Raw genomic sequence first — 57671 nt, forward strand, 5'->3', positions numbered from 1 at the left:
ACAATAAATAAGCAATTCGACTTACCAATCAATCAATATAAACAATTTGTGATAAATGAGATGGCTGAATTAGTCAAAGCCACAGAACAATTTACTACTGCTATTGATACGGGGGATATTGAACTTGCAAAGGCACTTTATGCACCCACTAGATTGCATTTTGAACGCATTGAACCAGTCGCTGAGCTATTTGGCGATCTTGATCCTGCTATAGATGCAAGGGAAGACGATTTTAAACTTGGCGCAGCGGATCCAAAGTTCACCGGATTTCACCGTTTAGAAAAGATGATATTTTCAGATAACACGCTTGAAGGTACAAAACCATTTTCAGATAAACTGCTTAAAGATGTATTACAACTTAATGAAAACATCAAAAAAACCGAGATATCCCCTATTGTGATGGTCCAAGGAGCGGCTGATTTACTAGAAGAAATTGCATTATCAAAGATAACAGGTGAAGAGGAACGATATAGCAAAACAGATCTATGGGATTTTAGTGGGAATTTAGCAGGCGCTTATCATATTTTTGATTTGTTAAAGCCCCTTATTACAACTCATAACGCTGATCTAGTGACTAATATCGATGCTCAATTTTCAGCAATCAACATGACATTAGGCAAGTATCGCGTTAGTGAAACTGAAGGTTATCAAAGCTATGACAGCGTGTCTGAACAAGATTTAATTTTGATGAAAGCTCAAATAACAACTTTAGCGGAAGATCTATCTACTCTGAGAGGGATTTTGAATCTTGATGATGGTTTGTAAACACTTACATTTTGGGCTAAATCTATATTTATGTAATTGAAGGTACGCAATAGGAATCCCTTTGCTTTAGCAGGGGGATAATGTCAATAGAACTGCACTCTAAAAGAAACAAGATTTACGAATATGCTTAGGGAGATATTATGAAAAATAACAGTCAAGATACCCCCAAAGATTCAGGTAAGATGTCGCCTGTTAAAAATTTACAAATAGATTCTAAAGCCGATTTTTCGCCTTTATCTAAACATATATGCGCAAATAATCCTCAACTACCTAATAGAAGAAAATGGATCAAGTCTCTTTCTTCTATAGGTATTAGCGCAGCTATTTCCGGGCTATCTATACCATTTGCTAACGCGAATGAGTCACTAAAAAATGATTTATCCCCAAAGACACCTAAATCAGTTTGTGCTGAAAGTTTATTCACAATCATCCCCCCATTTGGTGTTAACCAAGCTGGTATTACGACTCCTGAAACCACTGACGCGATATTTGTAGCATTTAAATCGGTTGCACCTGATATAGAGACATTAAAAACTCTATTTACACGTTTGACCAATCGAATTGTTTTTTTAACGCAAGGTGGTACTCCTGCTGCAAAGCCAAATAAAAACTATCCACCATCTGAATCCGGTATGCTTGGTCAATACATTAACCCTGATAGCCTAACTATTACCGTATCTGTAGGTGCTACGCTTTTTGATAAACGATATGGCCTTATTTCTCAAAAGCCGATTGAATTAATAGACATGCCAGATTTTCCAAATGATGCGCTCGATACATCTTGGTGTGACGGGGATTTATTATTACAAATTTGTGCTAATAGTAAGGAAACTGTCATCTATGCTTTAAGAGATATAATTAAAAATACATCACAATATTTAGTACCATTCTGGAAAATAGATGGTTTTTTACCCTCGAAGGCCATTAAATCCAATACTACTCCAATCAATTTATTTGGGTTTAAAGATGGGACAGGTAATCCTTCTAAACATGACAATTCACTGATGAATCAAATCGTTTGGGTTGGTCCTAATTCAAAAGAACCTAGCTGGACTCATGGAGGGAGTTATCAAGCAGTGAGACTAATTCGCCAATACTTAGAGTTTTGGGATAGAACGCCCCTAAAGCAACAAGAAGCTGACTTTGGTCGACATAAAGGGAGTGGTGCACATTTAGGTAAAACAGATGAATTTGAAGAGCCCTATTATGCGCATAATCAAGCTGATCAAATAACACCAATAGATTCTCACGTCAGGCGTGCTGAACCGAGAAAACACGGTAGGCATGACGCAAAATTATTGCGCAGAAGTTATAATTATTCATTAGGCTTAACAAAAGCCAGTCAACTGGATATGGGATTAATTTTTGTAAGTTATCAATCTTCCTTGCAAAAAGGATTCATCGATACTCAAAACCGATTAAATGGCGAGCCCTTAGAAGAATACATTAAGCCTTTTGGTGGTGGTTTTTTCTTTGCCTTGCCAGGCTTTAGAGAAAATGAAATATTAGGAAGTGGATTATTCAAACTTTTATGATTTCATCATTCAAGGATAAACCGCCTCATAAATGGAGGAAGTGTTACGTTTGAATGATAAACTTCCCCCGCTCCTTACGCCCTTCTCCTCTATTTCAGCATCCATGAGATTAAATAATGACATCAATCACATCTATGACTTGCAATATATCGCTTTTACTGGTCTTTATTTCTATTTTAATAGATAATGAAAGACTATTTTTTTAAGGTCATGCAATGATAAGAGTAGAGAACACTGTACGCAAGGCACTATGTAGTTGCTTTCTGAAAAATCCAATAGACAGTTGCTAAGCTGGATTTTTCAACACGTACAAATTGAGAAACTCAAAAAACGATTAAACCTTCATGACCTGTATAAAACTATTGGGAAAATTATGTTGGAAAATACGACGTCATCTGAAACTAGATTTATATGGGCCTTTACAGATAAATATGACCTATGCGGTAAATTGCAAAAGAAAACAGCTCAAAATTGGAGTGTTGGGCGTAAAGTCAATATCAATACGTTAAATAAAAATTATGGACATATTATTTCAGATAACGATAAAACTATCGCGAAACTATTAACAAATAGCATCATAAGTGAAAAGGATACGTTTAGAATTTCGACTCCACTCCTATCCTTGCTAAAATCGACCCCCAATTTATTCGATGATGATGGCAATCAAATCACACTTGCAGCACAACCATTTTTGTTAACCTTTGAACAAGAAGGTGAACACGCGATTATTGCAAGATTTCCAAATCCTGATTCTAATGATTTTCTAGATGAACAAAAACTTATCCGCCGTCACAGTGATACTATAATTTTATTTGAAGATTATGCACCAGAAGTCGCTAAATTTTTGAATATGATCAAAAAAGTGCCTAAAATCGCAGTGCAATCTGCTTTTGACCTCACAAAAAAACTTGCTGAAAACATTAATTGGTATAACCATATTGATAACTCTTCTAATATTCAAGTAATCAAATGGAGCCAGACCCCTCACCTATGGCTAAAACTCACAGCCCATACATTAGATATTTCCATCACTCATCAATCAGAGGATGGTGTGTATTCTATGCCAAGTGCTAAAGGGGACATATGGTTATCTGTGGGTAAAAATATTTGGGCAAAACGAGACATTGAAAATGAACTCACACAGGTTAAAACAATCCTTCGTAAACTTGAGATAACTGAATTTAATATTAATCAAGATTATGCTATTACAATAGACAAAGCTGAACTGGTTTTATCTCAGTTAGATATATTAACAGGTGTCGAGGTACATTGGCATAAAAGCAGTCCTAAGATTTTTAAAGCTGACTTAGGTGCCTTCAAACTTGAAGTTGAAGGCAATAGCAAAGCGTTAACATTTAGAGGTAATCTAGAATTTGATGCAGGCAGAGTAATTGAACTGCAGCAATTATTACAATCAAAACGCAATGGTTATATTGATCTAAAAGAAGAGAATGCACGTATTCACTTATCTGAAACACTCCAAGCTCAATTATCTATTTTAGCAGGTGCACTTGATGACTCATTAAGCGTATCCTCACAAAGAGCCTATACCTTATTACAATTAGATGATTCATTAAAGCAACATGACAATCCTAAGTGGCAAATGCTTCAATCGAATTGGAATCAACCTATTGAGATAGAGGAGTCTGAACTTGAAAGATTGCGCTGTTATCAACAAAGCGGAGTTAAATGGGCAATCAACTTATTGCATCATGGATTTGGAGCATGCTTAGCAGACGATATGGGGCTTGGAAAAACATTACAGGCTCTAAAAGTGATTGCTCACTTTAGCCATAAAGGTCCAAGCTTAGTGATCTGCCCTAAATCAGTGCTATTTAATTGGCAATACGAAGCAAAAGAGTTCACACCTCATTTAAATTGCCGAGTATTTGAAAATAGTTCGGATAAAAAAGCACTATTAACTAGCTTAAACCCTTATGATCTTATCATCATGGGATATAGCCAATTAAATATGTACAAAAATGATCTTAAACACGTCAATTGGCAAACAATCGTAATAGATGAAGCTCAGCAGATAAAAAATCCGACTAGCCAGAGAACTAAATCCTTGTTAACTCTAAAATCAGCAGGAAAACTCGCACTTTCTGGAACGCCTATTGAAAATAATATCATTGAATTATGGAGTCTGTTCGCCTTTTTAAATCCTGAACTATTAGGTGATTTGACCACATTTAAAGAAAGATATGCAAGAGTGAATAAAGAGGATGATTTGCTCGCAGAGCTTCGAGCTTTGGTTTCACCATTTATTTTGCGTAGACTCAAAAAAGCAGTACTTGATGAACTGCCGGAAAAAATTGAAATTAACCATGATATAGAACTTAACCAAGAAGAAAGAGCGGCCTATGAAGCAATCCGACTTGATATTTTAACTAAAAAAGCGCATAACTCTCTCGAAATTCTAGCCGGAATTACACGTTTAAGACAAGTATGTTGTGATGCTCAACTGGTCTTTAAAGATTTTAAAGGACCTAGCAGCAAAATACTTGAAGCCCTTAAAATTATCAGAGAAGCACTAGCAGGGGGGCATAAAGTACTTATTTTCAGTCAATTTGTCGGTTTACTCAAAAACTTAGGCACTTTATTAACAAAAGATGCAATTAAATATAGCTATCTAGATGGGCAATCTACTTTAAAACAGCGTGAGGCAGAAATCACTCAATTCAAACAAGATATTGCTGATATTTTCCTAATTAGTTTAAAAGCAGGCGGCACAGGTCTTAATCTCACTGAAGCTGACACCGTAATTCATCTTGATCCTTGGTGGAACCCTGCGATCGAAGACCAAGCTAGTGATAGAGCATATCGAATCGGTCAAACTCAAACAGTTACCGTGTACAGATTAATAGCCAAAGATACTATTGAAGAACATATCATTCAATTACATCAAGCAAAACGCCATTTGGCGCTACAATTAATGTCAGGTCATGCTGAAAAAGTACAATTAGAACCTGAATTTTTACTTTCATTACTGAATCAAAATGCTCATAACCTATCACTTTAAATTTTAAGGTATTTTGAGATAGGTTCGTTAATGGCCTAATTGCTTTAACATCCGTTAAAGACTTGCTACTCTACCTTCTATGCTGACAATAGCTGAAGCGACTATGTCCTCAATACTGCCTACAATTGAAACCCATTTAACATCTGGCTCTTCGGCTGGATTGGGTATTTCTAGTGTTGCAAGCTGAGTCTCTAGCATATTGGGTTTCATAAAATGACCGGCCCGTTTTTCAAGTCTCTGTGCGATAAGTGACTTATCTCCTTCTAAGAAAATAAATAAAGGTGCATTATCTTGACGTAAAATATCACGATAAGATTTTTTAAGTGCCGAGCACACAATCACTAACGACTGGTTATTTTGTTCATGCTGATGAATCACTGATTGAATATTATTAAGCCAAGGCAATCTATCAAAATCATCTAGTGCCTCACCTCGAGACATCTTTTCAACATTTTCTTTTGGATGTAAATCGTCTCCATCTACAAATACATAACCATATTTTTGCGCTAATAGTTCTGCAATCGTGCTCTTTCCTGTACCACAGACTCCCATCACGACAATACTTACTTGAGACTTGCTCATCATTACACCATCCTTTTAAAAAATAGCCACACTAAATCTTATTCTTTGACTGCCTGCAATTACACTGATTTGTGCGCCAGCTCTCAAAATCATATTTTATTCTAATAATTAACGCATACAGATATTCACTTTTCAAAAAGTTACATATACTATGTTACTGGTAACAGATAAAAAAGTGAATTACTTTATGTGATTCATTTGAAAAAGATCACAATATTAAAATATTAAAAGGAACTTTATGGGCGGCATCATAGACAACTCACAAACATATCTATTAATGGTAGCGCTTTTATCCGTTTTAGCGTTACTCATTTTAATTATATACTTAAAAATCCATGCATTTGTATCATTAGTCACAGTAAGCCTTGGAACCGCAATTGCAGCCGGCATTCCTTATAAAGATGTCATCAGTACTTTAAATGGAGGTTTTGGTGGAACACTTGCTTCAGTAGCATTACTGGTCGGCTTAGGTGCCATGATTGGTAAAATTTTAGAGACAACAGGCGGTGCCAAAGTTCTTGCTGACACATTAATTAACCGATTTGGTGAAAAACGAGCCCCCTTTGCACTCGGTATTGCATCACTTTTATTTGGTTTTCCCATTTTCTTTGATGCAGGTCTGATTGTAATGATGCCCATTATATTCAGTGTTGCCGCACGTTTCGGTGGTTCAGTACTAAAATATGCACTGCCAGCAGCAGGCGCATTTGCTGCCATGCATGGCTTTGTCCCGCCTCACCCTGGACCAGTAGCAGCAGCCGATGCTCTGCATGCTAACATTGGCCTTTTACTGATTGTTGGTATACTAGTGGCTCTGCCAACCTGGTATTTTGGTTCTTACCTATTCGGTTTATATGCGGGCAAAAAATTCAACATACCTGTTTCAAAATTATTTATGAGTAACGAAATTATAGATGAGAGAAAATTACCTAAGTTTACGACTGTTCTTCTTATCTTAGTTTTACCTGTATTATTAATCTCACTAGATACGGTCCTTAACACCTTACAAACCGCAAAAATTATTAATGGGGATGCAATTTTAGTTCAATTTTTAAGACTATTAGGAAAAACGCCAATTGCGCTTTTAATCACTTTATTAATTTGTATCACGGCATTTACTAAAGACTACGGTCTTAAACATCTAGAAAAATTATGTGATAGCTCACTTGCTCCGATTTGTAGTGTCATTCTTGTCACTGGTGCTGGTGGCATGTTTGGTGGCGTATTAAGAGCAAGTGGTATTGGTGATGCTTTAGCCACATTACTTGCTGATACAGGCTTGCCAGTGATAGTTGCGGCGTTCATCATAGCTACTTGTATTCGTGTTGCTCAAGGTTCTGCAACTGTCGCACTGACAACAACTGCGGGACTGATTGCGCCGGTGGTAGAAACAACAACAGGCTTATCACAATTAGATTTATGTTTTATTGTGATTGCAATTGCTGGTGGTTCTACTGTTTTATCTCATTTTAATGATTCAGGTTTTTGGCTTGTATCTAGGCTTCTTGAGATTGATGAGAAAACAACACTTAAAACCTGGACTGTAATGGAAACCTTACTTGGCACGATTGCCTTTGGTATCGCTGCACTACTTAGCCTTATTTTTTAATTTACAACCCTAATGGTGCAGGTCCAAATAAAAAATTATGGCTTGCACCAGTGAATATGCATACACAGGTATGGGACTAGCCTTGATGATTTACTTACAATAGGTAAATGGTGTAATTATGGAATTCTGGCTTTTACAAAAATAATCAACAATTACTCATATCCAGCCCTATAGGAAAAGGGCTAAATGCTTCTTCCGTTTGCCCTTCTGCGTATACAATGCACCTTTTCATTTATAATCGACCACCAAACATATTTTTATTCCATAATTCACCTAATTGATAGTCAGATAACCACTCTTCCCAATCATTTTTATTTAACTTTTTCATCTTTGTTTGATGCTCTATTTTGTTTATCACTATCAGATCACCTACCTCAAAACAATTAACCAATTCAATAGATTGAGTCGATATGATAATTTGCCTAGTATGGCTTGCAGATTTAAAGAGAGCACCAAGAATAGCAATAGCATAAGGATGCAATCCAATTTCAGGTTCATCAATAATTAAAATGGAATTTTCCTCTTCGTATGGTTGACATAATAAAGTGGCTATTAACGCAAAACGTAGTGTACCGTCAGAAAAATGGTATGCTGTAAAAGGAATATCATAGCCTTTTTCATACCACTCAAGTTGGATGCAAGATTCATTTCCTGGTATAGGTCTCAGTATAAAACCACCAAAAAATGGCGCTATCTTTTGAATGGTTTTAATAATCCTATAATAGTTTTTTGAATAATCCCTTTCTAATTTATACAAAAAGGCAGCTAAATTACTACCATCTTCCCTAAGGTATAAATTATCATTAATTTGATGCACTTGCTTAACTTTTGCTGTATTACTTGTATCGTAAAAATGGTAAATATGCCAGTTTTTAATTTGTTTTATCAAACTTCGCAAGTTTTCATTTTCAGAAGGTGTGTGAGTGTAATGTTCAGCATGAGACTCCAAGTAGCCGCCGCTCATCAGAGGAAGAGGCGCTTCATTGCTTCCAATATACACAATCTCTCTATCAATCATTAATTGATTTGTATCAGTTGGTACTAGCTCAATTTCATAAGGTGTGCTATTGAAACTTAACTTGGCATAGATTGAGGATGTATTTTTTCTGCCGAAATGCAGTAATGCATCTGGCCCACCTTTTTGGGTCACAAATCTTTGTAAATTTGACTCTATCATAGTCCGTATTAATTTAAAGAAACTGATAAAGTTTGTTTTTCCAGAGCCGTTTGCGCCAATCAATACATTTAATGATCCTAACTCTACATGACACTCAACTATAGATTTGTATCCTTTGATTAGAATTGAATTCAGCATCACAGAATTATTCTGTTTCATATATTTCAAGCCTCTATTTACCTATACTTATACAAAATTCACTAGGCTGACATAATACCCTATTTATTGATTATGATGCTAAAACATTTATTTTTTTAGTTTTAATTTTTAAAAAAATAAGCCTTATATAGATAGGATTTAGTTTATTAACAGTAAGAATTCAAATTGTCTTAGATGAATACTCACACGTTGGTTGAATATTTAGCAAGAAAAAATAGGTAACTATTTTTATCATTCAAGCTTACAAGCTCCCTATTCATGAAGAGAATGCATCTACTGGTTTGGAGCCGTAAAATTACACAGGTTCGTTATGACTCCAAGTGTATTTGATTACAACATACCACCACATGAATCTGCAAAGTAGCTAGGACTCTAAAAAGCATAACTTGGCAGATAACGACGAGTAGTTAGGAATTCTTATCATAACTGGATTATGGTGAATGCCATTTTCGTGATTTGAATGTGCTATATCATCGAGGTTGAGAGATTGCGTCCGGCAGCATAATAAGATAAGTTACGATAGAGGCTAGCGACACGTTAAACACTTGTAGGTGCGACTAGAAAACTAAGTGGTGATAATTGTCTAAGCAGTTAGCTATGACGACGAGTCCCCCTCCTCTTTAGGAGAGGGAAGCTCAATAAAACTTCCCTATTAAATGGAAAGTTGCAGGAGGATAAATACACAAGGTTACAGCAATCTGTTTTAAAGCAAATGAAGCAGGCCGGCATTTTAAAACGACTAACCTTATATCAAAAATAGCGCACACTCCGCATCATTTTCATCTGCTATATTTTTAAATTTACTCATGTTTCTTATCATTTTTAAGCTCACCTGATTCATCCGTGAATTGTGAGTTTTCAGCATCAGTATTGGAATCGCTCAACATTTGCTTACTTGATTGTTCATCTATAGATGTGGGCACTTCCGTTTCTCTTGGTTCAATATGATCGAGAATAATTTTAGCCTCATCAGGAACAGTTTCAGGCTCAATTCTAGGGTCTAGTATAGCTGAACTCATAGGATACTCTGGCACGTGTGCTGTTTTTTCTATTCCTTCTTCGATTTCCTCACAAGGATTACTTTTAAGAATAAATAGGAGTCCAAATAGCGCTAAGCCCATAACAAAAAAGACCACAAATAGAGCTTTGGCAGAAAAATAGTCCATCACTATACCAGAGGCAATCGGACCTATACCTGCTCCGACACCAAATATAGCAAGCAATAAGCCGCTTAAGGCAACTCTTTTAGTGGAAGCAATATTATCATTTGCAAGCGCAACTGCAATTGGATATAGGGTAAATAGAAACACCCCAACAGCAAATATAATTACGAGTAATATAATTTCAGACCAATACGCTCCAAACCACAAAGGAATACTTAAAAAAGCCAAAAGACAGGCATTTACCTGAATCAACTTTGTTCTGTTAACCCTATCAGACAACCACCCCATAGGCCACTGAACTAAAAATCCTGCAATAATCGCAACAGCGATGAACTGGCTACTATCATTAACACTAAATCCTGCACTTTGTGCATAAATAGGCGCTAAGCCAAAAAATGAACCAACTAACATTCCACCAACAGCAACCGTCAATAAGGCGGGGGTTGTCGTCTTTAAAAAATAACGAATCTCTAGTGGTGCAACAATGATGGCATTTGGATGGATTTTACGAGTGGTAGCAACAGGAATTAAACTGCCAGCAAAGAGCATAGCAACAATCACTAATTGCGTGATACTGAGCTCTGGTAAATATCTCAAAAAATATTGCCCAAGGATTAATCCCATATTTACAGCAATCATATATCCTGAGAATACAGCGCCTCTATTTTTACTATCACTTTGCTCATTAAGCCAACTTTCAATCACCATATATTGAGCCATCATGGCCATGCCGAGAATAAACCTAAATCCCATCCATAGGTAAATATGTTGAATCAAAATATGCGCTAAAATTACGATTGTACAGATCCCTGCACATGCTACAAATGTTCTGATATGCCCAAAAAACGCAATCAATAATTGTCCGATTTTAGCACCAAGTACCATTCCAAAATAATAACACGCAATATTGGCACCGATTAAAATCGTACTGACATTTAATTTATCTAAATAAAGGGAAACGTAAGTATTAAAGAAACCTGTTGCGGTCAACATTAACAACGTGGCAATAAATAACGCAGGAAAAGCAAAAATAGAAAGTTTCATAAGAAAACCAACAATTAAAATTGTTAATCGGTTACAGAAAAAATAATCTGCAAAATAACTTCAATTAGGATGAAGCTAGTCTAATCAATTTCAATGCAACTTGTAAGATGTAAATGAGAATATATTTACAGGCGTTTACAGGGGAATGTATTATTAACAGAGTTTGAGTCACAAGGCTCCTCAATGTTATGTAGTTTTAGCGTTTATATTAACAAATACCAAAACTTGAATTCATATTTAATCAATTGAAGTGTATGATAGGAGTCAATCTATTACGATTAAGTTTCCGCTTGATAATAAACTAGTAGCATTACGATAACAAAACCTGTAAATAATTAATTATTAATGGATATTTTTACCACTTTGACATCCTACCCTATCTGAAGGCAAAGGTTTTACGGCATGGATAATACATTAGAGGAATTGAATGAATATTGCTGATATTTCTATCTTCCTTATTTGTGTATTTATTGCCTGTTTTACCCAGAACCTAACTGGCTTTGCTTTTGGTTTAATATTTTTAGGTCTAACATCACTTTTTGGTTCGCTAGACTTACTGACTGCTGCTAATGTTATCAGCATCTTATCTCTAGCAAATGCTATCCCTATGCTTAAAACAGGCAAAGCCACTTTGCCTAAAAAACCATTTTTCACGTGCCTATCCTTTAGCCTTATTGGTGTTGCCTCTGGGCTTTGGCTTCTGCATTTTTTAAGTAGAGACTTAGAAATTTATCTTAAATTATTACTTGGCATAACCATACTAGTAGCCAGTTTTTTATTAATCATTCAACGTAACGAACCAGTTAAATTAGGTAAACTCTCAACATTTGGTTCATTTGGATTTCTATCTGGTATACTTGGAGGATTATTTTCAACAGCTGGTCCACCGCTTGTTTATCTGCTTTATCGTCAACCGCTCACATTAGAATCCATCAAGCGATTTTTAGTTCTATCTTTCGCAGCAAATGCTCTTTTACGAACGATACTCGTTGCTATCGATGGCCAACTGTCCTTAAAGATTTTAACGCTCTGTGCTATTGCATTTCCATTTGTTTGCTTACAAACTTTCTTGCAGCGTAAATATCCTATTAAGTGGCCTATTCACCGAATTAAAAAAATCGTATTTGGTTTATTGTTGTTAACAGCTGCATCTATTCTAATACCAAACCTATTGATATTAGTTCAACATACGAATCAATGATCTATCACATCTAAAAAGATGCTAATGATATAAACTTAATCACTCAGTAAGTGCAGTCACATACACTTTCAGCTCTTACCATTCAAATCTAAACCATGTGCACATTGACTCATAACATGAGCGCCTAATCCATCTTTATCAGTATAGCTAAAAAAGGGGGGTAATATTAAACATTAATGAATCATAAGATGCTTAACTCACAGCCAATTTAAGCTAAGATTTGTATTTACTAGCTGACATAAACTCTGATTCCAATATGAACTGGTATAGTTTGCTTCTTCTACTCTCAAAAGCAAAATTAATTAAACTGTTGTCAATGGACATTTTAAATGACCAGACTTCGAATATTCATTTTGAACCTGTTTAGCATAATTAATTACTTCCTTTTGTCTCAATCTATCGTTTTGTACTACAAATATCTTAGAATCTTAGATGAATTAAATAATATTTTGTTAACAAGCGCATTAATACGATGGATTCTTGTTATTAAATTCGATAAAAAGATAACAGATAACTTAATTAAGTATAGATTGTTATCTAAGCATGTGTTATAAAATATCATTGCTAAATTAATGAAAATGTTACATAAACACAACAATCTTTGACCAACATATAGCATACATTATCAATACGTTAACAACATTGACACATCAATTAATACATTGTTAGGAGAATTAAAATGATTACTGAAGCAGATGTTAATGCAGCGCAACAAGCCTGGTGTGATGGTCTAATTGCAATTGGAAAAGCTTACCGAAATGGTGAGGATTACACTGCCCTTGCAGCAAAAATTATTGATGAAATTTATGACTATAATGAAGGGGTTGTATTTTTTAAACCGACACTTGCGCACGGAGATAAAGTCTTTCGTTGTAGTAAAATTGGTGCGCTGGCCTATTTTGTAGGAGGTAACCCTGAGTACCCAAATGATAAAGGATTTGCATTGAATGTTTGGAAAAAAGTATGGTATGACAACAATGCAGCAGAAAATGGCATACAAATACATGGAGATATTGCCATTACTATGGGTAATGTATATCTTATAAATGAACATGATGAGCAAGTCATGGTAGATAAAACATTCGTTTTCAGACGCTGTGCTGACGGAAAACTTAGGTTATGCGTCCATAAATCAGCCCTACCTTACTCGCCAAATTAAGTTTTTTTGCATAGCGTGAATCAATTAATTTACACGCTATGCCATTTACCCCGTAAGGTTACCAATATTTGTGCAACAGTATTAATACTGTTAACAATCAATGAGAATATTATGTTTAAAAAATTTACTATTACTCGAGGCGATTTATTTGGTGGGATCACAGCAGGAATTGTTGCGCTTCCGCTATGTCTTGCCTTTGGCGTTGCTTCTGGATTAGGAGCAGAGGCTGGGCTCTATGGCGGAATATTTGTCGGGATTATGGCGTCAATATTTGGCGGTACTCCTGTACAAATCACAGGACCAACCGCTCCAATGACATTAATTGCTTCAACGGTTGTAATTGGTAACACCTTACCTTCAGGTGAAATCAATTTACCGAGTGTCTTAATGGTATTTCTGTTAGCTGGTGGTTTTCAAGTTCTATTTGGAGTCTTACGACTTGGACAGTTTATTCGCTACCTTCCCTATCCAGTCATTTCAGGATTAATGACTGGTATAGGTATTATTATACTTGCTCAGCAAATTTTCCCTTTACTCGGAATGTCGGCACCAGCGTCAGATTTTTTAACCATACTTCTATCCATTAACCAACTTTCGAATGGGTTTAATTTAAGCGCTGCAGGACTTGCATTAGCCACGATTATTCTCATATACACTTTGCCTAGGTTAACTAAAGTTGTCCCCCCAACTTTGATTGCCTTAATAGTATTAACCTCAATTGCAGTTGTGTTTCATTTATCAGTTCCTATGATTGGTGAGATCCCATCTGGATTACCTAAACCTATCCTGCCTGTATTCATTCTAACTGATATTAAGTTGATTATTATTGCAGCCCTTCAATTGGCATTTTTGGGTGCAATTGACTCTTTATCAACTTCATTAGTCGCAGATAATATGACTAAAACCCAGCATAATAGCAATCAAGAATTAATAGGCCAGGGAATTGGTAATATGACCTCAGCCATATTTGGCGGTATTCCTGCAGCGGGTGCATTTGTAAGAACCGCTATCAATATTCGGTCAGGCGCTAGGCATGCTTCTTCTGGTGTCATTCATGGTCTTTTCCTACTTGCAGTGCTACTTGGGTTATCTGGTATCGTTCAGTATATCCCTAATGCAGTACTCGCCAGTATTCTAGTTACCGCAGGATTAGGTATTATTGATTATCGGAGTTTGAAACACATCAGACGTGCACCTAAAAGTGATGTGATAGTGATGCTTCTTGTGATTGTTTTAACCATTTTCGTTGATATGATTGCCGCAGTAGCAATTGGCATGATTGTCGCCTCTTTGATATTTATGGCTAAAATTGCAACCTTAGCAGAACAAAATACGACGCTTGTGGTCGCTGATGATACACCTTGGGCTGATGAACTAGCCCTTAAAGAGGATCTTAGAAAACAAATCATATTTAAACACATTACAGGACCGCTCTTTTTTGGTTTTGTCTCGTCATTTAGGGCAAGTGCCTCTACCATAACGGAAGGTAAACTATTTGTATTAAGAATGGAAAAAGTGAATTACTTAGACCAATCTGGCTTATATGCCCTACACGATGTGATTGTAGATTCTCAGGCTGCAGGTTTAACAGTCTGCATTGTTGGACTGGCTGAAAATTTAGTTGAGCGTCTTGAAATGATTCAAATCATTCCAGGAATATTACATAAATCATTTGTATTTGAGAATTTTGAATATTTTAGCAAAGCGCTCCCTCAAATACTTGAATCCAATCAATCAGATAGATTTAATTAGCATCTATCCCTTGAACTAAAGGGCCTTCAAATACTTAGTACCTATGCTTTTTAAACAGAAAAAGCATAGGTACGTTGCTTACAACACAAAGAACATAATGCATGATTAAAACTGTTTTTTATCAATTTATCTGAATTAAATTGACATTGCGAACATGATAATTAGGAATTTAAACGATCTCAACAATTAATGAATTTTAAACTAACAATCAAATAATTATAACAATATTTTCAACTACAAGCCGATTGACGGCTTAAATCTAAAACATCCAATATAGGTGCTCACCCAAATTAAATGACTAAAAACTCGATTTCTCAAGTCACGAAAAACAGCTCCTAGCAAGGATTTCAAAAAAATTTAAGTATTTTGCATTCTTATAAATAAGACTAAACTAACTAGACTTTTTTAGAAAAGAAATATTCAACTGAATCGGGGCGATAATACCCACTAACATCCCTATCCAAACAAAATAGATGTTTTTGAACTAAAAAATCATTTAATTCATTTAATCGTTGACTACAAACAGATATATGAACTTTATCAGAAAAAAGTTCCAATGACTTTTCCATGAGTTCAGTGCCAATCCCTTGCCCTCTAAAATTTTGGTCAACAAAAAAAGTACAAATTTTTTCTTCTTCTTCAGTTATTTTCAAAAGGGTTGCTGCAATGACATTATTACCATCCAAAACGACCAGAACTTTACGACTATCGTTATTCATTTGGCGTACGAAAGTAAAATATAACCAAGCATGAAAATTTGGATACAAATGAGACACAGGAATCAAAAAATCAACAACTTTGTATTGAAAAAATTCTTTGCGTGTCGTTAAGCATTTAAATGATAATTCATGACTAAAAGAAGTCTTAGCGTTTTGAGTATGATGGCTATTCATTGTATTCATTCTATTTACCTCTCATTTTAATACTTTTAGCCTCTTATGGCACATCTACAATTCATTATCTAATATTAGTCACTATCAATAAATACCTTTTCCACTAACTATTTCAAAAAAAATGATGAATGATTTTTAAACTGCTTGAAGATTCAGCTAACCAAGACAAGTAACAATACTGCCAAGGGCACCTGCTAATTACCTATCCATCAAGTATCATTTTATCTTACATACTAAAGATTTAGCTTTGTAGGCTAAAAACTTACCTATCCAAAATAAATGAGCTAGTAAACACAACATGAAGAGTGCCTGAAATCCTCTGCGAAGCAGTTCTATGCCATCAACAAAAAATGGCAATGAGTCAAGATAACCAAAATCATTAGGTATTTGCAAAGAGGTAGTAGTAATATAATTTGCAAGTACAGCAAAGGAAATAATAAAAAATATACTCCTCAGCAACATAAGATAAGACTTTTTCGTGTGCTTGTATTTAGAGAAATTTGTAAATTGATTTTTTTGGTTTTCTTTTTGAAGAGTCCATTGATAAATAATCATTTTATCAAGATCAATACGATTTTTATTCCCCTTAACATATTCACCCCAAATATTATCACCCTCTAATAATCTACATCGTACATAATCTCGATCAGACATCAAGTATTCGACATCAATATTACGAATGATAAAGTAATGGATTTTTTGGATTTCTACACTATTTGCTATCTTATTGCAAATCTCAACTGGTAAATTGCGAATTTCATTTACTCTAAAATCTATCAATTCTATATTTTCTTCACTGCTGAGTAGAATTTTATCTTTTGGCTCTATTTGAGTAGATAAGAAATCACTATTTTTCCCATCGATTTGTATTCTGAATCTAAGATACCCATACTCATTAATTCCTATTGTATATTTATTAGGTGAAAATTTTAAATGAGTCCCATTTTTAAGCTTACAAATCTCTGGCTTATCTGTAATCCATTTGAAAAAATCATTACTTGCATGGGATTTCGAAACAATAAAATAGTTATCCGTTCGACTGTTATTAGCATCAATCACTAAATTTTCATTGAATATGGCCGATACAACTTCTTGCTTGTCTTTTAATCTCTCACCAAGATCGAGATAGGCATCATTATTAGGTAGGTTAATCGGTAAAAAAACATTCAGCTCTGAACTTAAATTTTTGAATTTTATCCCGATGTCTAAAGATAAATTAGATTTCCCTTGCTGAGTCAAAAGGTTCCAATAATTAAAATGGAGTTCAATTTCAGCTACTGCATCTTGTTTCACACTACTGACATCTTGTCTATCAGACCAAACTGCGATACTATTAGCCATCCATTAGCCCTATTGTTAATTTAACTGTATGCAAAATATATTAATCAGTATTAAACCGAATTATATCAATTTAATTTTTCAAAACAAGAAAAAAGTAGAACTGCGTCGGCGCATTGGAAAGAATTTTACAGTTGGAGCCAAGCTCTATCTTTATGCTACATCACCTGAAAAAGCAATTGTAGGCCAAGCGTGTATTTCTAAAATTGATTCATATGATTTAAAAGAAATGAATCCAGAGTTAATTAGCTCTATTTGCAAAATGGGCTGCATAACTTTAGAAGCGTTTTCCCTTTACTTCAAAAACTCACCTAAATGTTACTTATTATCACTTACAAATATTATCCAATATGAAAAAAGAATAAGTTTACATCAAATGAAAAATGTAATGCTGAGACCACCACAATCATTTATGTACATAAATACTAAAATCGATGAATTGCTACAACATGAGATGCTTCAATAATGATAGTAGGCTTTTTTGGTTTATCAGGTGTGGGTAAAACACATTTAATTAAAAGACTAGTTAGTAATACAGATGAATTTATTCAGATTTCGGCTTCAAAATTAATTAAGAGTGAAGGTGGCGTTATACAGTTCGAAAATCTTAATAGAAGAGTCCTGCTGGATAACCAAAACAAACTAGTATCTTCAATTCAAAAACTTAAATCAGAAAAAAAGAATTATTTAATTGAAATGCACACTATTTTAGAGACTAAAAACTACATTTTCACTGTGCCTGATATTATCCTAAATCAACTTAGAGATGTATTAGACCTAGCGTTTTTTTTACAGGCCTCACCTCAATTTATAAGACATAACAGGCTTATGGATTCCAAAACGCGCGCAATAAAAACAGATTTAGAATTAGCAGAAGCACAAGAGTTATCCTTGTTCTTATTTAAAAAGTCTTTTCCTGAATGTCAGTTTTTGGTGATAGATCACTCATTCGATATGCATCAATTACAACTATCAATATCTAATTTACGATAATAATTGTGAGTATGTAATTATAGATACTGGAAATCCGCCATTTTCAGTTTTGTCCTAATTGACTCTTAACAAGAATATAAGTTTATACCTCGCCCTTGATGCCTTTCATCTGTTTTCCGCACTATTTTTATAATGATTTCCCTTGTTAAAAACTGATTATTTTTAAATCTATATATGACTCGTAGGGTTCGTCCAGAATGCTAATGATAAGCCTATTCTCTTTATTAACACCTTTAGTGTAGACTAACGCAATGCTCGATTTTTTAAGAATGTTGCTTTTTATGATGAAAAAATAGATTAAGAACTAATTCAGAAGAAAAAAGCATCTTTTAATGGGCTATATTACATACATTCTTGTATTTTTCGGTATGAATGTGCACTAAATTGCAAAAATCGAGCATCGCGTTGCTATAGGTTTTAAATATCGAAATATAACTGTATCGTCATTCGCTCTGAAAATCAGAAAAAAATCGACAAATCCTAGTTAAGAGAACTTACAAATCAACTAAAGGTGTATATAGCTGAATGGTTACATTTTGTCACTAACGATTAAACACAGCCATCTACAATAGGCTTATGCTAATTAGTTATCTTGCATAACAAAACATTCTTATGCAATTATCCATAACTGTTTTATCGTATCTGCCAAATGTATAAACACACATTTTGACCTGATAACTCGTATATGGATACCAACAATGCCCCTCAGCCCACCTTTAACAACGTCACACTTTAATTTTGTGCTTCCTAGAGCTAGGCGCTATATGGCTCAGATGAATATTAATGCGCTAGTGCTAACTAAAGCAGAAGATATTTATTATTTTACTGCTATTGCAAGCTTTTTTAGTTATCAATTTAAACCCTCTCCCTCAAGCATTATCATCCTATACCGAGATGACTCGATTCCAACTTCAATCATATTAAATGAATTTGAAGCAGCAAGCACACAAATAGCTTTACCTACCTATGATCTATTTACTTTTCCTGTTTGGGTAGATGTTGATGATCCTTCTGATTTAACAAGTGAATTAAGTGAAAGGCCAATCGATGCACCGATTGAACTCATGCTTAAACAGCTTCAAAAGGCCTTATCAAAGGCAGGGTTTAGTACTGGCGTAATTGGTATTGACTCTCAGTCATTAGTAAAAACCCATTATGATTTATTTCATTCAGTCTTAGAGAATTATCAAATTACTGACACCAAATTACTACTTAATCACGTTAGAATGATTAAAAGTGAACTTGAAATACAACTCTTAACACGTGCTGCTCAAATTACAGAAACGGGTATTAATGAAGCAATTAACAAACTAGATGTTAATGTTTCACACGCAGAGTTAGTGAACGCTTATCAAAAAGGCATCCACCAGTTTCATGATTCACAAAACTCTAGATTCCATATTATTTCAATTGCTGAACATTTTTCGCCCATTTATCATCCTTCAGGTATTAAAACAAAAATGGGAGATTTAATTAAATTTGACTGTGGTGTTGAAGTTCGAGGCTATGGTGCGGATTTAGCGAGAACCGCTATTTTAGGAGAACCAACCAAACAAATAGCGAATCTATATGATATTATTTTACAAAGCCACCTTGCGATGCTAGATGAAATCAAACCTGGCTTGTCTATGTCAAAATTATTCAAAGATGGGATTGAAAGAATCAGAAAACTTGGATTAAAACGCTATAACAGAGGTCATTTCGGACACAGTACAGGGGTCTCTTTAGCATTGGAAGAATATCCTTTTATCAGCGAACAAAGTGATGCATGTTTTGAGTCTAACATGGTCATGTGTGTTGAAACGCCTTATTATGGTAAAGGAATAGGCGCTATAATGATTGAAGACATGATAAGGATTACCTCAACTGGCATTGAATTGTTATCTCATAACCCGAGAACATTAACCATTGTAACGCCAAGCACCACGTAAGCAACAAATCAACATACAAACGATACAAGATTGCAATTAACTTTTTACACCAGGCTCTCCTATCCCAATATTATCAATAATTCGGGTCTATACTCAAAAGAACTTGAAGTTGCAGAGACTGAAATTACTCCGATTACCATCGGATTGCTAGTAAGAGGTTCTCATACCTGTATTTTGATATTTATTGCACATACTTTCTCTTAGTCTAGAGGTAACTACTTTCTCACAAATGGGAGCATTTACCTACTTTACTAGACAAAAAATTCATTTTAGTTAGCAATAATCACGGTTTGTGCATTTTGGTCAATGGACATTGTGATTTGATCCATTGCCTGAATATATAAAAAAACTTGACTATACGCTATAGCGTGTTAAATTAAATCTATACGCTATAGCGTATTTCCCCCCCTTTCCAATTGTTATTTTAATGATGTAGCAAGGTTACATATGAAAATTACTAATGCCAAACAATTAAGTAATCGCATGCAGGATATCCGGTTATCGCAAGGCTTATCACAAGAGAAAATTGCTAAGCAGATTGGTTTAAGGCAGGGTACTGTCTCAAATTTCGAAAAAAATCCAGAAACCACAAAATTAGAGACATTCTTCAAACTACTGTCAGTGCTCGAGCTTGAAATTGAGTTGAAACCAAGACGACCAACAAAGGCAGAAGATTCTCAAGGGGGATGGGAGCATGAATGGTAAGGAATAGCTTAAATGTCTACATGAATGGCTTACTAGTTGGATGTTTCACTCAAAAAGGTAATGGTGAAAACCATTTTGAGTATGACCAATCCTGGTTAAATACAAACGGAGCAAGGCCTATTTCATTATCTATGCCGCTAAGAAATAAACCGTACATAGGAAATGTAGTCTATAATTTTTTCGATAACCTCCTGCCAGATTCACTTGATATCCGGCAACGTATTGTTGCAAGGCATCTTGCACAATCAACCCAACCTTTTGACTTATTGTCTAAAATCGGCCAAGATATGGTCGGTGCGTTGCAATTAATGCCAACGAACAGTCCCCCGCTCAACATCCAACACATAACATACAAAACTCTAAATAATGATGAATTGGAAAGAATTTTACTAGGCTATCAGTCTAACATTCCGTTAGGAATGCTTAGAGAATTAGCAGATTTTAGAATTTCTATAGCCGGCGCACAAGAAAAAACAGCACTATTAAAATTAAATAACAGATGGTGCTTACCACAAGGCACCACCCCTACAACACACATAATAAAATTACCTATTGGTAAAATTACCACTCACTCATATACGCTTGACCTCACCCAAAGCGTAGAAAATGAATATCTTTGTTTGTTAATTGCTAAAGCATATGGTTTACCTGTCCCTAGTGCTGAGATAATCCAATTAGATAAGATCAAGGCTTTAGCTATTGAAAGGTTTGATAGACGATTTTCAACAAACAAACAATGGATTATGCGTATTCCACAAGAGGATTTTTGTCAAGTACTCAATATTTCACCTGGTTCAAAATATGAAAACCAAGGTGGCCCTGGTATTTTTGAGATTATGCATTTTCTAGAAGGTTCAATTTTTCCTAAACGAGATCGCAGTATATTTATGCAATCTCAACTATTATTTTGGCTGCTCGCAGCGACTGATGGGCATGCAAAAAACTTTTCACTTTTCATTCTGCCTGATGGTAAATTTGAATTAACCCCACTATATGACATTATCTCCTGCTATCCTATGATAAGTAAAAAAGGGATGAATATACAAGATGCGAAATTAGCAATGAGTTTACGTGGTACAAAAGGAAAAAAATATTCAATTGAAAGAATTTTCCCTAGACACTTTTTACAAACAGCCTCTTATGTTGGATTTAGTCGAGATGAGATGACAGCAATCATGCACCAATTTGCAATAAAAACACCTCATGTGATTAGTCATGTTTTAACGCAGTTACCTGAAAATTTTCCTAAATCTATTTCAGATGCTATTTTCCAAGGTTTAGAGAAGCGAAGTAAGCGCTTGTTATTATGATAATCAAACCTTTGGATAACACATTGTTATTATATACGTATATAATTTAGAGCTCACATACTCACAGCAGTGCCTAAAATACGTAAAAATAGGCATCATCCACTCAATCGAAACGTATTTTGATAATTAAATCAAGCGTTCAAATTGAAGCTTGATAGAAAATTAAAATTATCTTGAGTGAGTAAATTTAAGCTATTGTCATTATCTCCTCCTTCAAAGGAAGTAAAGAATATCAAGACTATATCTTAAGAGCATAACTCATAACATCTAGTTATTATCCTTTTAACAGCATATCCCCTAAAGTTTGATGAAAGCAAATCATCATTACAACTATACATTAGGAGTTAGCATGTCAAAACAGTATAACCAGAAACCAATTTCAATTATCCTTAAAACTATTTTTGCAACTGCTCTTGGATCGATTGCCTTATTTAATAACGCTTATGCAAACACGCCTGCAGACACCCTAATTGTGGTGCAGCCATTAGACGATATAGTCAGCCTTGATCCTGCTGAAAGCTTTGAATTATCAAGCATTCAAACACTGCCAAGTTTATATCAAAGACTTGTGCAAGCTAATAGAGATAAGCCTGAAGAAATTGAGCCCGATCTTGCAACCCGTTATGATATTGATGCAGATAATAAAACAATTACCTTTTATCTTGATCCTAACGCTAAATTCGCATCACAAAATAAAGTCAGCTCAGATGATGTTATCTATTCATTAACAAGGGCGGTTAAACTTAACAAAGCACCTGCTTTTATTTTGAATGTACTTGGATTTGATGCAAACAATGTTGATGGATTGCTCACAAAAATCGATGATTCCACGTTTAAACTCACTTGGACAGCTGATATTGGTGCTCCAGTGGTTTTGTCTGTGTTAACCTCCCCTATCGCCTCGATTGTTGATAGCAAAGTCGTGCAAGAAAATGCACAAGCGGATGATTATGGTAATAAATGGTTAAGTACACATGCTGCAGGTGGCGGGCCTTTTATTTTAAAATCTTACCAACCACAAAATGTCATTTTGCTAGAAAATAGCCCTATCGATACTAAAATAGAGCCCGCTCTTAAATCGGTTATTATCAAAAATGTTCCAGATGCAAATGCCCGCAAATTACAAATTGAAAAAAATGATGCAGATATTGCCAGATCGTTAACAAGCGACCAATATGATGCACTTAAATCAGTCAGTAGTGTTAATGTAGTAAAATTCCCTTCAGCAGAAGTCGATTATATTGCATTTAATACAGGAAATTTAAACAATCCAGTATTAAGTAATCCAGCTCTTTGGGAGGCTGCGCGTTATCTTGTCGATTATGACGGACTTACCCAAACATTATTAAATGGGCATTACACAACGCATCAGGCATTTTTACCTGCTGGATTTCCATACGCATCTGTCAATCAACCCTTTAAATTTGATCCTGAAAAAGCAAAATCCATCTTAAAAGCAGCCAATATTGATTCTCCAACGATTAAACTTGAGATTGAGAATAGACCACCTTTTCTACAAATCGGACAAGCATTACAAGCAAGCTTTAAAGCAGGTGGGGTTAATTTAGAGCTTATTCCTTCTGCAACGAGTCAACTTTATGCCAAAATTCGCAATAAAGAGCACGAAGCGGCACTACGTTTTTGGATACCAGATTATTTTGACGCGCACTCTAATGCGAGTACATTTGCTTATTATAATGAGGCAGTTGGAAGTACTGCAAAAATAAATGGTTGGGTGATTCCTGAATTAAGTCAAAAAACTCAACAAGCAGTCAGTACGTCTGATACAGCGTTACGTGATAAGCTTTACCAGGAAATACAAACAACGGTCCAAAATGAATCGCCATTTATCTTTTTTATGCAGGCAAATAATAGCGTAGCGCTAAACCCTACCGTGAAAGGCTATTATCAAGGCTTAAATGCTGATATGGTTTACTACGATAAAATTACGAAAGAATAATTTATTATAGACTCATTATTATCCATTAATCGCAGGCAGTTATTTGTCGATAGTTGGCTTTTGAGCCACATAACTGCTTGCTTAATGGATAATTTGACTTAAGGATTCGGTATTAATGGGCTTTTCCCTGCTTAAAAAATCACTCAAACAACTCGGCATTATTGGCCTCACGCTTCTTGGCCTTCTTATTTTCACCTTTGCATTACAGCAAGCCTCTCCAATTGATCCGGTTTTAAAACGTGTAGGTGATAAAGCATCTGAAGCAACTTACTTGCAGGTCAAAGCAGAGCTTGGCCTCGACAAGCCGATTGTCATTCAGTTTTTTCAATATGTTAAAAAAGCCGTAACTGGGGACTTTGGATTATCCTCTGTCAGCCAAGAACCCATCATTTTAGAATTATTAAGAGTATTCCCAGCCACTTTGGAACTTGCAATTTTATCCATTATATTAGGGTCAATTAGCGGTATTATTTTGGGGCTGCTCAGCGCTTATTTTGCCAATCGCAGCATTGACAAACTCATCCGGATAATCATTTTACCAGGGATAGCTATGCCTGCATTTTTACTTGGATTAATGCTAATAACCCTATTTTATGGACACTTAGAATGGTTACCCATTGGAGGAAAATGGTCTAGCTCAATTGAGTATCAATTCCCGTATGACTTTGTATGGAGCCAAATTAGTTTAATAGATGCATTAAGAAGCCCAGTCGAAGGCGCACTTAAAGATGCTTTATTACATTTAGTCTTACCAGTTTCGCTGCTGAGTTATTACACCTTATGCTCAATTTGCCGTATTACCAGAGGCGCTGCTTTAGCTGAATTATCAAAAGAATATGTTTCACTTGCTAAAGTCACAGGGAATCATGATGTGAGTATTATTGTCAGACACATTTTGCCTAATATCAAAAGTACATTAATCATCTTAATTGCATTAAATTTTACTCATTTATTAGAAGGTGCGGTGCTAACAGAGGTGGTTTTTGCTTGGCCTGGTATAGGTCGATATCTTAAAGAAGCATTTTTATCTGGCGATCAAAATGCCATATTAGGTGGCACCTTACTAATCGGTACCTGCTTCATTCTTATTAACATGTTAAGTGAGAGACTAGCTAAACAAACTCTCTCGAATCAATAATCTGACATCCATAGCACAGCAAAGTTAATTAATATGAATTTTACAATCAAACTAAGCACTGCCTTATATACAATTATTCTTGCCTCATTAGTCATGATAGCAATTTTTGCACCTTGGGTTGCGCCTTTTGACCCGCTTGAACAAAACCCAGCTAACAGGCTACTTAGCCCTAATAATACTTATTGGTTTGGTACAGATGGATTCGGCCGCGATATTTTATCTCGCATTATATTCGGACTTCGCCCTACCTTATTACTTTTATTGAGCGTTGGCAGTATAACCCTCTTTATTGGCATTCTAATTGGTATGATTAGTGGTCAAACTAACTCTTGGCTGAGTCATGTTTTAATGCGCTTTACCGATATTGTTATGGGATTACCTAGATTACTGATTGCCTTTGCTTTTGTAGCAATTTTAGGCAATGGTATTTTGAACGTGATAATCGCGCTTTCTATTACTAGTTGGCCTCAATATGCAAGATTAGCGCATACATTAATTAACAATATCGCTCAAAGTGATTTTATCCTGGCCAGTAAAATGGCAGGGATTACCAGAGTTCGAATTTTGAGATACCATCTATTACCTTTATGCTTACCTCAATTGCTAGTGAAGCTGTCTCTCGATTTAGCGGGTATTCTAATCGCTTCTGCTGGATTAAGTTACCTAGGGCTAGGAGTGAAGCCCCCTAGTGTAGATTGGGGAGGCATGGTTGCTGAAAATGCTGAATTTTTAACGAGTCATTGGTGGGTAACCCTTATGCCTAGTTTGGCAATTGTTATGACGAGTTTATTATGCATATTAATTGGTGAAACGCTAAGAGATAGATTAGACAGCCGTCATATGTCTAATTCATAGCGGTATCACTGTCAGCTTTAGCAAAAATTAAGCGCATTAATCACAGAATTTACTTTGGAATGTTTATGATAACTTACATTGATGATATAAAAGATATTGATGACTCACAGGTAATTAATATTCCCACTGATAATGTTACACCTATTTTAACCATCAAAGATTTAACCGTTGATTTATCATCGAAACAATCTGGTAGCTATGGCACAATCATTAAAGACATCAATCTTAGCTTAGGATCTGAAGTATTAGCATTAATCGGGGAATCAGGTTCAGGTAAATCGACATTAGCTAAATCAATTATTGGCATTTTACCGAGCAATATGAAGACCAGAGCCACAGCGATGCACCTATCCATCAAACCTCATGAACCAAGTGTTAACCTGATGGAAATTCAATCACAAAAGAAAGCCAGAGGCCAGCATATCTCAATGATTATGCAGGACCCTAAATATGCCTTAAATCCAGCTTTAACCCTGAAAAAACAATTGGAGCTTGCTTATCTAGGTAAGCTCAATCACATTGAAAAGCAGACATACTTTAATGACATATTAGCGCAAGTTGGACTTAATCACACTGTTTTAACTCAAAAACCATCTGCATTATCAGGCGGAATGGGACAAAGATTTATGATAGCGCTTGCCTTATTAAACAAACCAAAGCTCATTATTGCTGATGAACCTACTTCTGCCTTAGATGCAGATATGAAACAACACATCATGACGTTATTAATCGATAGGTGTAAACAACATAATATTGGCTTATTGTTAATTAGCCATGATTTACAAGCTGTTACTCAGTTCGCTGATAGAATATTGATCATGAAATCAGGTGAAATTGTTGATAGTGGCGATAGAACGACGTTACAATCTAGCAATCACCCCTATACTAGACTGTTATGGTCTTGTCGCCCAAGTGCTAAAACTTATGGTAAATTTCTCGCCAGCACAGAGCAGAACCAATAATCTAATTCGAAGGTAATTTACCATGGCACTTTTTAGCGCATCACACCTATCTGTATTTTATCATCACAAACAAGTATTAGATGACATTAATTTTTCCATTTTTCCAGGGGAAACATTGAGTTTATTTGGACCTTCTGGATGTGGGAAATCAACCTTATTGAGAGTGATAGCAGGGTTAAATCCACAATACAGTGGTAGCATGATCTTAAATGGACAACCATTTTCCCCTAAATTAGGCACACATGTTCAAGATATTCAAATGGTATTTCAAGACCCATACGGTTCATTGCATCCTAATCATGTGATTGATTTTATATTAAGTGAGCCGCTTAAAATTATAGGACTTGATAATAATACAATTAAACATAGAATCAAAACTGTACTTGATCTTGTCGAATTGCCCAATACAGTAATTCATCGATATGCGCACCAGCTCTCTGGCGGTCAACGTCAAAGAATTGCCATCGCAAGGACCATTTTACTAGAACCTAAACTATTATTATTAGATGAGCCAACATCTGCGTTAGATATGTCAGTGCAAGCTGGCATATTGAATCTGCTGAATTCATTAAAACAAACAATTAACATCAGCTACTTGTTGGTGAGTCATGATAGAGATGTGATCGCGCACATGTCAGATAGAGCGATTGAAATGCAAGCAGGAAGGATTACTAGAACGCATGATAGGGCATCACTTGATACCTTTTAATCACAAAAATAAATACACGCTTGCCTAATATTAATGAGTGTTGATAGATAATTATCCCCTACTCACTCAATAAATTAAGTAAGCCACCCTAGCATTTAGCTAAAGTGGCCTTGTGTTTCACTCCTAGCAAAAAATAGAGTTTAAGTCTCTTTTGCTATTTATTCCCATTCTATCGTAGCAGGTGGTTTGCCACTTATGTCATAAACAACACGAGAAATACCCGCTACTTCATTAATGATACGATTAGACACTTTACCTAAAAAGTCGTATGGTAAATGAGCCCAGTGAGCAGTCATAAAATCAATCGTTTCCACAGCCCTTAAAGACACAACCCAATCATACTTACGCCCATCCCCCATTACACCAACCGAGCGTACAGGTAAGAAAACTGTAAATGCTTGGCTTACTTTATGGTAAAGGTCGGCTTTATATAACTCTTCAATAAAAATGGCATCGGCAGCACGCAATAAATCGCAGTACTCTTTTTTCACTTCACCTAGTACTCGCACCCCTAAACCTGGTCCAGGGAATGGATGACGATACAACATGTCATAAGGTAATCCGAGCGCCAAACCTAATTTACGAACTTCATCTTTAAATAGCTCTTTTAAAGGCTCAACTAACCCTAATTTCATATCTTCAGGCAAACCGCCCACATTATGATGCGATTTAATCAAATGTGCTTTGCCCGTTTTAGCAGCAGCAGATTCAATAATATCTGGATAAATCGTACCTTGTGCAAGCCATTTAGCTTGAGATTGTTTTTCAGCTTCCTCGTCAAATACCGCCACAAATTCACGGCCAATAATTTTACGTTTGGCTTCAGGATCGGCTTCTCCTGCTAGTGCATTTAAGAAGCGTGCCTCAGCATTGACATGAATGATGTTAAGCCCAAATTGGTTACCGAACATATCGAGCACTTGTTGAGATTCATTTAATCTCAATAGTCCGTGATCGATAAACACACAAATCAATCTTTTACCAATCGCTTTGTGCAGTAATAATGCGGTAACAGAAGAATCAACCCCACCAGATAATCCAAGAATAACCTCATCAGTTTCACCAATTTGCTCTTGGAGTTTTTTAACCGTGTCTTCAATAATGTTTTCAGATGTCCATGAGCCTTTACAGCCACAAATATCATTTAAAAAGCGCTTTAATAATGTAAAACCTTGCTTTGTATGGGTCACTTCAGGGTGAAATTGTATACCATAGAAATGACGTTTGGCATCACTCATCATGGCAAATGGACAGCTCTCAGTCTGAGCTAAAACAGAAAACCCTTCTGGTAAGGCTGTTACTTTATCACCATGACTCATCCAAACATCTAATTTAGCTTTAAGACTAGTATTATCATCATTTAAGCCATTTGTTAAGAGATTATCTGATAACACTTCAATTTGGGCATAACCAAATTCTCTTTTATCAGAAGTACTGACCTGTCCCCCTAATTGTACCGCCATAGTTTGCATGCCATAACAGATACCAAGTACTGGTACACCTGCATTAAACACATATTCCGGTGCTCGAGGACTACTTTGTTCAGTGGTGCTCTCTGGTGAACCAGAAAGAATGATTCCTTTTGGATTAAAGGCTTTAATTTCAGCTTCTGTGACATCATATGCCCACAATTCACAATACACACCGGCTTCACGCACTCTTCTTGCTAATAACTGCGTATATTGTGACCCGAAATCTAAAATCAAAATTTTATCTTGATGAATATCTACTGTGCTCATTTATTATCCTAATTTAATAATGCGAGTTGCTTAATTTGAATTCAATTAGGTAGGATAATTCTCCTACCTAATGATTGCTATTGTGTCTCAGTTAACCCATGCGGTAATTAGGTGATTCTTTGGTAATAGTCACATCATGCACATGACTTTCTTTGATACCAGCGCCACTAATACGAACAAATTGCGCTTTAGTTCTTAATAACTCAATAGTTGCACAGCCTGTCAGTCCCATACAAGATCTGAGTCCACCCATTTGTTGATGGATAATCGCTTTTAAAAATCCTTTGTAAGGCACCCTTCCTTCTATGCCCTCAGGCACAAGTTTATCAGCAGCATTATCTGTTTGGAAATATCTATCAGATGAGCCTTTAGACATGGCACCTAACGATCCCATACCACGGTAAGATTTAAATGAGCGGCCTTGAAACAACTCAATTTCGCCAGGAGCTTCATCGGTCCCTGCAAATAAAGACCCAACCATGACGCAAGATGCCCCTGCTGCGATTGCTTTAGCAATATCACCTGAGAATCGAATCCCACCATCAGCAATCACAGGGATATTTCTATCTTTTAGCGCTTCAGCGGCATCAGCAATTGCGGTAATTTGTGGTACCCCAACTCCTGTTACAATCCGTGTTGTACAGATTGAACCTGGGCCAATACCAACTTTAACAGCATTAGCACCTGCATCAGCTATCGCAATCGCGCCAGCTGCTGTGGCAACATTACCACCAATAATGGCTAAATTAGGATATTTTTTGCGTGTTGCACGGATGCGTTCAAGTACGCCCTCTGAGTGGCCATGTGATGAATCAATTAATAAAACATCGACACCTGCATTCACTAAAGCTTCGACTCTCTCATCATTTCCTTCACCTGCACCTACCGCAGCACCGACACGTAAACGCCCGTAACTGTCTTTACAGGCGTTGGGTTTTTGCTCTGCTTTTTGGTAGTCCTTAACTGTAATCATACCTAAGAGATGGAAAGTATCATCAACCACTAATACTTTCTCAACACGTCTTTCATGCATTTTTTGTAAGATTTCTTCTCTTGATGCATTTTCTTTAACTGTGACTAACCGTTCTTTTGGTGTCATAACAGCAGTCACTGGCATAGATAAATCAGTCACAAAACGAGCATCACGACCGGTAATAATCCCGACTAATTGGTTATCGCTATCTACAACAGGGTAGCCCGCAAAGCCATTTTTTTCAGTTAAGGCTTGAACCTCGAGTAAGGTAGTGGTCGGTAAAACCGTTTGAGGAGCAGTGACAACACCGCTTTCATAACGCTTCACTTTTTGCACTTCTTCTGCTTGGCGTTCAATAGACATATTCTTATGGATAAAGCCGATACCACCTTCTTGAGCTAAAGCTATGGCTAAGTTAGCCTCAGTTACCGTATCCATAGCAGCAGATAAAATAGGGATATTTAGATGTATATCAGAAGTTAAACGGGAAGAAAGATTAGCAGTATTGGGTAAAACAGTTGAATGAGCGGGCACTAACAAAACATCATCGAAAGTGAGCGCTTCTTGAATGATACGAAGCATAGCAATATTTACCTAGGTTGTAAGGAAAAAAGACGCATCGGATAAACTTTTATCAAAAAATCAGCAATGAAACACTCACTTTAATCAAAAAATCAATCACAATAGCACAAAATATTGCCGTGAGATTTTACAGCAAAATACCCATGAGCTCCACTCTTTTCTAATCAACAAAGATAAATTTTCTAGTTACTCCTTTCACTAAAAGCTAAATCGATTTTACCTGAGGGTTGGCTGATATGGCTATATCGCTGAATCAAGAATATTATCAGATACATGTACGCATTTTATAAATGATAAATAACAATTGCTTTAGTCCTTGCTACCAGCATCCTGGTGCTCTTAATACCTAAAGATCATTTTTTACTTGCCAGATTAATTAAATTGCACTATTCTAAATGAGAATGATTTTCATTATAATTGATGTAAGTCAAATTTAGACTGCAAATCTATTTATCCATTGTCAATTTTCTTACTTTAGGAGCATACATGCGTCACTCTACTCTCACAAAATCTCTTATTGCCTCATTTGTCTCTTTAATGTCAGTACAAGCATTTGCTGCAGATAAAGTGACCGTCTACACTACCCGTGAACCTAAACTTATTGAACCTATCCTTGCCGATTTTACAAAAAATACAGGCATTACAGTTGATACCATTTTTGTTAAAGAAGGTCTATTAGAGCGAGTGAAAGCAGAAGGTACAACCTCTCCTGCTGATATTTTAATGACGGTTGATATTGGTAACTTAGTTGATCTGGTTGAAGCTGGACTGACTCAACCGATTAATTCCACAACTCTGACTGAGGTGATTCCAGCAAACTTAAGAGATCCAAATGGTAATTGGTTTGCCTTATCACTTAGAGATAGGGTGCTATATGCAGCAACAGAAATGCCAATTGATAGATTTAAATATGAAGATTTAGCTAATCCTGAATTTAAAGGCAAAGTCTGTATTCGTTCAGGACAACACCCTTATAATATTGGCATGTTAGCGGCTATGATTGAACATAATGGCACCGAAAAAACAGAACAATGGTTAAGAGACGTTAAAAATAACCTAGCGCGTAAGGCAACTGGGGGCGATAGAGATGTAGCGCGTGATATTCTAGGGGGCATTTGTGATTTAGGGCTTGCTAATGCCTACTATGTAGGACGCATGAAAAATGCAGAAGTAGGTTCAGACGAACGCGCATGGGGAGATGCAATAAAAGTCATCAGACCAAGTTTTGCACAATCACCTAATCAAGGCACACATGTTAATATCAGTGGTGCGGGTTTAGCGGTTAATGCTCCCGAGAAAGACAATGCAATTAAACTGATGGAATTTTTAGTATCTGAAGAAGCACAGTCTCTTTATGCAAAAGCTAACTATGAGTACCCTGTTAGAGCAGGCGTAGAATTAGATCCTGTTGTAGCAAGTTTTGGCGTTTTAAATCCTGATTCAATATCCTTACTCGATATTGCAAAACACCGCAAAGAAGCAAGTGAACTTGTTGATAAAGTCGGATTTGATAACTAACCTTAAGTGGCAACATAATCAGCTACAATTAATACGTAGCTGATTATGTTGCCACAAACTGACGTTCTGCACGCGACATATTTGATAGTCAAGCTACGCACTACAAAAAATCAGAATCACGACCTTAACATAACAGATGGCTCCTCAAATCACTGAGTCACATCTATATGTTTTATGGCAATGCAGATTAGACGTTTTCATCGAACATCCATTCACATAATAATCCGTGTCAATATTTTCCTAACTGCTCCTCTTTTGAAAGTACGTTACCCACTTCGTCAGTAGATAATCCATAGTGTTGTAGCAATAATCGATAATACATATCAAAAGACAACACATTTTTCACATATTGCCTTGTTTCTGGAAAAGAGATTGATTCTATGAACTGTGCACTATCAACCTTTCCCCCAGTCCTATTTAACCAAAACTTAACTCGAGAAGGCCCCGCATTATAGGCCGCAGTAGCCAAAATACGATTATTACCATAATCCGTTAAAAGGTCATGTAAATACTGCACCCCAATTTGAATATTCATTGCAGGTCTTAATAATTGATTTGATTCAGTATAAGTCAAAATTTCATTTTTTGTAGCAACTTGTTTAGCGGTATCAGGCATAACTTGCATTAATCCCATGGCGCCTGCAGGCGACATGACTTCAGGTGCCCAAGCACTTTCTTGGCGTGCTATTGCTAAGGCATAAGATTTAGGAACCACTTTTCCTTCTGTTTGCTGAGTAAAAATATCCAACCAACCAAGAGGAAAACGTTCATAAATATTATCCCATAATTTTGCAGTGATCGTTGTTTGTACAGCAAGTTGATGCCATCCATTATCTAACGCAATTCTAGCTAAATAAGGCTGCTCTTCAGCGGGTGTTTGTTCGACCAAATAAATCCATTCACGTACTGCTTGCCCGTGTTGCTGCCAATGAAGAAATTCAGCGACTCTTGCAATAGTAGGGTCATTAATAAAACGCTCCTTATTCCCACTTGCCGGCACAATTTTAAGTGTGTAAGGAATATTAAGTTTTAACGCTGCCATCATGGGATAAAATCCACGTTCTTGGCTCAATGCATTTAACAATTTATTTGATTGATCGATTTTATCCGCACCTCCTCGCCTGTTTAGATCCATCGCGTTAAAATAACGCCAGGTTTGATTATTTTGACTTTCTTGGGACAATCTTGATATCCCTTTAGAAATATTTTCCCAATCATTTTCTCTTAAAGCAATTCGGATTCTGTTTTCAATTAACTCGTCATTCAACGTTGTTTCGAAAAATTGCTCTCTTAATTTTAATTGTGCTGAGGTTGGATTATTTAAAAAAAGTAACTGCTTAAACACGGCATCTTCAATCAAGCGAGTTTGCGTTTCGGATAAGTTTTGCTTTGTAATCAGATTAGGCATGATTTTGATTGCCTCTGCTAAATCACGACCTGCTAAAAGCTCGAACAACACAATCGAAATTGATTGAGTCTCGGAAGTTGGAGGTAATTCAATAATCGAGATAAGGTTATTAGGGGTTTTGTGAATATCTGCTAACGCCCCCTCTAAAGCATCATAGTTGTTTGACAGTTGTTTTGAAAGATAGACAGCTAATGAGGTATTGTTATTTTTTAAAGCAAGCATCAATCTTGATAACGTTAATTCATCTGTTTGCGCAGTTTTTTGCCAATAAGTAATTAATGGATCGCAAGCATCTGGTAAACTTTTACCTGTTAACCAAATATCATCCACAATTTTATTGATAGAAGATAGATCGCCATTTTCCATCTGAGCTTGACCGATATAACATTTATCCTGTGTTGTCAGTTTAAATTGAGACGTGTCGATTGCATGACTAAGTACAAATAAATCTTCAAAGTTTTTCGCTTTGCCCCATTTATTAATAAAAAAAGCAATTAAGCTTAAATTAACAGCTGAATTTGGCTCTGCTTTGATAAAGGCAACTAAATCGTCTGGCTTAATCGTATCTGAATATTGTAAAAATAATCGATACTCTGCATATCGATGCAGAGGATAGGTTTTAAGAGCCATTAATTGTGCTTTGCTTGCTTCTAAATTGTGTTCTTTTAAACCTTTTAAATAAAGCTGATAAGCTTCTCTTTGGATGTTTAAAATTGGATTTGCACTCACCATAAAACATGTCATCATCAAGATAGACAATACAATAGTGTTAAACAATTGAACCTTATATTTCATAATCACATAACCCATTACTCACACGTTATTTAATGATAAAAAAAGAACGATAATAGCATTACGCCATTATCGTTCTTTTTTAGTGAAGTATGATTAAGCTTGATTTAATATTCCAAGCTGCCTCGTTTCTTTTGCTTCGTCATTTCTGTCTAGTTTCTCTAAACATTCAGCTAATAAATCATAATCGTGCTGTTTTGGATTAGTTAATATAATAGTTCGAAACAACGTTTCAGCCTCCACATATTCACCTAATTTCATTGCAATAACAGCCAAGGCTCTATCTACAATAATCTTATCACTGAGCTTATTACCTATTTTATTGATTCGCTTTTGTAATTTTTTCCAATCTAAAGTCTGCATCCTAGGTACTAATTCTAACAAGCGAGCTGTAGGTTGTTGCTTAAAAAATTGTTCAAAATAAGTTTCAGCTGGCAACATCGCATTAGCATTGAGCAGGGTTTCAATTAAGGCAGCCTGATTACTGGCATCATTTTTAATCTGCCTATGTTGTTTTTCCCACCATGAGATGAGTGCCTCATGACCTTCTTCGTTAATTATTCTAAGCATCAAACCTCGGTAAGCATCAAATTTAATTGATTCAACCTGGCTTTGTGAAAACACATGATTTTTACTTAACCACGGCAATATCCCAATTAATGCTTCATAAGCGTGAGTACGCTGATAAATTTGAACACTAAGTCGCAAAACTTCAGGATGCTGGTTATTTTTTGTCAATAATCCTTCAATTCTCATTGTAGCAGTGGTCAAATCATTTTTTTCAACTAATAGCCTAATTTGTGTCAGATCTATTGCCAGATCATTATCAAATTTGCCATCTGACGCCAACACTAAATAATGCTGGCTACCTTCTAAATTACCTTGCTTTTGAGCAAGTTCAGCTGCTAGAAGATAATTTAAAGCTGGCATATCGGCATGTTTTGCCCCTTTAATAAGTGCCTTCTCAGCTGAACGATAATCACCTTCGAGAAATTTTAATAATGCCAATTGTGTTTGCTCTCTAGAAGCTTTAATTTTCCGATTACCAAACCAATTAAATCCAATTTTAGTTCTTCTTAACACACCAAAAATTAAGCGGCTAATAAACCAATAGGCAAGCCAAAGAGCTAAAAGCATCACTACAGCATAAGTTACAGATGTTCTAATTTCATAATTTGCAATTTGAATAAAAACTTCACCTTGCATACCAACTAATAAAGGACCTAATGCAAGTGCAATACAGCCACAAACAAATAAGATAAGTAGTCTGGTCATCTTTGCCTCTTATTGCGTAGTTGTTGACGAATGAGTGGAATTGTGTGACTCATTCGAAGGAGATTGTGCATCTTCTGAATTTGCCTGGTTAACTGGTTGGTTAACCCATTTAGTCACTCTATCTTGCACTAATCTCGCTACTAGCTCTGCGCTTTGAAACTTTTCAGGCAGTGTCATTTCAAGAGGCTGCTTTTGAAGTTCAGATAACTCGCTAATAATATGTTGTGTTTGTTTGTCATCAACATCAAAATATTGATTAATCACAGTTAAAACATCGTTAATTGTATCTTGATACACTCTATCTTGACGACGTGATACTGCTTGTGTTGCTAACAATAACCTGGCTCGAATATTCTCTCTTAAATAAACCACTTGCTCAGGCATTAAAATTGGTTCTGCCGCACCATCCACTTTACGAATTGAGATAAAATCGTTAGAAAAATTACGCCAATTCGCCATCAAATTTTGCCGCCAATCACTTATCGAATTAGTAGGCTCTGTCGTTTCATTTATGTGATCTGTTACCCATCTAAACTCAGGCTTCAGCACTAGCGTGTCAACTGTATTTAAGAGTGTAGACATTCTTGCAACAATACCATCTATATCAGGAGGATTTAAAGCTGCAAGCGCTGCGATATCAGAGGCAATTGCAGTTCTCGTTTGAATCAAGCTACTATCATTCATTTCAGCGAGGCTACTATCTGCCGTTTTCAATAATGCCATGGCAGTTAAAACATCCTTTTCAGACCATAACCTTCTTGCTGCCATCTTAATGTAAAAATCAGCCTGCGAAACAAGCCAAGCTGTATTATCTTGCGTTGCCAGACGGTTGACTTTATCTTCAATCGCTGCAATTTGTGATTGTGCGGTTTCTTGCTCTATAGTCCAGGTTCTTTGTATGTTAGCTTGCTGCTTTTCGAATGTTTGTAAAGCCGATTCAAATTCATCTCTAATACTCATCACTCGTTTATTTTCATTTTCAGCGGCTCTATTTTTTTCATCCAATGTTGTTTTAAGCGCTTCCATTTCCTTTCTAATCGCCTGCTCTCTTTCTTGGAACTGAGTCGTTATCACTTCTAATTGCTTGGCTGATTGCTGATTAACATAATAAAACAGCGCTGCTGAAGCACCAATCGTGGTAATTAAAGCTAATAATGACATCACTAAAGGGGTCTTAGACATTTTAGTGCTCCTGTTAATTTCTTGTGTATTTCCTTGATTTATAGCATGACTATCAGTATTTAATTGCGTATTGATTTCACTCTGGTTAGTATCAGTTAGGTTTGATGAGTCTGCTACTTGACTATCCTGTACTTTTTCACCATCACTTTCTTCAACAAAGTCCGAATTTTGGCTAGTTACGATATTTTCTGAAGACATATCCTCATTGACGTCATCATTAGGCGTCTTATTTTCTTGGTTATTAAACTCATTGTTTGCTACTTCATTCAATGATTTATCTTCTTTAATTGTTTTTTTCGGTTTAGTCATGTTAACGCGCATCCTTAAAGTAGGCAATAAAATGAATTATTGATAATGCATCTAGGTCGATTTCAGCCTACAGAATAGCAAGAAATCAAAAAATATTAAATCATTTACCACATTTAGACACAAAAATCACTGCCAAATTAATATCTATCTTAACTATTATCACTCATTTTAATTTTCCATATATGACTAATTCAATTTTAAATTCAACATCCTATTTTTAAAAGATAAAACTTATCGCAAAGCGTATGAGATGACATTCCTGATTTGATTTAGCTTGACAAGGTACTGTCAAAATCCCTTTAACTACTATAAGCAATAGCGACAACATACTATCTACCATCCTAGAAACTGTTTATTCAGATTTTATGTAATTGAAGATACGCAGCAGAAATCCCATTGCTTTAGCAGGAGGAGGATGTCGAAAGAAAAATATCAATTATTTTTTACAACACATCTTATTTGAATCAAGTTACTTTAAGCATACATTGAGTTTTTATAGATTGATTGCAGATTAATGCATTTTTCAGTTGCAATCGATATTCAACTATTTAAAAATAGATTGATACAGATGCTAATAATTAATCGATATTTTAGGTACAATGTCGAAGATAACAAATTTTTTTATTTGATTTTTAGAAGAGGCATAAAGGTATGACTAAATGGTATCAATTCTCTTTGGATGACCTATATTCAAAGGCTAAATCCAATCAAAGTGGTCTGTCACAAGCTGAGCGAGACACTAGACTGCAGACAAATGGTCCAAACCTTTTAACAAAAGGAAAACAAGAGACTGAGTTTCAAAAATTCATTAAACATTTTAATGATTTGTTAATATATGTCTTAATTGCTTCCGGTATTCTTAAAGGTGCAATTGGCGCCTATACTGAAATGATCATCATTTTTTTAGTCGTAGTGATTAATGCCATTATAGGTTATATACAAGAACGCAAAGCAAATAATTCACTCAATAGCTTAACTAATATGATGAGTGAAGATGCCACTATTCTCGTTAATTCTGAAAAAGTAGTAGTTGATGCTTCAACACTTGTCGTTGGGGATATTGTACTACTAAGTCCTGGTAATATTGTGCCAGCAGATATCAGAATCATTGAAGCGTACAACCTAGTCGTTGAAGAAGCTATCTTAACAGGTGAGTCTGTTCCAATTGAAAAAAATAATGTGCCGATTGAAGGCGATGCTGATCTAGGAGATCGAATCAATCTCGCTTTTTCTGGTACATTAGTCAATAGCGGCTCAGGTAAAGGTGTTGTCGTTGAAACCGGTGATAGAACAGAGCTTGGCAAAATAAGCCAAAGCTTGAAATCAGTTGACCAGACGGTAACTCCTCTGATTCAAAAAATGAAGCTGCTAAATAAGCAAATATTTGGCATATTAGCCATTTTAATTGCCTTTTTATTAGTCTTTAGCTTAATGTTTAGAGATTTCTCATCTACCGAGCTGGTTTCAGCAATGATTGCACTTGCTGTTTCAGCAGTACCTGAAGGCCTACCTGCTGTTTTATCGATTATTTTAGCTATGGGCGTTGGTAGAATGGCGTATGAAAAAGCGATCATTAAAAAAATGCCAGCGGTTGAGACATTAGGCAGCATGAGCGTCATTTGCTCAGATAAAACAGGAACACTCACTAAAAATGAAATGAGTGTGGTTTCTGTGATTACCAAAGAAACAGTTTATACTGAGTTAGCAGCACCTATTAAATGGGAAGAAAGCAGCATAGGCATGCAAAGACTGCTTGAGATTGGCCTTTACTGTAATGATACTAAAATTGATTACCACAATGGGAAAAGGGAAGTTATCGGTAATCCGACTGAGGCCGCTTTACTTGAATTAAGTTATAAAGCTAATCTTAGCCAAGATAATCATACACTTTATAAAATCCCTTTTGACTCTGCATATAAATACATGGCAACACTCGTAGACATCAATGATAGGCGTTTTATTTATCTAAAAGGTGCGCCTGATGTATTACTTTCAATGATGCAATTAGAGCTTCAAGGGGACGCATCAACTGCCTTAGATTTACAGTATTGGGATGACAAGATTGTTGAGTACGCAAAAAAAGGACAGCGGGTATTAGCTGCTGCATTTAAAGAAGTGTCAAATGACACTGAAAGTTTTACTCATGACGATCTAAGTAATGATATGGTTTTTGCTGGCCTATATGGCATTATCGATCCACCAAAAGCTGAAGCGATTGAGGCAGTAGGAATTGCAAGATCAGCTGGTATCAGTGTTAAAATGATAACAGGGGATCATAAAGAAACAGCTATTGCAATCGCAAAAGAAATCGGTATTGAACATTATGATAAAGCCCTTGTTGGAAAAGAACTTGAAGAAATGACTGATGAGGAATTAAGAGATGTTGTCTTAACTCATGATGTGTTTGCAAGGACAACACCAGAACACAAACTTCGTCTAGTCAGTGCAATCCAAGACCATGGATTAATTGCAGCGATGACAGGTGATGGTGTAAATGATGCTGCTGCACTTAAAAAAGCAGATATTGGTGTAGCTATGGGTATTAAAGGCACTCAAGTTACTAAAGATACAGCTGATATGGTTTTAGCAGATGATAATTTTGCAACGATTGTTAAAGCTGTAAAAGAAGGTCGTAGAGTCTATGATAATCTCCAAAAAGCGATTTTCTTTGCACTACCAACTGCATTTTCTCAAGGATTATTAGTCGTTATCTCAATTTTAGCAGGGATAGAGTTACCACTCACGCCAGTACAAATTCTATGGCTAAATATGGTTACAACAATTACTCTTTCATTTGCACTAGGGTATGAACCGTATGCAGAAGATATCATGCAACGTAAGCCAAGAGATCCGAAGGTAAATATACTCAACACCTATGCGATTATTAGGGTAACGTATGTATCATTTATTATCGGTTTGCTTGGCTTCTTGATAGGCGGTATTTTACGAAATGCAGGGGCAGAACTTGCGACGATTCAAACGACTATCCTACAAACCCTAGTATTCGCTCAAGCATTTTATATGATCTGCTGTAGAGAAATAACTAAGTTTTCAATCACGCCAACGATTAAAGAAAATAATGTCCTTTGGTATTCACTAGGCATTTTATTGGTATTACAAATTGCCATTATTTATTTACCGTTTATCAATACAGTGATGGAAACGGCTCCACTAGGATTTAAAGAATTAGGTATTTCCTTCCTAGCTGGTCTGTCTATTTTTGTGATTGTTGAAGCAGAAAAATTCTTCTATCGTAAATTTAAAAAGGCTTAAGATAATTTTAATTGATGCAACCTTGAAAATTATCTTTAAGGTTACATAATATTCAAAAGCGCAGCAGATTATCTGCTGCGCTTTTTTATGGTATAATTTTGATGATAATAATCAAAATTAAGAGATAAACCTACATGCAGAGATTTAGCCTTATTTTTAACGCTATTTTCAAAAAAAAACGATACCTAATAATTATCATACTTCTGATAAATGTTTATATTTTACCTGCTAATGTCATGATTCCAGTTAAAGATGCATCTGCTAAAGATTGGAATCCCAAAACATTCTGGCATGAACCTTGGGGTGCATCAATCGTTCACAAAGGGATTGATATTTTTGCTAAAAAGGGACAACCTGTTTTAGCTGCCACTAATGGAATTACCATTTTTCAAGGTAATATCAAACGCGGTGGACATATCATTATCATGTTAGATAGAAGCTTACGTCTTCATTACTATGCACATTTGTCAGAGGCAAGCCATGCCCCTTTGATAGCATTTCAAGGTGAACCCATAGGTTTTGTCAGTAATACCGGTAATGCAAAGGGTAAACCTGCACACCTACACTACTCAGTTTTTAGCATATTCCCCCATCCTTGGAGAATTGATTCTAGTACTCATGGATGGAAAAAAATGTTTTATCTTAACCCACAAGATTTATTTTAAAAAAATAGAATGATTCCATCTCGCATATGTTAAAATATAATGAGAGGTAGGTAATGACCTGCTTCTTGTTCTTATTAACCGTTCTTTAACATTAAGTGGATTAAAATATGCATCCTATGCTCAATATTGCTGTCCGTGCTGCAAGGCGCGCAGGCACCATTATCACACAACATTTATCAAACCCTTCTGCAGTTGAAACTATTCAAAAGGGACAAAATGATTTCGTAACAAATGTTGATAAACAAGCTGAAGCAGCTATCATAGAAGTTATTCAAAAGGCCTATCCAGAACACACCATTATTGGTGAAGAAAGTGGTCAGCTACTTGGTTCAGATGATAGTATTCAATGGGTAATCGATCCACTTGATGGTACGACTAATTTTGTCAAAGGATTTCCTCATTTCGCTGTTTCAATAGCTGCTCGTCAAAATGGCCGCACAGAGGTCGCTGTTGTATACGATCCTATCCGTAATGAACTTTTTACTGCTGTAAGAGGCCAAGGCGCACAATTAAACGGTTACCGCTTACGCATGGCAGATATAAAGTCAATTGAAGGAACAGTACTTGCTACTGGTTTCCCTTTTAAATATAAACAATTCACTCAGAACTACATGAGTATGGTTAATGCGCTATTTGTCCATTGTGCTGACTTTAGGCGCACTGGTTGTGCATCATTAGACTTAGCTTATGTTGCATGTGGACGAGTCGATGGCTATTTTGAAATTGGATTAAAACCCTGGGATTTTATGGCAGGTGAGTTAATTGTGCGTGAAGCTGGCGGCGTCGTTACTGACTTTGTTGGAGATAATCACTATCTAGACTCAGGTAATCTTGTTGCAGGTAATGCTAAAGTTGTAAGAGGTATCTTAACAACTATACGTGAATATTTGGGCAATTCATTGAGCCGCTAACATTTTATGTATTAACAGCACTGCTAGTGCTAACCGATCATAACCAATCAGTTAGCACTTAAAAAATACGACGACCAATATTTTTTAATGACATGACGCAAGTAAGAGGAATCCTATGTCATCCGAACTTCCCCCCACAAAAACAAGTTTTCTAGATAATTTTTTCAATATCACTCAAAGACACTCAACGTTTAAAACAGAGGTTTTGGCTGGTTTAACAACATTTTTAGCCATGGTTTATTCAATAATTGTTGTTCCCAATATGCTAAGTGAAGCAGGTTTTCCAAGAGATAGCGTCTTTATTGCAACTTGCTTAGTTGCAGGCTTTGGTTCCCTACTTATGGGATTTTGGGCAAAATTACCGATGGCTATTGGGTGTGCTATCTCTTTAACCGCTTTTACTGCTTTTGGAATGGTTAAATATCAACAACTGCCTATACCAACCGTGCTTGCGGCTGTATTTATTATGGGGTTAGTGTTTACGCTGATATCCATAACGGGTATTCGTAGTTGGATTTTGCGTAATATGCCAATGGGGATTGCACATGGCACAGGGATTGGTATCGGTTTATTTTTATTTTTAATTGCAACCAACACAGTTAATCTTATTATTAAAAACCCTAACCCTGGTTTACCCGTTATTCTAGGAGACTTTACTGCATTTTCAAGCATTATGGTATTAGTTGGTTTAGCAGCCATGATTGGTGTTGAAAAATTAAGAATTCCAGGCGGAATTTTATTGGTAATGATAGCCATATCAATCCTTGGTTTAATTTTTGATCCGAATGTAAAATATGCAGGGATTGCTGCCCTTCCCTCATTAACAGCTGAAAACGGTGGGTCCTTATTTTTTGCATTAGATATTAAAAGCGCCTTAAATCTTGCGATATTGCCAACTGTCCTTGCGCTAGTCATGACAGCTGTATTTGATGCAACAGGGACTATTCGTGCGGTAGCTGGACAAGCAAATTTATTAGATAAAGAAGGCCAAATCATTAATGGTGGAAAAGCATTAAGCGCTGATTCTGTGAGTAGTATTTTTGCAGGACTCGTCGGAACCTCCCCTGCTGCTGTGTATATTGAATCAGCATCAGGTACAGCTGCTGGCGGAAAAACTGGATTGACCGCGATTGTGGTTGGTATCCTATTTTTACTTATGATTTTACTCTCCCCACTTGCGGCGCTCGTCCCCTCTTACGCCACAGCACCTGCTTTGATGTATGTAGGGATGTTAATGCTAAGTAATGTCACTAAACTTGATTTTAAAGATTCAGTTGATGCGATGTCTGGCCTTATCTGCGCAGTCTTTATTGTGCTTACTTCAAATATCGTAACAGGGATTATGATTGGATTTGCTGTATTAGTCATTGGCCGCATAGCTGCAAAAGAGTGGCGTAAACTTAATCTTGGTACGATTATTATTGCTTTAGCATTAGTCACATTTTATGCGCTTGGCTATAACCTAAACTAATAATCTATAGGCTGACTTTACTGTTTTTTGCTTACATCTATGGATCTTACCCCCTTGCCCATACCAGGTGAGGGGGGTAAGCTGAAAACGATAAAAGCACAAAATAGAAGCAAAGTTCATACAATATGCAACTCTAATTTATGAGCTCTTTTTAGACTAATCCATTCTTTTAGACAAACATAACGGCCTCGATTATTTTGCAACATTACCTGCTATATTTAACGCATCCCAAGTTCTCGCAAAAGGTGGTGCATAAACAAAGTCCATACTACCAAGCTCTTCAACAGTTATACCGGAATAAATTGCTACAGATAAAGCATTAACTCTTCCAATCGCCCCGCCTTCATAAGAGCCGCAAATTTGTCCGCCAAGCAATTTTTTTGTTATTTTATGATAAATAAGTTTGATCACAATATCGGTTTGGGGTAAAACATAGTCCGTCCTATTTTTATCTTTTATAAAGACAGTTGCATAATCCAGGTTGGCATTTTTTGCATCCTTCTCTGTTATCCCCACTCTGCCTGCCTCTAAAGAAAACACTCGAATTCCGCTTGCACCAAGTGTGCCTATAAATGCCTTTTGATTACCAGACATATTTTCTCCAGCTAAACGCCCCAGTTTATTAGCGGTCGTAGCAAGTGGAATATAGCTATTTTTACTGATTCTATGAGGGACGATTGCACAATCCCCAGCGGCATAAATATTAGGAGCAGTAGTCTGGCAGTACTCGTTAATTAAAATTGCGCCTTGTTCATTTAGCGTGATATCTGTATTACTTAAAAAATCAGTGTTAGGCTTAAATCCAACTGCTAAAATAACTGTGTCGACTTCAATTGCCACTTTATCTGTTATCACTTTCAGGTAAGGCCCACTTTTCGCAATTTTAAGTACTTTGTGCTCAGTCAAGACCTCAACCCCGCTATTTTTTAACTCTTGAGTAAGTAAATCGGTTATTTCAGGGTCAAATGTTCTGGCTAGTAAATTTGGACTATATTCAATTAAGGTTACAAATTTACCTTGTAATTTGAACGCTTCGGCAGCTTCAATACCAATAAATCCACCACCTATAATGGCTACTTTATCAGTCGTATTAAGGGCCTTTTTTATGTTAATGGCATCTGCTTGTGAATGCATTGTGAAACAATTTGGTAAATCAATACCCTCAATCGTAGGTTTAATAGGGGATGCGCCGCTAGCAAGTAATAACATCTCAAACTCAAAATCAGACTCACTGCCCGCGGCATCTATTGCTTTTACCCTTTTTTGGTCTGTATCAACTGCAATCACTGTGTGATTGAGCTTAATCTCTATTCCTAACTTAACAAAATCAGAATATTCTCTTGCGCTCATTCTGTCTAAGTCATCAAATTCCCCGCCAATATAGTAAGGTATCCCACATGCACCAAATGAGATGACCTCACTTTTTTCTAATACAGTAATACTCGCATCTTTATGTTGCTTGCGTATTCTCACCGCAGCTGACAATCCTGCTGCATTCGCACCGACAATTAAATATTTTTTCATAAGATTCCCTTTAAATTATTAAAAATCAATTTACTATCCTTAAATTCTAACTATCAATAGCATACTTAGATTTTATACTACCTGAGCTTAAAGATGCACGCATGGAAAATTAAATTTGCTTATTTGACTAACTAAATTTTTTGTTTTTTTGGATTAAAAATCGCCTGGATATAAAAATTTAGCCTAACCTAAATAGAATATAGTCACTATTTTAACATGGAATGATTAGCATTTTACTGATGTAACTTGCTATAATTGCATATAAAGCTAACTCACTATTTTTTATAGTGAGATTGGTATTTTATAACTCATTCAATGGCACATAGTTGAATATTATTATGGCAGGAAATAATCAAACCTATTTTTAGCCTTATTTATCAGATGATTGATTCAGAGATAGTTTATGAAACTACAGAATATTTGCTTTAATTTTTTTAAACGTCCAAGGTATTTAGTGCTAGCATCTTCAATGACCATGATGATGTTCATATCTGGATGCCAACAAACCGCAACTAAGCAAAATGATTTAAGTCAAGCAGAGCAAACACAGCTTAAAATGCTGGTTTCAATTGTAGCCGGTGCAAAAATACTTAAGCATCAATGCCAAAAGACTGATATTCCAACTGATGATAAATTAATTAAAGCGGTGACTAATGCTGCTGAAGATAAAGGCTGGAATGTTACCCCTTTAACATCGCCTGGGGCTGAAGGATTGAGTAAATTACAACTCGCTAATGATACGGTTTATCGCCAACTCTCTGCTGAATTAGCCAATGACCCCGATAAACTTGAAGAAAGATGCGAAGAGCTTAATTCTATGCTAAGTGGATTCATTAATGTTGCAAAATCGCTTTAATGCGTATTAAATCGATTTAAAATAAAGTATTCAGCGCTGAAATATGTTGTGTTCATAGCGTATTTGCACAAAGCAAAAAGAATTTAAATTCTCTAGTGGCAAGGTTTATCGCCTGCGGATTGATGCGGGATAAACGCACCATAATTGCATTAAATTCTTAAACAGCCTAAAATTGAATCATTATTTTATCCATTTTTCTGTAAAACTACGTCTTTCAGGCCTGGTGTATAAAGCAAAATGGATAAATGACTCAGATTAAAAATTGATAAAAACATATTCCCCAAAAGCTAATAGACAAATAAACACCAAATGCAATCATTTGCTTATTGTTGATTGAATTGTCTGAGCCGTTAATATTTAATTGATACTGTTTAGACGATTCTAGCTCACTATTGGTACCTAGCTTTTTTTTGTGCATAAATAAAGCATCTAATAATGTATGTATAATTGCTAATGCCGCTGAAAGCGTCAAGATAAGCAAAAGATAATGCGTGCCAATACAGGCGCCAATCGCAGCAAAATACTTCATATCTCCCTGCCCCATTCCGTCATATCCTCTAACTATACAAAAGAGCTTATTGACTCCCCACAAACTAGCATAGCCGACCATTGCACCTATTACCGCATCCTGTAAGGGTACAAATAACTCAAAAAGATTAAAAAAAAGCCCCATCCAGAGTAAGGAGAGAGTCAACACATCTGGTAATAAGAAATGCTTCTTATCTATCCATAATAAAATAACCGTAAAATACGTAATCGCTAAAAATGCAATCGTCTCATATCCTATTTGAGGCAATAACCCGATACAAAAAAATAGCACTAGCATGTGCATTTCAATCCATAGATACTGTTTAGAAATAGGTGCATGACAGTTTGCACACTTTCCTTTTAATACTATATAACTAAGGATAGGAACATTGTGGTAAAAAGGAATTAAGCTCATACAATTAAGACAATGCGAGCGCTTTTTTGAGAGTAGCGCCTTGTCATTAGAAGCGTGCGTTAATGAGTCGTTATTAGAGTATTGACACTGCGTTTTTTCACCATTGTGACAAACAAATTGACTCTCTTGCTTAATTTGAAGGGGAAGTCTAACACTCAGCATCCCTGCATGGCTGCCTAAGAGTGCCCCTAGAATCACAAATAATCCTAATTTAAATAATGGATAATGCTCAAACAACATGAATAATGATTGAACATAATCATCCAAATCAGATAACAAAGTGAGGAGCATGTTATAATTTCCCTGAAGCTTGAATTGTTTTTAACGATTCAGTACCTGGCAACTGCCCTATTAAAACCCGAAGTCTAGTTGGCATTTGCAATTGGGGTTCTATTTGCCCTTCGACACTATATTGACCTGTCTTAATATCTAATTTCGTTAATAAGTTCATTTTAATTTCGTCACTCAGTTGATTCATATTCAAGATTAATTGATTATCTTGGCAAGTGACGGGGGTACTGGCTTCGTTTAAATTAACGTTGATACCAAACGCATCAACCTTGAGCTGAGTCAAGGCTATATTGCCATTTAATGTATGGCATTGAGCAAATTCAGCACTTGCTGATTCAATGTTCATTATCATATTCCCCTCTATTTTAAGAGGAAGCGTATTAAATTGTTTGATTGCAGGAGCATTTTTAGGAAATCTATGCGCATTCATTTCTATAAATGATTTAATGCGTCTATGTAATGCCGCTAAATCAGACTCTAATCGTACATCATTCATCTTGACAGGCCTTTGTAAGTTAACATTACCCTGCATGGAAATACCTTTCTCCGCTTGAATGGTTAACGCCACCATCGGTTTAATGCTGGAAAAATGAGGCTCAAACCAAACTAACCGCCACTTAATAGACTCAATCGGTTGTCCTAGCACAAGTGCATTGATGACTTCACCTTGCCAAATACTTCCGTTTATGTGCTGAAGTTCGATATCGTCTGGCAAAGGAACAAACGAGATAAGAATACGCGCAGGCATCAGCAAAATTAAAAAAAATAGGTAAAAAAATACGATGAATAAGCCTATAGCAATTTTTTTCTTCATTCAATTTTTCAACTTGTTATTAAGCGATAGATATAAAAGAACTTACACGAAGCATTTCATCTCCCCATCGTGCTAGCGATGAATCTAATGGCGGCTTCAATGTAAAATTAACGGTTAAACATCCACTCGCGATAATTGTAAATTTTTGACCGATACGATCCCTTGTTTAGTTTTGATAGGAGTCACTTCAATACTCAGCACTAAAATATTATGATTATCTTCGAGTGAGGCTAACCAAACATTTAAGGTATCAAAGGCAACTTCACGAATGCTAACAATCATCACTCCTTCTTTTAATTGACTTTCCTCAATAATAATATTTGCATCTCGTGCACTAATTGAAACAGATTCATTTAATTCAATAGGTTGCTCACTTATTACGCTCCCTTTAAAATGCGCTGCATATGGTGCTAATTGATTAATTTGCTTAATCATCACCTCAAGCTTATGCTCCTTAGTAGTAAGATTTATCTCTGCATTTTTAATAGGGGAATAAACGCCTAACCAAAGTATTGCCACACTAATTAAACACATCAGCACAATAAGTAGTTTTTTTTCTAACTTGGATTTTTGTTGCCAATAAGAATCACAGGAATATTTCATTTTGTTTATCATGGTATTACTCCTCATTAACTTCAATTGACTTTAATATCAGTGTTGTCTCAATTTTGCTATTACGTTCAGTCGCTTGCGACTCTATTAACGTAAAGTATTGAGCAGCTTTCATTTTAATTTGATTCAATCTTTGGTGAGAATCAACTTCAATACCAATTCTCAGTTCATTTTTCTCTCTAAAAAAATGCATCTGAGTCACCACCATGTGTCCGCTGTTAGTTAAGCCCTCATCAAATATGGCTGGTAAGTATTGATACCAATCAAAGAGCGATTGCTTAGGCGCCTCACCAAATTCAAGTGTTTTTTGACGTTGTTTCAAATCTTGACTTACCTCACCTAATGTCTTAAATTTTTGATTAAACACTTGATTATGCATCCTGATAACACTTTGAGTCTTCATATCAAGCTGTTGGTTTCTAATTGCAAGTGCCATAACCAAATAGATTAATCCTAAACAAATAACCGCCCCTCCTAATCCCCAAAAGGGGCTAGCAAAGATAGACCCGCGCTTCTTTTGACCTCTTTGATAGATAAGTGGCAATAAATTATGATGACGTAACTGTTTGGGATTCTGATTAGACAGCCAATCAAAGAATAATCCAGGTATGGTGATTAATTTTGGTGGATGAATTTGCTTTAATTTAAATGTACTTAACAGTGGCAAAACTTGTTCTTCAAGATACCCCATTGCAGTTGGTGCTGCATAATAAACTTGGAGTGTATCTGTGAATTCTTCATCTGTGTTTAATCCACCTGCATGGTTATCACTTAATGCTTGTAGTTTTTCAGGTAATACGTGATTAAGCGTACTTACAGGAAGCATTGAATAATCAAATTGACTAAACCGCCATAAAGTACTTTGAGTTTGACTATCGATGAACACACTTATTTGATCTTGACTTATTGGTAATACCATTGCATCAATGAATACTCCTAATAATTTGATATTGAGGTTTGAAAATGTGGATAAGGTGTGCTCTAGCCTCGCTTCATCAATTAATGCAAACGTGACATCATTAGCATTCTTGTTGAGTAAGATGGTGCGTAAATGATTGACTTCTGAAGCAAGATCATGTTCTACTTGGAACTTTAAGCTCTCAATGAGTGCAGGCGTTAACTTTCCAGGGATAGTCAGAGTGTGAATGTAAACATGGTGGTTTGCAATGATACAGTACACATCGATATTTTGGAGGTTCATTCCCAGTTGAGTGAGCTCATTAAGATGGGTTAATAGACCAGTATGCATGATGACTTTTTGTGCGTCACATAACCAGTATTGATATTTCGGCAAATTTTCCTGCTCATTTTCAATCATGAACTCATTTAACAGGTACGGTAATTCATAAACAATCAGCGTCTGATTATGCTTAAATGAATGTTTATTCTCGCGTTTGTTGAATGTAGATTTTAGCTTAATCACTCAGCGCCCCTATTTTTGTATTAATGACAGATACGCCATCCTTCGAACGATAAAATAAACTTTGCGTTGTAAACAAGCTCTCTTCAATTTGCAATGATAAATTGGCGATAAAATATTGGCTATGCACCACTAAAATAGCATCTAATTGCGCTTTCATAGGATCATCATTCATCAATCCGGCATCTTTATAAAAATCAGTTAAATCAGACCACCCTGTTTTTGGTCTATTTGCTATTAGCTGCTCTATAAATCCCTCATCCCACACACCTAACGTAGCACTACTGAGGAGCTTTGCATCATCAGCGGTTAGAGTATTAACATTAAGGCTGATATTATTTCTTGGCAGTACACATACATGCGGCATGATTTTATCTATTACCTCTGGCGTAAACCCTTTAATCAATCTAAGTTCTGTCATATCCACTAAAGGTTGATTAGCTGCTAAATAAGGTGGATTTTGTTCACTATAATACGTATCTTCAGAACCATACGGTCTGACTTCATCATTGCTATCTAACCAATCTTGCAAGTTCACAACTAATTCAATTGACTCATAGGCATCAACGCCACTTTGCGCAAATAAATTAACAAAAACATCAAAAATATACGTATCTATGCCTTCAGTAGGGGTTTCAGAAGACTCTAGGGTTTGATTCACAGCATTAAGATTCAAACAGCTATAGGCATCAACTATCTCAAATTTTAACAATGCCTCTTCAAGCGGAAATTGATTAATCTCGCTTGCCCAGTATTGTCCTAAATGTGTATGGCTTTCATCATCTTTTAAATCTCGCCATAAGACCCCACGAATCACCTCATTTGCGCCTAGCATGTACCATTTAGCCTGTAAACTTCTTTGTTGAAACTCTGTTTGCTTTAACTGAGAAAACCATCGCTCACTCATTAACACCCCAATGGTCGTCATCACAGCAATGAGTAGCAGCACAACAAGCAACGCCATACCGCTTTGTTTAGATGATTTCACTGTTTGGCTATCTAAATTATGAGCGCGTTTGTCTTTCATCTGTTAGTCCTGCTCACTTACAGCAGAGTTCAGTTTAAATTGGCGAGTTAACACCCCATCTTGTTCGCTTGTCAGCGTCATTTCTATCGCATCTGGTAGCCTTTCTTTATCTTGCCAATCAGAGATCCATTGATTACGGTATAAATAACGAAATTTGAGTGCATTCACATCCGTTAAAACAATCCGTCTTTTCGCCTCTGCATTTGGGACTCTATCGACAAATGTGTAATATTCCCGAACTAAATTCCCATCCTCTAACAGGTACCCTACACGAACTAACTCCGAGCGTTGAAGGATAAGTCCTGGATTAAACCAACTATTACGCGTAAAATAAATTTCATCATTCGCCTCAGTTCGACTTTTAATAGAAACCAGCATACCTTCTCTCTCCCTGTCATAACCGACGCGGGCCATTTTAGGAACAATACTGGTAAAATCTTGTTCCATCTGTAATAGCGCTTGGTTAATAGCAGTTAAGCGTACCGTTTTTTCATCTAACCGCTCATCACTCAAGAGCATTTGTCTCATAACCGTAAAAGCACTGAGGCTAAGCACAGCAAAAATCGCTATCGCTATCATCATTTCAAGCAATGTAAAACCATTTTCACGTTGGCATTTAGCCTGATTACTTAACATAGATTGTATCTTTCATTTTAACTTTGCTTAATCACGCTTGCTTAATCACATATGTGCGTAAACTTGCCACAATATTAGGCTCTGAGTCTAATACAAATGGCGTAGTTGACACTTCAACATCGATGGCCCTTAATTGTGGTTGTGGTGTATTAACACCTTGCCATCTGACATACCATTGCCTATTACCGAAGGTAACTGTTTTGCTTTGCCAACTGGTTTCAGGCCAAATCCCTTTGAGCCTCATCTCAGTTAATTGGTTATCGGCTACAAATAGCCCCTGAGATCGCTCCTCTAATTGACTTAATCCTTGCACGGAGTGATTAGTTGACGACAGTAACGTAATACCTACAATCGCAAAAACGGCTAAGGCAACTAATACCTCAATCAATGTCATACCATTTTGACGATTACGCATGGTTTTGTGTAAATGCTGAGTGAGTTTTATCATATCAAAGCTCAAATTCTTCTAGTGCGAGATTACCAACAGTATCAGCAGTTAATCGCTGAATTAATCTATTTTCGTCATCATAAAACTCCAAAATAAATGGCGTCACTTCCCCACCTGGCAATATCCAAATTTGAGGGGGAATCAACTTGCCTGCTCTCATTTCAGCAATTGAAACCAGATTCGGTAATGCACCATTTTCAATCTCACCTAACCTCAATTGGATATGGATATCCTCAGGTAACGTTGCACTGGTCACTAAATGGCGCCTTTCAAATGCTTCCCAAACTAAACTCGCAACAGTGCGACGTTGTTCATCTAAGGCCTCAGTCGATGTAGGTCTATTTACTACCTGAGTTCGCATCCACTGCCAATCTCTTTGTGTCACGCTTAATCCGTAAAATCGCCCTTCAAGCCTAGCTTCATTCAATAACGAGGCGAATCCTTTTTTAAACTGTGCATTTTGGGTGTTCAGGGTTGTATTTCGATTTTCAGGCAACGTCCCCACCACTACAGATAAAACCAGTCCAAGCAAAAATAGAACTAAAATCAATTCAAGCAATGTCAATCCAAGCGCTTTTTGAGTCTGCTTATTCACTGTTTGTCTGGTTAATCGATGCATATCAATTTCATCATTCTATTTCAGTTAGATTCCAGTTCCCAATATCATCTTCTGTTCCAGGCTCTCCATCAGGACCAAATGAGTAAATATCGATTTTTCCATGATCGCCAGGCTGTTTAATCAAATAAGGATTACCCCAAGGGTCTTCTGGAAGGCGTCTAATATAGCCATCTTCACGATAATGTTTAGGCAGAGGCTCAGCCGTAGGCTTAGTTACCAAGGCCTCTAAACCTTGTTCTGTTGTTGGATACCGTTGATTATCTAACTTATACATATCTAATGCATTTTCAAGGGAAGTAATATCAGAAATGGCTTTTTGTTTATTCGCTTTTTCAGTGTTACCAAGTAAATTAGGCACTATAAGCGCAGCTAATATACCTAATATAACGATGACAACCATCAACTCAATCAGCGTTAAACCAGCTTGTTTAGATACCCCTAATGCAGGCACATTCTGATGATTGTGATGCATACTGAGTTCATATTTTTGTCGTCCCCACTTATTCCATGTCATTACCTTGGTTAAAACGCGTTTGAAACATGGTAATTGATGATTCATACCTGACTCCTCTTGTCATTAAATTTATAATTCATTATGATTTTATTGATGCTTTTATCTTTTCATCCAAACATGGTGTTAAGGGCAATAATAGGCTGCATGATAGCTAAGACAATAAACAGCACCACTCCTGCCATGGTTAAGATAAGCATGGGTTCAAAAACACTTAATGCAAAAGTAATTTTGGCGCTTAATGCATCGTCTTGAGTTTGAGCGGCTTTAGCTAATAGCGTATCTAACTCACCACTTTTTTCTCCCGAAGCGATCATGTACAACATCATTGGGGAAAGGAGTTTCGTTTGGGAGAATGCTTGGTAAATGGTCCCGCCCTCTCGAACAAAATTGGCGGCAGACTGAAATTTAGCTTTGATTTCTTGATTGGTAATCACATTAGCACTAATGTGCATTGCTTCTATAAGTGGCACGCCACTGGCTTGTAAGATGGACAAGGTTCTGGCATATCTAGCGCTGTTAGCATCACGAATTAATTGCCCAACAATTGGAAGTGTTAGAATAAAACGATCATACTTAGCCCGCCTAGAATCAACTGATAAGCTTTTTTTAATACCAAGCAAACTGAGCAATAAACCAAGGAGTAAATACAGACCAAACACACTTAAAAAATCACTGATACCGATAAGTATTCGAGTGCTTAAAGGCAAAGTTTGTTTCATATAAACAAACTGTTCAACGACTTTAGGGACCACAAACGTCAACAACATCATAATGACTGTACAGGCAACTAATGTCAGCATAGTAGGATAGACTAATGCTTGAGTCAGTTGCATTTGCATTTTTTGCTTCTGTTCTGTGTAATCTGCAAGCCTCATTAAAATGGGGGCAAGGTGCCCTGAAGCTTCAGCCGCTTCCACCATCGCACAATACATCGAATCAAACATATAAGGATGAGCTTTCATCGCATTTGAGAGCGTATGCCCTTCAAGGACTTTTTCTCGAACAGAATAAATGATAGAGACCACATACGCACTTTCTGATTGTTCGCCAACTGCTTTTAACGATTCCTCAAGTGGTAAAGCAGAAGAAACCATTGTGGCAAGTTGTCTTGTAAATAAGGCTATCGCTTTACTCTTAACTTTTTTAGGACCGAATAGAGTCAACTTAAAATTAAAACCCTTTGCATGAGCGTGCTTTGGTTCAACGGGCGTCATCGTCTTAGATTGAGGCAAAGAAAGGGAATCAACCTGGCTCACGGTTATTACAAATAATCCTTGTTCTTTTAGCTTGACCCTTGCTTGCTTTTCTGTATCAGCTTCAATTTGTCCTTTTTGATCTTTACCATTGCTTAATCGAGCGACATAACGAAAATTGGCCATTATTTGTCATCCCGAGTGACACTGATCACTTCTTCTAAACTGGTAATGCCAAGTTCCGCTTTAGATAAACCTTCACGTCTTAAATCTGGGCTGGTTTGTCGTATCGCTTTGGTAATAAACTCCTCCCCTTCATTACGATAAATCGCTTGCCTTACCACTTCATTAACAATAATAAGCTCATGAATACCGGTACGGCCACTGTAACCTGTCATTTGACAAGCCTCACAGCCGCCCGCTCGGTGTAGGCGTGTTTTAGGGGCTAAATCATAAGCCGCGGCAGTAGCCTCATCAATTTCATATGGAATTTTACACTCAGAGCAAAGTGTTCTAACCAATCTTTGTGCCACGACCGCAACTAAAGAGGTTGAGAGCAAAAACGGCTCTACGCCCATATCTTGCAAACGTGTAATCGCACCAATTGCACTATTAGTATGCAATGTTGATAACACAAGGTGACCTGTCAAAGATGCTTGAACTGCAATTTTTGCCGTTTCTGTATCCCGTATTTCACCGACCATGACCACATCAGGATCTTGTCTCAAGATTGCTCTTAAACCTCTTGCAAAGGTCATATCGACTTTATTATTGACTTGGGTTTGCCCTATACCTTCTAAATCGTACTCTATCGGATCTTCGACAGTTAAAATATTCCGTTCTTTACTGTTCAATTGACTTAATGCCGCATAAAGGGTGGTACTTTTACCTGAACCAGTCGGGCCAGTCACGAGGATGATTCCATGAGGAGAGAGTAACGTCGTTTTCATGGCCTTAAGGTGAGCATCACGCATCCCAAGTTTTGCCAAATCTAACACAACACTATGTTTATCTAATAACCTTAATACCACTCTCTCAGCATGATTTGAGGGTAAGGTTGATACACGCACATCAATGGCTCGCCCACCAATTCTAAGTGAAATTCGGCCATCCTGTGGAATGCGTTTTTCCGCAATATCCAGTTTAGCCATCACTTTAATTCGAGACACTAATAACGCAGCAAGCTTTCTTTGAGGTTGTAAAATTTCCCGAAGCACACCATCAACGCGAAAACGAATACTCAATGATTTTTCAAATGTTTCAATATGAATATCAGACGCCCTGACTTTAATGGCTTCACTCAGCATCGCATTTATCAACTTAATAATAGGCGCATCTTCATCATTATTAAGCAAGTCATCATGCTCAGGAATATCTTCTGCTAATGCATAAAAATCCATTTGATTACCAATTTCTTGCATCATCAACTGCGCCTCTGAAGAGTCTTGTTGATAGAGCGTCACTAATGTCTGAGCAAATTCTGACTCATCTAATGCTTGAAATTCCAAAGGTAACATACCAAGATAGCGCGTTATTTCCCTGTAGCATTTATGTAAAAGCGGCGGACGGTAAGCAAGCACCCATTTACCCTCAAATTGCTTTAAGACAACCTTATTCGCCTCGGCATAGCTGTAGGGTAAAATCCATGACATTGTAAGTGACTCCCTTGTTGGAAATTGACTTAGCCTAATTAACTGCGCTGCAACATTTGTGTTGAACACACTGCATTTTGATATTCATCACGCTATAAAATAAATTAATCAATCATTTATCCTTATTGATAAAATGCTTGAATATGTGTTTTCACATCCTCATAAATGTATTTTTTTTCTAAATCAGGAATAGAGAAGTTAGGCGATTTCATTTTATTATAAGTATCATTTGCGATATCAGCCGCTTGGTCACGCTGAAACTCTCCATATTTACGTGCGGATAATTCACCAAAACTGTCTTGATCATGAATGATTGTCGGCCTGATAAAGAGCATTAGATTACGCTTGCTTGCCCCCTGAGAAGTAGATTTAAACAATGCACCAACAAGTGGTATATCGCCTAATAGTGGGACTTTACTATTTGTATCTTTAGTAGATTCATCTAATAACCCCCCAACTACGACTGCTTCCCCACTGTTAACTAATAAAGCATTCGTAATGGTTCTGGTGTTAAACGTAGCGCCTAATTCAGCAGAACCTTGAGCCGGTGCATCAGCCACACTTGAAACCTCTTGCTCAATTTCTAAAATAACTGAGCCCCCTTCATTCACCTGTGGCTTGACCTTAAGTTTGATTCCCACGTTCTTACGATCCACAGTGTTAAAAATATTATCCCCAGACGTTGTTTGCGATCCACTTAACACGGGAACCTCTTGCCCGACATTTATAACAGCCTCTTTATTATCCAAGGTTACAATGCTAGGAGTTGCTAAAATATTATTTTGGCTATCTGTTGAAAGCGCCGTTAAAAGCGCTGCCCAATTGCCTGAATAAAATCCTGCTGCAATCCCATTGACGCCATTCAGTGCATTGGCTAATGCTGAATCTAAAGTGCCATCATTTTCCAATTGATTTGCAGCGGCAGCGGCTGTCGTGATAGGAAGTCCCGTATTGGTAAACTGAGTAAAGCCTGCCTGTGAATTAGCCCATTGAATGCCTAAATTTAAGCCATCAGCATTTTGTACTTCTACAATAATAGCCTCAACTAAAACTTGAGGTCTT

At 36.4% G+C, this 57671-nt stretch carries 46 protein-coding genes (2 of these 46 running past the window's edge); 23 read left to right on the forward strand and 23 right to left on the reverse strand.

The window, feature by feature from the left end; translation table 11 throughout:
• From efeO to BMW37_RS05210, 3 genes are all read left to right on the forward strand, one after another.
• Positions 1-765, forward strand: partial view of an iron uptake system protein EfeO gene (gene efeO, locus BMW37_RS05200; protein WP_177168583.1) — the 3' portion only. 114 nt of this gene lie to the left of the window's left edge; 765 of the gene's 879 nt are visible here — the last part of the coding sequence; its start codon lies beyond the left edge, outside the window; its stop codon occupies positions 763-765.
• 182 nt (positions 766-947) lie between these two features.
• A complete protein-coding gene (gene efeB, locus BMW37_RS05205) occupies positions 948-2300 on the forward strand; it encodes an iron uptake transporter deferrochelatase/peroxidase subunit (protein ID WP_093318413.1) in 1353 nt (450 codons plus the stop codon).
• Between the two features lie 373 nt (positions 2301-2673).
• A complete protein-coding gene (locus BMW37_RS05210) occupies positions 2674-5322 on the forward strand; it encodes a DEAD/DEAH box helicase (RefSeq protein WP_093318358.1) in 2649 nt (882 codons plus the stop codon).
• Between the two features lie 54 nt (positions 5323-5376).
• Here the strand turns inward: BMW37_RS05210 and BMW37_RS05215 are convergent, their stop codons facing one another.
• Positions 5377-5907 (reverse strand): gluconokinase, encoded by a 531-nt coding sequence (locus BMW37_RS05215; protein WP_245711029.1) that lies wholly within the window; start codon positions 5905-5907, stop codon positions 5377-5379.
• Between the two features lie 235 nt (positions 5908-6142).
• On the opposite strand from BMW37_RS05215, the gene BMW37_RS05220 reads away from it, so the two are divergent.
• Positions 6143-7513 (forward strand): GntP family permease, encoded by a 1371-nt coding sequence (locus tag BMW37_RS05220; protein ID WP_093318359.1) that lies wholly within the window; start codon positions 6143-6145, stop codon positions 7511-7513.
• Positions 7514-7745: 232 nt separating this feature from the next.
• Here BMW37_RS05220 and BMW37_RS05225 read toward each other — a convergent pair whose 3' ends face one another.
• Together BMW37_RS05225 and BMW37_RS05230 are read right to left on the reverse strand one after the other, a co-directional pair.
• Positions 7746-8849, reverse strand: coding sequence for an AAA family ATPase (locus BMW37_RS05225; protein ID WP_093318360.1), 1104 nt, complete (start codon positions 8847-8849; stop codon positions 7746-7748).
• An 800-nt stretch (positions 8850-9649) separates the two neighbouring features.
• Positions 9650-11056: an MFS transporter gene (locus tag BMW37_RS05230; protein ID WP_093318361.1), complete on the reverse strand. Its 1407-nt coding sequence runs from the start codon at positions 11054-11056 to the stop codon at positions 9650-9652.
• Between the two features lie 427 nt (positions 11057-11483).
• Here BMW37_RS05230 and BMW37_RS05235 point away from each other — a divergent pair, with 427 nt between their 5' ends.
• The 3 genes from BMW37_RS05235 to BMW37_RS05245 all read left to right on the forward strand — a co-directional run bounded on the left by BMW37_RS05235 (position 11484) and on the right by BMW37_RS05245 (position 15168).
• The gene (locus tag BMW37_RS05235) at positions 11484-12257 is read left to right on the forward strand and encodes a sulfite exporter TauE/SafE family protein (RefSeq protein WP_093318362.1); all 774 of its coding nucleotides are present in this window, start codon (positions 11484-11486) and stop codon (positions 12255-12257) included.
• 679 nt (positions 12258-12936) lie between these two features.
• Positions 12937-13416 carry a hypothetical protein gene (locus BMW37_RS05240; protein WP_093318363.1) on the forward strand — a complete coding sequence of 160 codons (480 nt, stop codon included), beginning with the start codon at positions 12937-12939 and terminating at the stop codon, positions 13414-13416.
• 111 nt (positions 13417-13527) lie between these two features.
• A complete protein-coding gene (locus BMW37_RS05245) occupies positions 13528-15168 on the forward strand; it encodes a SulP family inorganic anion transporter (protein ID WP_093318364.1) in 1641 nt (546 codons plus the stop codon).
• Between the two features lie 395 nt (positions 15169-15563).
• Here the strand turns inward: BMW37_RS05245 and BMW37_RS05250 are convergent, their stop codons facing one another.
• Both BMW37_RS05250 and BMW37_RS05255 read right to left on the reverse strand, forming a co-directional pair.
• Positions 15564-16070, reverse strand: a complete 507-nt coding sequence (locus BMW37_RS05250; protein WP_093318367.1) for a GNAT family N-acetyltransferase — start codon at positions 16068-16070, stop codon at positions 15564-15566.
• Between the two features lie 207 nt (positions 16071-16277).
• On the reverse strand, positions 16278-17402 hold the full coding sequence (locus BMW37_RS05255) for a hypothetical protein (protein WP_093318369.1): 1125 nt from the start codon (positions 17400-17402) through the stop codon (positions 16278-16280).
• Positions 17403-17430: 28 nt separating this feature from the next.
• Between BMW37_RS05255 and BMW37_RS05260 the strand changes: the two genes are divergently transcribed.
• The 10 genes from BMW37_RS05260 (at position 17431) to BMW37_RS05305 (ending at position 27962) form a co-directional block, all read left to right on the forward strand.
• Positions 17431-17865 (forward strand): ASCH domain-containing protein, encoded by a 435-nt coding sequence (locus BMW37_RS05260; protein ID WP_093318370.1) that lies wholly within the window; start codon positions 17431-17433, stop codon positions 17863-17865.
• The gene (locus BMW37_RS05265) at positions 17865-18392 is read left to right on the forward strand and encodes an AAA family ATPase (RefSeq protein WP_093318371.1); all 528 of its coding nucleotides are present in this window, start codon (positions 17865-17867) and stop codon (positions 18390-18392) included. Before BMW37_RS05260 ends, BMW37_RS05265 begins: the two co-directional genes overlap by 1 nt.
• A gap of 698 nt (positions 18393-19090) precedes the next feature.
• On the forward strand, positions 19091-20323 hold the full coding sequence (locus tag BMW37_RS05270) for a M24 family metallopeptidase (protein ID WP_093318373.1): 1233 nt from the start codon (positions 19091-19093) through the stop codon (positions 20321-20323).
• A gap of 447 nt (positions 20324-20770) precedes the next feature.
• On the forward strand, positions 20771-21028 hold the full coding sequence (locus BMW37_RS05275; protein ID WP_093318374.1) for a helix-turn-helix domain-containing protein: 258 nt from the start codon (positions 20771-20773) through the stop codon (positions 21026-21028).
• A complete protein-coding gene (locus BMW37_RS05280) occupies positions 21022-22338 on the forward strand; it encodes a type II toxin-antitoxin system HipA family toxin (RefSeq protein ID WP_093318375.1) in 1317 nt (438 codons plus the stop codon). The genes BMW37_RS05275 and BMW37_RS05280 overlap by 7 nt, the downstream gene beginning before the upstream one ends.
• A gap of 349 nt (positions 22339-22687) precedes the next feature.
• Positions 22688-24298 (forward strand): ABC transporter substrate-binding protein, encoded by a 1611-nt coding sequence (locus BMW37_RS05285; protein WP_093318377.1) that lies wholly within the window; start codon positions 22688-22690, stop codon positions 24296-24298.
• 115 nt (positions 24299-24413) lie between these two features.
• Positions 24414-25436 carry an ABC transporter permease gene (locus BMW37_RS05290; protein WP_093318378.1) on the forward strand — a complete coding sequence of 341 codons (1023 nt, stop codon included), beginning with the start codon at positions 24414-24416 and terminating at the stop codon, positions 25434-25436.
• Between the two features lie 33 nt (positions 25437-25469).
• Entirely contained in the window at positions 25470-26291 is an 822-nt protein-coding gene (locus tag BMW37_RS05295) for an ABC transporter permease (protein ID WP_093318379.1), read from the forward strand.
• Between the two features lie 65 nt (positions 26292-26356).
• Positions 26357-27253 carry an ATP-binding cassette domain-containing protein gene (locus BMW37_RS05300; RefSeq protein WP_177168584.1) on the forward strand — a complete coding sequence of 299 codons (897 nt, stop codon included), beginning with the start codon at positions 26357-26359 and terminating at the stop codon, positions 27251-27253.
• A gap of 22 nt (positions 27254-27275) precedes the next feature.
• Complete coding sequence (locus tag BMW37_RS05305) at positions 27276-27962, forward strand: ABC transporter ATP-binding protein (RefSeq protein WP_093318381.1); 687 nt, start codon at positions 27276-27278, stop codon at positions 27960-27962.
• 158 nt (positions 27963-28120) lie between these two features.
• On the opposite strand, the gene guaA is transcribed toward BMW37_RS05305, so the two are convergent.
• Together guaA and guaB are read right to left on the reverse strand one after the other, a co-directional pair.
• The gene (gene guaA / locus BMW37_RS05310) at positions 28121-29701 is read right to left on the reverse strand and encodes a glutamine-hydrolyzing GMP synthase (protein WP_093318382.1); all 1581 of its coding nucleotides are present in this window, start codon (positions 29699-29701) and stop codon (positions 28121-28123) included.
• 91 nt (positions 29702-29792) lie between these two features.
• On the reverse strand, positions 29793-31256 hold the full coding sequence (gene guaB, locus BMW37_RS05315; protein WP_093318383.1) for an IMP dehydrogenase: 1464 nt from the start codon (positions 31254-31256) through the stop codon (positions 29793-29795).
• Between the two features lie 486 nt (positions 31257-31742).
• On the opposite strand from guaB, the gene BMW37_RS05320 reads away from it, so the two are divergent.
• Positions 31743-32774, forward strand: coding sequence for a Fe(3+) ABC transporter substrate-binding protein (locus BMW37_RS05320; RefSeq protein WP_093318384.1), 1032 nt, complete (start codon positions 31743-31745; stop codon positions 32772-32774).
• Positions 32775-33003: 229 nt separating this feature from the next.
• On the opposite strand, the gene sltY is transcribed toward BMW37_RS05320, so the two are convergent.
• From sltY to BMW37_RS05335, 3 genes are all read right to left on the reverse strand, one after another.
• Positions 33004-34977: a murein transglycosylase gene (sltY, locus tag BMW37_RS05325; protein ID WP_177168585.1), complete on the reverse strand. Its 1974-nt coding sequence runs from the start codon at positions 34975-34977 to the stop codon at positions 33004-33006.
• A 93-nt stretch (positions 34978-35070) separates the two neighbouring features.
• The gene (locus BMW37_RS05330) at positions 35071-36249 is read right to left on the reverse strand and encodes a heme biosynthesis HemY N-terminal domain-containing protein (protein WP_093318386.1); all 1179 of its coding nucleotides are present in this window, start codon (positions 36247-36249) and stop codon (positions 35071-35073) included.
• Between the two features lie 9 nt (positions 36250-36258).
• Entirely contained in the window at positions 36259-37740 is a 1482-nt protein-coding gene (locus BMW37_RS05335; protein ID WP_177168586.1) for a uroporphyrinogen-III C-methyltransferase, read from the reverse strand.
• A gap of 651 nt (positions 37741-38391) precedes the next feature.
• Between BMW37_RS05335 and BMW37_RS05340 the strand changes: the two genes are divergently transcribed.
• From BMW37_RS05340 to BMW37_RS05355, 4 genes are all read left to right on the forward strand, one after another.
• Complete coding sequence (locus BMW37_RS05340) at positions 38392-41013, forward strand: HAD-IC family P-type ATPase (protein WP_093318388.1); 2622 nt, start codon at positions 38392-38394, stop codon at positions 41011-41013.
• Positions 41014-41147: 134 nt separating this feature from the next.
• Positions 41148-41678: a M23 family metallopeptidase gene (locus BMW37_RS05345; protein ID WP_093318389.1), complete on the forward strand. Its 531-nt coding sequence runs from the start codon at positions 41148-41150 to the stop codon at positions 41676-41678.
• Positions 41679-41785: 107 nt separating this feature from the next.
• Complete coding sequence (gene suhB / locus BMW37_RS05350; RefSeq protein ID WP_093318390.1) at positions 41786-42589, forward strand: inositol-1-monophosphatase; 804 nt, start codon at positions 41786-41788, stop codon at positions 42587-42589.
• A gap of 115 nt (positions 42590-42704) precedes the next feature.
• Entirely contained in the window at positions 42705-44060 is a 1356-nt protein-coding gene (locus tag BMW37_RS05355; protein WP_093318391.1) for an NCS2 family permease, read from the forward strand.
• 192 nt (positions 44061-44252) lie between these two features.
• Here the strand turns inward: BMW37_RS05355 and BMW37_RS05360 are convergent, their stop codons facing one another.
• Complete coding sequence (locus BMW37_RS05360) at positions 44253-45584, reverse strand: CoA-disulfide reductase (protein WP_093318392.1); 1332 nt, start codon at positions 45582-45584, stop codon at positions 44253-44255.
• A 403-nt stretch (positions 45585-45987) separates the two neighbouring features.
• On the opposite strand from BMW37_RS05360, the gene gspS reads away from it, so the two are divergent.
• On the forward strand, positions 45988-46440 hold the full coding sequence (gspS, locus tag BMW37_RS05365; protein ID WP_093318393.1) for a type II secretion system pilot lipoprotein GspS: 453 nt from the start codon (positions 45988-45990) through the stop codon (positions 46438-46440).
• A 250-nt stretch (positions 46441-46690) separates the two neighbouring features.
• Here the strand turns inward: gspS and BMW37_RS05370 are convergent, their stop codons facing one another.
• The 12 genes from BMW37_RS05370 to gspD form a co-directional block, all read right to left on the reverse strand.
• Positions 46691-47674 (reverse strand): prepilin peptidase, encoded by a 984-nt coding sequence (locus BMW37_RS05370; protein WP_093318394.1) that lies wholly within the window; start codon positions 47672-47674, stop codon positions 46691-46693.
• A gap of 1 nt (position 47675) precedes the next feature.
• Complete coding sequence (gene gspN / locus BMW37_RS05375) at positions 47676-48488, reverse strand: type II secretion system protein N (protein ID WP_093318395.1); 813 nt, start codon at positions 48486-48488, stop codon at positions 47676-47678.
• A 114-nt stretch (positions 48489-48602) separates the two neighbouring features.
• Positions 48603-49103, reverse strand: a complete 501-nt coding sequence (gspM, locus tag BMW37_RS05380; protein WP_177168587.1) for a type II secretion system protein GspM — start codon at positions 49101-49103, stop codon at positions 48603-48605.
• 4 nt (positions 49104-49107) lie between these two features.
• On the reverse strand, positions 49108-50523 hold the full coding sequence (gspL, locus tag BMW37_RS05385; protein WP_093318397.1) for a type II secretion system protein GspL: 1416 nt from the start codon (positions 50521-50523) through the stop codon (positions 49108-49110).
• Positions 50516-51547 carry a type II secretion system minor pseudopilin GspK gene (gene gspK / locus BMW37_RS05390; protein WP_093318399.1) on the reverse strand — a complete coding sequence of 344 codons (1032 nt, stop codon included), beginning with the start codon at positions 51545-51547 and terminating at the stop codon, positions 50516-50518. Before gspK ends, gspL begins: the two co-directional genes overlap by 8 nt.
• Before the next feature lie 3 nt (positions 51548-51550).
• Positions 51551-52183 (reverse strand): type II secretion system minor pseudopilin GspJ, encoded by a 633-nt coding sequence (gene gspJ, locus BMW37_RS05395; RefSeq protein WP_093318400.1) that lies wholly within the window; start codon positions 52181-52183, stop codon positions 51551-51553.
• Between the two features lie 31 nt (positions 52184-52214).
• Positions 52215-52631 carry a type II secretion system minor pseudopilin GspI gene (gene gspI, locus BMW37_RS05400; RefSeq protein WP_093318401.1) on the reverse strand — a complete coding sequence of 139 codons (417 nt, stop codon included), beginning with the start codon at positions 52629-52631 and terminating at the stop codon, positions 52215-52217.
• A gap of 1 nt (position 52632) precedes the next feature.
• Positions 52633-53250, reverse strand: coding sequence for a type II secretion system minor pseudopilin GspH (gene gspH, locus BMW37_RS05405; protein WP_093318402.1), 618 nt, complete (start codon positions 53248-53250; stop codon positions 52633-52635).
• A 10-nt stretch (positions 53251-53260) separates the two neighbouring features.
• Positions 53261-53722 carry a type II secretion system major pseudopilin GspG gene (gene gspG, locus BMW37_RS05410; protein ID WP_093318428.1) on the reverse strand — a complete coding sequence of 154 codons (462 nt, stop codon included), beginning with the start codon at positions 53720-53722 and terminating at the stop codon, positions 53261-53263.
• 149 nt (positions 53723-53871) lie between these two features.
• Positions 53872-55143, reverse strand: a complete 1272-nt coding sequence (gene gspF, locus BMW37_RS05415) for a type II secretion system inner membrane protein GspF (protein WP_093318403.1) — start codon at positions 55141-55143, stop codon at positions 53872-53874.
• On the reverse strand, positions 55143-56609 hold the full coding sequence (gene gspE, locus BMW37_RS05420) for a type II secretion system ATPase GspE (RefSeq protein ID WP_093318404.1): 1467 nt from the start codon (positions 56607-56609) through the stop codon (positions 55143-55145). The genes gspF and gspE overlap by 1 nt, the downstream gene beginning before the upstream one ends.
• 122 nt (positions 56610-56731) lie before the next feature.
• Positions 56732-57671, reverse strand: the 3' end of a protein-coding gene (gene gspD, locus BMW37_RS05425) for a type II secretion system secretin GspD (RefSeq protein WP_177168588.1). 1076 nt of this gene lie beyond the right edge of the window; 940 of the gene's 2016 nt are visible here — the last part of the coding sequence; its start codon lies beyond the right edge, outside the window; it ends in the stop codon at positions 56732-56734.

Origin of the sequence: Thorsellia anophelis DSM 18579 (assembly GCF_900111395.1) — a bacterium.
GTDB lineage: Bacteria > Pseudomonadota > Gammaproteobacteria > Enterobacterales > Thorselliaceae > Thorsellia > Thorsellia anophelis.

Bases quoted from the DNA above. Each gene is read 5' to 3' on its own strand.
- BMW37_RS05240 (WP_093318363.1), top strand. From the start codon at position 12,937: ATGATTACTGAAGCAGATGTTAATGCAGCGCAACAAGCCTGGTGTGAT.
- BMW37_RS05235 (WP_093318362.1), top strand. From the start codon at position 11,484: ATGAATATTGCTGATATTTCTATCTTCCTTATTTGTGTATTTATTGCC.
- suhB (WP_093318390.1), top strand. From the start codon at position 41,786: ATGCATCCTATGCTCAATATTGCTGTCCGTGCTGCAAGGCGCGCAGGC.
- guaB (WP_093318383.1), bottom strand. From the start codon at position 31,256: ATGCTTCGTATCATTCAAGAAGCGCTCACTTTCGATGATGTTTTGTTA.
- BMW37_RS05270 (WP_093318373.1), top strand. From the start codon at position 19,091: ATGCCCCTCAGCCCACCTTTAACAACGTCACACTTTAATTTTGTGCTT.
- gspN (WP_093318395.1), bottom strand. From the start codon at position 48,488: ATGAAGAAAAAAATTGCTATAGGCTTATTCATCGTATTTTTTTACCTA.
- guaA (WP_093318382.1), bottom strand. From the start codon at position 29,701: ATGAGCACAGTAGATATTCATCAAGATAAAATTTTGATTTTAGATTTC.
- gspS (WP_093318393.1), top strand. From the start codon at position 45,988: ATGAAACTACAGAATATTTGCTTTAATTTTTTTAAACGTCCAAGGTAT.
- gspJ (WP_093318400.1), bottom strand. From the start codon at position 52,183: ATGTTAAGTAATCAGGCTAAATGCCAACGTGAAAATGGTTTTACATTG.
- BMW37_RS05360 (WP_093318392.1), bottom strand. From the start codon at position 45,584: ATGAAAAAATATTTAATTGTCGGTGCGAATGCAGCAGGATTGTCAGCT.
- BMW37_RS05255 (WP_093318369.1), bottom strand. From the start codon at position 17,402: ATGGCTAATAGTATCGCAGTTTGGTCTGATAGACAAGATGTCAGTAGT.
- BMW37_RS05275 (WP_093318374.1), top strand. From the start codon at position 20,771: ATGAAAATTACTAATGCCAAACAATTAAGTAATCGCATGCAGGATATC.
- BMW37_RS05260 (WP_093318370.1), top strand. From the start codon at position 17,431: ATGCAAAATATATTAATCAGTATTAAACCGAATTATATCAATTTAATT.
- BMW37_RS05280 (WP_093318375.1), top strand. From the start codon at position 21,022: ATGGTAAGGAATAGCTTAAATGTCTACATGAATGGCTTACTAGTTGGA.
- gspG (WP_093318428.1), bottom strand. From the start codon at position 53,722: ATGCATCACAATCATCAGAATGTGCCTGCATTAGGGGTATCTAAACAA.
- BMW37_RS05355 (WP_093318391.1), top strand. From the start codon at position 42,705: ATGTCATCCGAACTTCCCCCCACAAAAACAAGTTTTCTAGATAATTTT.
- gspF (WP_093318403.1), bottom strand. From the start codon at position 55,143: ATGGCCAATTTTCGTTATGTCGCTCGATTAAGCAATGGTAAAGATCAA.
- BMW37_RS05265 (WP_093318371.1), top strand. From the start codon at position 17,865: ATGATAGTAGGCTTTTTTGGTTTATCAGGTGTGGGTAAAACACATTTA.
- BMW37_RS05345 (WP_093318389.1), top strand. From the start codon at position 41,148: ATGCAGAGATTTAGCCTTATTTTTAACGCTATTTTCAAAAAAAAACGA.
- BMW37_RS05335 (WP_177168586.1), bottom strand. From the start codon at position 37,740: ATGACTAAACCGAAAAAAACAATTAAAGAAGATAAATCATTGAATGAA.
- gspK (WP_093318399.1), bottom strand. From the start codon at position 51,547: ATGAAAGACAAACGCGCTCATAATTTAGATAGCCAAACAGTGAAATCA.
- BMW37_RS05230 (WP_093318361.1), bottom strand. From the start codon at position 11,056: ATGAAACTTTCTATTTTTGCTTTTCCTGCGTTATTTATTGCCACGTTG.
- BMW37_RS05285 (WP_093318377.1), top strand. From the start codon at position 22,688: ATGTCAAAACAGTATAACCAGAAACCAATTTCAATTATCCTTAAAACT.
- BMW37_RS05225 (WP_093318360.1), bottom strand. From the start codon at position 8,849: ATGAAACAGAATAATTCTGTGATGCTGAATTCAATTCTAATCAAAGGA.
- BMW37_RS05220 (WP_093318359.1), top strand. From the start codon at position 6,143: ATGGGCGGCATCATAGACAACTCACAAACATATCTATTAATGGTAGCG.
- BMW37_RS05245 (WP_093318364.1), top strand. From the start codon at position 13,528: ATGTTTAAAAAATTTACTATTACTCGAGGCGATTTATTTGGTGGGATC.
- BMW37_RS05340 (WP_093318388.1), top strand. From the start codon at position 38,392: ATGACTAAATGGTATCAATTCTCTTTGGATGACCTATATTCAAAGGCT.
- BMW37_RS05370 (WP_093318394.1), bottom strand. From the start codon at position 47,674: ATGCTCCTCACTTTGTTATCTGATTTGGATGATTATGTTCAATCATTA.
- gspH (WP_093318402.1), bottom strand. From the start codon at position 53,250: ATGCATCGATTAACCAGACAAACAGTGAATAAGCAGACTCAAAAAGCG.
- sltY (WP_177168585.1), bottom strand. From the start codon at position 34,977: ATGAAATATAAGGTTCAATTGTTTAACACTATTGTATTGTCTATCTTG.
- BMW37_RS05290 (WP_093318378.1), top strand. From the start codon at position 24,414: ATGGGCTTTTCCCTGCTTAAAAAATCACTCAAACAACTCGGCATTATT.
- BMW37_RS05295 (WP_093318379.1), top strand. From the start codon at position 25,470: ATGAATTTTACAATCAAACTAAGCACTGCCTTATATACAATTATTCTT.
- BMW37_RS05210 (WP_093318358.1), top strand. From the start codon at position 2,674: ATGTTGGAAAATACGACGTCATCTGAAACTAGATTTATATGGGCCTTT.
- gspM (WP_177168587.1), bottom strand. From the start codon at position 49,103: ATGATAAACAAAATGAAATATTCCTGTGATTCTTATTGGCAACAAAAA.
- BMW37_RS05320 (WP_093318384.1), top strand. From the start codon at position 31,743: ATGCGTCACTCTACTCTCACAAAATCTCTTATTGCCTCATTTGTCTCT.
- BMW37_RS05250 (WP_093318367.1), bottom strand. From the start codon at position 16,070: ATGAATACAATGAATAGCCATCATACTCAAAACGCTAAGACTTCTTTT.
- gspE (WP_093318404.1), bottom strand. From the start codon at position 56,609: ATGTCATGGATTTTACCCTACAGCTATGCCGAGGCGAATAAGGTTGTC.
- BMW37_RS05215 (WP_245711029.1), bottom strand. From the start codon at position 5,907: ATGATGAGCAAGTCTCAAGTAAGTATTGTCGTGATGGGAGTCTGTGGT.
- BMW37_RS05330 (WP_093318386.1), bottom strand. From the start codon at position 36,249: ATGACCAGACTACTTATCTTATTTGTTTGTGGCTGTATTGCACTTGCA.
- gspI (WP_093318401.1), bottom strand. From the start codon at position 52,631: ATGATAAAACTCACTCAGCATTTACACAAAACCATGCGTAATCGTCAA.
- BMW37_RS05300 (WP_177168584.1), top strand. From the start codon at position 26,357: ATGATAACTTACATTGATGATATAAAAGATATTGATGACTCACAGGTA.
- efeB (WP_093318413.1), top strand. From the start codon at position 948: ATGTCGCCTGTTAAAAATTTACAAATAGATTCTAAAGCCGATTTTTCG.
- BMW37_RS05305 (WP_093318381.1), top strand. From the start codon at position 27,276: ATGGCACTTTTTAGCGCATCACACCTATCTGTATTTTATCATCACAAA.